The sequence below is a fragment of the Microbacterium sp. genome (genome assembly GCF_047972865.1).
Taxonomy (GTDB): Bacteria; Actinomycetota; Actinomycetes; order Actinomycetales; family Microbacteriaceae; genus Microbacterium.
In genome coordinates this window covers 1-50,621 of record NZ_JBKEAY010000211.1, presented here as the reverse complement: position 1 = coordinate 50,621, position 50,621 = coordinate 1, and the positions used below count along the sequence as shown (strand labels likewise).

Genomic DNA, 50,621 nt, shown 5'->3' with positions numbered 1-50,621 from the left:
CTCGTGCTCGTAGGCGGGGAGCTCCGCCAGGTTGTTGTCGGGGAGGAAGCCGACCATCGTGCGCACGTAGTCGATCGCGTCGTCCTCGTCCTCGGCGAGGTAGTGGGCGACGCCCGAGCGGCTGTTGTGGGTGTGGGCGCCGCCGAGCTCCTCCATCCCGACGTCCTCGCCGGTGACGGTCTTGATGACGTCGGGGCCGGTGACGAACATCTGGCTGGTCTTGTCGACCATGACGACGAAGTCGGTGAGGGCGGGGGAGTACACCGCGCCTCCGGCGGCCGGACCCATGATGATCGAGATCTGCGGGATGACCCCGGACGCGGCGGTGTTCAGGCGGAAGATCTCGCCGTACTTGCCGAGGGCGACCACACCCTCCTGGATACGGGCACCTCCCGAATCCAGGATGCCGACGATCGGCATGCCGCTGCGCAGGGCCAACTCCATGACCTTGATGATCTTGTCGCCGGCGACCTCACCCAGCGACCCGCCGAAGGTCGTGAAGTCCTGCGCGTACACCGCCACGGTGCGCCCGTGGATCGTGCCGACCCCGGTGACGACCGAGTCGCCGTACGGGCGGGATCGGTCCATTCCGAACGCCGTCGTGCGGTGCCGGACGTACTCGTCCAACTCGACGAACGATCCGGCGTCGACGAGCAGTTCCAGCCGCTCGCGGGCGGTGAGCTTGCCCTTGGCGTGCTGCTTGTGCTGGGAGACCGCTTCGGCGTCGGTGACCGCCTCCTGGTACCGGGTGCGGAGGTCGGCGATCTTGCCGGCGGTGGTGGTCACATCGGGCTGGTCGGTCACGGAATCCACCCTAGCGAGCGGGGGCGGCGATCGATGGTCGTGCGGATACAACGGACGGCGTCCACCGGTGTGGGAATCCCTGAACTCTGTGCCGGGCATCCACGGCGGCGTAGGGTGGCGGCATGTCACTCCCCGCCTCTGGTTACCCGCGCACGGCCGCCATCACTCCGCGGCTGCACTTGGTGGACTCGGTCGACTCCACCAACGCGAAGCTGCTTCGGGATGCCGTCGAAGATCCCGAGGCGCACCCGCACCTGTCGGTCGTGCTCACCCGCGATCAGCGTGCCGGGCGCGGTCGGCTCGACCGCAGTTGGACCTCGCCCCCTGGCACCGCGGTGGCGCTGTCGGTGCTGCTGCGCGTCGGGGCGATACCGGTGTCGTTGCGCGGCTGGATCCCGTTGGTCGCCGGTGCGGCGATGGCCCACACCGTGGCGGCGCAGGCCCGGGGCATCGATGTCGGCCTGAAGTGGCCCAACGACGTACTCGCCGGGGGGCGGAAGATCAGCGGCATCCTCGCTGAAGTGGTCCCCGGTGATCCGTTCGCCGTCGTCGTCGGGGCCGGCGTCAACACCGCGATGGCCCGGGACCAGCTGCCCGTCCCGACCGCCACGTCGTTCGCGGTCCTGGACCGCCCCGTGGACGAGGACCGGTTGATCGCCGACTACCTGACCCGGTTGCGCGACGGTATCGCCGGACTAGCGGTCGGTGACAGCATCGGACGCGCCGTTCGCGACGACGTGCGCGAGGTCTGCCTCACGCCCGGTCACGAGGTCTCCGTCGAACTTCCCGGCGGCAGCAGCCTCACCGGAACAGCGGTACGCATCGATGACGACGGCAGACTGGTCGTCGCATCCGGATCGCGCGAGACGATCGTTGCGGCCGGAGATGTGGTCCACGTGCGCTGAATCGGGCGCGCCGCCTCCCGGCACCCACCGCGACCGGACACAATGGGGCTGTGAGCCAGCCGTCCGCATACTCCGACCGCCCGGTCACTCCAGCGCCCGGGGCGACCGCCGAGGAACTGCGGGTGGCGCGTTTCCGTCCGAGCGCGCGGCATCTGGTGTGGTCTGCGATCGTGCTGGTCGCCGTCGCGGGCGCGATCGGCTACTACGCCGGCAACCCGCCCGCTCCCATCCCGTCGTGGGTTCTCTGGCTTGCGGCGGCCCTGATCGTCGTGCTGCTGGTGCTCGTGCCGTGGGCGCGCTGGTTCGCCCACACCTACACCATCACGACCCGGCGCATCATCGCGCAGTCGGGGCTGTTCGTCCGGGGCCGCCGCGACCTCACCCACGTGCGCGGGTACACGATCTCCGAACGCCGCGGTCCTCTGCAGCGCGCGGTCGGCGCCGGCACCCTGACGCTCGACAATGGCGTGGACGCGCCGCTGCGCCTGGTCGACGTCCCGAACGTCCGGCTCGTTCACGAAGCGCTCGCCGACCAGGTCGAAGTCAGCCAGATCCTCGCGCATCGCGACTCGCACAGCATCCCCGTCGTCGACGGCGGCTGATCCGCCGCCCCTGTCTCTCCCGCCGACGAGCCGTGCCGTGGCCTCGTACGCCGCTCGCGTCGGCGATGATAGGAGACGATCAAGGAGGCCGGATGGGGCAGCGAGTCGGAATCATCGGCGGCGGGCAGTTGGCACGGATGATGATCGCGCCCGCCGTCGAGCTCGGAATCGACGTGCGGGTCCTCGCCGAGGTGCCCGACATGGCGGCATCCCTCGCGGCCACCGCGATCGGCGACTACCGCGACGTCGACACCGTGCTGGCGTTCGCGCGCGACGTCGACGTCGTCACCTTCGACCACGAGCACGTCCCCCAGGAGGTGCTGCGCGCTCTCGTCGGGGCCGGTGCGGCCGTCCATCCCGGGCCCGACGCGCTGCGCTTCGCTCAGGACAAGCTGCAGATGCGGGCGCAGTTGGACGCGCTGGGGCTGCCCCAGCCGGAGTGGGCGCCGATCTCCTCGGCGGCGGACCTGCAGGCCTTCCTCGACGCCCACGGTGGTCGCGCCGTCGTCAAGACGCCGCGCGGCGGCTACGACGGCAAGGGCGTGCGGGTGGTGACCGCGGCCGGGGACGTCGACGACTGGCTCGGCGAGCGCGCCGCCGCCGACCCGCTGCTGGCTGAGGAGCTCGTCGATTTCACCCGGGAGCTGGCGCAGCAGGTGGCGCGGCGCCCCTCGGGGGAGATGGCCGTATACCCGGTGGTGGAGACGGTGCAGCGTGACGGCGTCTGCGCCGAGGTGATCGCCCCGGCCCCGCACGCGACGGGGCGCCTGGCTCCCGTGGCTGCCGGAATCGGCCGAGCCATCGCGGAGGGACTGGCGGTGACCGGGATGCTCGCGGTCGAACTGTTCGAGACCGCCGATGAGCGACTGCTCGTCAACGAGCTCGCCATGCGTCCGCACAACAGCGGCCACTGGGGACAGGACGGCGCGATGACGGGCCAGTTCGAACAGCATCTGCGAGCCGTGCTCGATCTGCCGCTGGGCGACCCGGCGCCGCGCGCACCGTGGGCGGCGATGATCAACATCCTGGGCGGACCGGTGTCCGCGTCGCTGGGCGACCGCCTCTCCGACGCGCTCGCGGCCCATCCGACGGTGAAGGTGCACACCTACGGCAAGGCCCCACGTCCGGGACGCAAGGTCGGCCACGTCAACGCGTGGGGCGACGACCTGGACGCGGTCGTGTATGAGGCCCGGGCCGCGGCCGCGTTCTTCGGCGGGTGAGTCCGCCGGCGGTGCCGGACACTCGCCGGCGTTGCCGGGTTCTGCTGCGACAGCGGCGTACCCTGAACGGGTGAGCCGTCCCCTGCACATGTCCGAGCGACCCCTCGTGGGCGTCGTGATGGGCTCCGACTCGGACTGGCGCGTGATGAGCGACGCGTCGCAGATCCTGTCGGAGTTCACCATCGAGCACGACGTCGACGTCGTCTCCGCCCACCGCACCCCCGACAAGCTCATCCGCTACGGCCGCGAGGCGCGGGCACGGGGCCTGCGCGTCATCATCGCCGGCGCCGGTGGCGCGGCGCACCTGCCGGGCATGCTCGCCTCGGTCACCGCGCTTCCCGTGATCGGCGTTCCGGTGCCACTGGCGACCCTGGATGGACTGGACTCGCTGCTGAGCATCGTGCAGATGCCCGCAGGCATCCCCGTCGCGACGGTGTCGATCGGTGGCGCGCGCAACGCGGGCCTTCTCGCCGCCCGCATCCTCGGCGCGTCCGACGAACGGATCGCCGACCGCGTCGAACAGTACGCGACCACCCTCGAACAGCAGGTCGAGGAGAAGAACCGCCGGCTCAAGGACGCACTGTGAGCGGGGGACGCGCGGTGAGCGGCGCTCCGGGCATCCGATGAACGTTGCTGCCGCGCCGCACCGGCACGCCCCCGGTGCGGCACTGGCCGACCCGCGACCGCTACGCAACCCCGACACGTCGTCGCGAGAGGTCATGACGCGCCGCGGATGGTGGCTCGTCGTGATGAACTTCGTACTGCCCGGTTCGGCCCAGCTGCTCGCCGGCAACCGCCGACTCGGCCGCATCGGCATCGTCGCCACCATCGCGGCCTGGGCGGCGGTGGCGCTGCTGGTGGCGTTGGCGCTGTGGTGGCGACCGGTGTTCGTGGGCCTGGTCGCGAACTGGTGGATGCTGCTGCTCGTGCAGGCCGTCCTGCTGGCCTACGCGGTGCTGTGGGTCGCGCTGACCGTGGACACCCTGCGACTGGTGCGGCTGGTCAGAGCGCGCCCACGGGCACGCGTCGCGATCGCGGCGCTGGCGGTCGTGCTGGTCGCCGTCCCGGCCTCGGCGGCCGTGTACGCCGCGCAGTCGGTCGTCGCCCCCGCCCGGGCGGGGCTGTCGGTGTTCGGTTCAGGCCCGGCGGTGGCGCCCTCCGACGGGTACTACAATTTCCTGCTGATCGGCGCCGACAGCGCCCAGGGGCGCGACCACATGCTGTTCGACAGCATCTCGGTGGTCTCGGTGAACGCGGACACCGGTGCCGTGACGATCTTCGGCATCCCGCGCGATCTGCGCGACGTGCCCTTCTCAGACGGCCCGATGCAGCAGTTGTACCCGGACGGGCACACCGGGCACGCCGACCCGGAGTGCGGCTGGGACGACAAGATCAATCAGCTCAACACCGAGGTCGGCCTGTGCCGCGCCGACGAGCAGCTCTACCCCGACGCGGTGGCACGTGGCTCGACGCCCGGGATCGAGGCGACCCGCGACGCGGCCGAAGGTGTGCTGGGGCTGGAGATCCCGTACTTCGTGTTCATCGACATGGACGGGTTCGCCGCCCTCATCGACGCGCTCGGCGGCGTCGACATCACCGTCACCGAGCGGCTCCCCACCGGCGCGCTGCACGAGAACCCGGACGGGTCGCTGTCGGGCATCACGGGGTGGATCGAGGTCGGCGATCAGCACATGGACGGTGAGACGGCGCTGTGGTACGCCCGGTCCCGTTACACCACCAGTGACTGGGATCGGATGACACGCCAGCGCGAACTGCAGACGGCGATCCTCGCGCAGTTCACGCCGACGAACGTGCTCACCCGGTTCCAGGACATCATGAGCGCCGGGACCGACGTCGTGCAGACCGACATCCCATCGGAGATGCTGCCGGACCTCACCGAACTGGCAGTGAAGGCCCGGGAGCAGGATGTGACGACGATCGAGTTGACCGCGGACAGCGGCATCGACCCCGACCAGCCGGATTATCCGGCGATCCACGACCTCGTGGAGCGCACGCTGCATCCCGAACCGGCGCCCGAGTGAGTCGGCGGCGTAGGCTCGAACCATGACAGCGATCCTGCGAATCGTGCTCGATCAGGTCACCGAGCTGGTCGATACCGACCTTGCCGTCGCCTCTCAGGACCTCGCCCGAGCGCTCACAGCGACATCCCCGCACGGGTGCGACGTGGAAGCGCTCGTTCCCGCCGGGAGCGCGACCCGCCACGCCGCCTCGCAAGCGGTGCCGGGGCTGCGCGGGGTGACGGCGCTGACGCTCCGCCGCCGTGAGCTGGCCGCGGCCTGGCAGCTGGGCGTCCCGGTCGGGGTCCCCGGGGGGATGATCCACTCCCCGACGCTCATGGCCCCGCTGGTGCGCCACGATCGCACCCACGATCACGACCAGACCGTCGTCACGGTGTGGGACCTGCGGGCATGGGAACACCCGGTGGAGCTGCCCAAACCGGTCGTGCTGTGGCACCGCGCGATGCTCAAGCGCGCGGCCCGGTATGCGGATGCCGTGGTCGTGCCCACCCACGCGGCGGCGGCGCGCGTGGCGGAACTGGCGCCGCTGGGGGACCGCATCCGGGTCATCGCGGGGGCGGCGCCGGAGCGGTTCGCGGTCCCCACCGACGACGTCGGGCGGCGTCGCGATCTGCAGCTGCCCGACGGGTATCTCCTGGTGACGGGTGGGCTCGAACCCTCCGGCGGGGTGGTGGACGCCTTCAGCGCCCTCGCCGTCGCCGGTATCGAGACTCCCGTGGTGGTCATCGACGTGCCCGATGAGGCGGTCGCCGAGGTGGCGCAGGCGGCGGTGTCCGCCGGGCTGTCCGACTCGGCCGTGCAGGTGCGCGGTGCGCTGGACGCCCACGACCGGGCGGCCGTGTACGGCGCGGCCGTGGCCCTGATCGCCCCGGCGGTGCGCACCGACTTCCCGTGGCGGGTGGTCGAGGCGCTCACACTGGGCGTTCCCGTGGTCGCCGCCGACACCGCGCAGCACGCCGAGGTGATCCTCGACGGCGGTCTCCTGGCCGATCCCACCGACCCGGAGGCCTTCGGCGCACGCCTGCGTGAAGCACTGGCATCGACCGAGGCGATCGACCGTCTCGCGGTCCTTGCCGGGGACCGCGGCCGGGTCTTCTCGTGGGCCGGGGCCGCCGAACTCGTCTGGCAGTTGCACGCGGATCTGTGAGGCGCGGCGCGGTCGGCTCCTGCCCTCCGGTTGAGCGGATGAGGGTGCTCGATTCTCGTTGTATGAGATTACATTCATGTGCGGGGGACCCGGAGAACGCGATGAAGAAGAATCAGGCGGTGGCCGTCGTGGCTGGTACGGCATTGTTGGCGCTCGGAGTGACCGGTCCGGTCATGGCCGCGGTCGCCGATGCTCCCGGAGACGACGGGGTCGTGGTGGAGCCAGCGGCGATGGAGCAGGCTGCCGATGGCGGCGCCTCTCTCGACGTCGCGTACGAGGAGGCGAGTCGCCTCGACGGGTTCGCCGACGGCGGATGGTCCGAGCTCGACGGTGGCGCGGTCGAGATCGTCTGGCGCGGGGACATCACGAGTGACCTCGAGCGCGTGATCGACGGGGCAGCGACGCGGGGCGTCGAGGTCGTCGTCACGCAGGTCGGTCACTCCGCCGCCGAGATCGCGGCGGTGGTCGACCACGTGGCGACCGCACTCGACGAGAGCGGTTTGGCGTACGACGGCATTGGGATGACCGACGACTACTCCGGCGTCTTCGTCGAGGTCCCGCAGGATCGCGTGACCGACGGATACCTGGATCGCGTCGCCGAAGGAGCGGCCGGACAGATCCCGGTGTCGGTGTCGAGCATCGAGACGGGGTGGACCCCCGACGGTCCGCGGAGCGCGACGTTCGAAGCTCGAGCGGACTGAGCCCCGCCGGCCCGATCCCACCGACCGGCGATCAGAGTTCAGTCTCGGCGTCGGGGTGGTCGGTCTTCCCCGCCGCACGCCCGTTGCGCGCGGCGCGATGGGCGTGCGCGCGGACGGAATGATGAACGGGTCAGCGGCCGTGGCGGCGCGAGCCCGCCGCCGCGGGAGCTCGGGGTGGGTCAGCGGTTCCCGCGTGCCCGGAGGGCTGCGGCGGCATCGGCGGGCGTGAACCCGGTCGCGATGATCTTCGACAGGTCCAGCACGCTGTAGGCGGGGCGCGGGGCGATCGGGCCCGCCGCGTCGGCGAAGTACTCGGCGGTGGACACCGGGCGCACGCGGTCCGGGTCGTGCCCGGCGCCGGCGAACACCGCGGTGGCGACATCCGCCCACGACATCGGCTCCCCGTCGCCGGTGAGGTTGTACACCCCGTAGGCGGCGCCGCTGTCCAGCAGGTGACGGATGCCGCGCGCGATATCCTCCGTGAACGTCAGCCGCCCGATCTGGTCGGAGACCACCGCCGGGTTGACGCCGTTGTCGGCCAAGCGGGCCATCGTGTCGACGAAGTTCTTCCCCTCGCCGATCACCCAGGACGTCCGCACGATGTAATGGCGAGGCACCGTGGCGACGATGGCATCGGCGGCCGCCTTGGTCTGGCCGTACACGCCCACCGGGCACAGCGGGTCGTCCTCGCGGTAGGGCGCGTCGGCCGCGCCGTCGAAGACATAGTCGCTGGAGACGTGTACGAGCGTGATGCCGTGCGCGGCGGCGATACGGGCGAGCGCGCTGACCCCGGCGACGTTGGCAGCCCACGCGCCCCGGCGCCCCACCGCCGTCTCGGCCTCGTCCACTCGCGTGTAGGCGGCGGCGTTGATGATGGTTCCGTAGTCCCGCCAGCGGCGGGCATCACTCAGCCCCGGCGAGGTCAGATCCAGGTCTGCCCGGGTCGCGAAATCCACACCCGGCGCCGTGCCGTACGACTGCCGCAGCGCACGACCGAGCTGGCCATCGGCGCCGACGACGAGGACCCGGCGCGGTGGGACGGGGGTGACGTCGGACAACCGGGGGTGCGCGCGGTCCTTCGCCGAGATCTCCACCTCCGACAGCGGGATCGGCCACGCGATCGCCGCGGTCTCGTCGGCGAGGTTCAGGAACGAGTAGTCGGCGTCCGGTGACCAGTGGTCATTGACCAGATACGTATAGGCGGTATCCGGCTCCAGCGTCTGGTAGGCGTTTCCGACCCCGCGGGGGACGAAGATCGCGCGGGACGGATCGATCTCGGCGGTGAACACGGTGCCGAAGCCGGGTCCTTCGCGCAGGTCCACCCAGGCACCGAAGATGCGACCCGTCGCCACCGAGACCCATTTGTCCCACGGTTCGGCATGGATGCCGCGCGTCGTGCCGGCTGCGTCGTTGAACGAGATGTTGTTCTGCACCGGGCCGAAGTCGGCCAGGCCCAGCGCCGTCATCTTCTCGCGCTGCCAGTTCTCCTTGAACCAGCCGCGCGCGTCGCCGTGCACCGGCAGATCGAACACGACGAGGCCGTCGATCGGCGTCGGTGTGGCACTGAGCGTCTTGCCGAAGTCGGTCATCCCGGTCTCACTGCCCCTGGGCCGCGTAGAAGGCTTCGACGCCGTCCTTGGCCGGCGCCCACCAGGGCTCATTGCGGCGGTACCAGTCGATCGTCGCGGCCAGACCGGCCTCGAAGTCGCCGTAGGCGGGCCGCCATCCCAGTTCGGTGCGGAGCTTGGTGGAGTCGATCGCGTACCGCAGATCGTGGCCGGCACGGTCGGTCACGTGGTCGTACGCGTCGGCATCCTGACCCATCTGCGTGAGGATGAGCTCGACGACGGATTTGTTGTCCTTCTCGCCGTCGGCGCCGATGAGATAGGTCTCGCCGATGCGTCCGCGGTCGAGGATGGTCAGCACCGCCGAGGAGTGGTCGTCGGCGTGGATCCAGTCCCGTACGTTCTGCCCCGCCCCGTACAGCTTCGGGCGGATGCCGCGGATCACGTTCGTGATCTGGCGCGGGATGAACTTCTCGACGTGCTGGTACGGACCGTAGTTGTTGGAGCAGTTCGAGATCGTCGCGCGGACGCCGAACGAGCGTACCCAGGCGCGCACGAGCAGGTCGGAGCCGGCCTTGGTCGACGAGTACGGGGACGACGGGTTGTACGGGGTCGTCTCGGTGAATCGCGCGGGGTCGTCGAGCTCGAGATCCCCGTAGACCTCGTCGGTGGAGATGTGGTGCAGCCGGGTGTCGTGCCGGCGGGCGGACTCCAGCAGCGTGTACGTGCCGACGATGTTCGTGTCGAGGAAAGGGCGCGGGTCGTGCAGCGAGTTGTCGTTGTGCGACTCGGCGGCGTAGTGCACGACCGCATCCGCGTCGGCGAACAGCGTGTCCACCAGCTCGGCGTCGGCGATGTCGCCCTCCACGAGCGAGAACCGATCGGCGGGCAGTCCCGCCAGCGACGCACGGTTGCCCGCGTAGGTCAGCTTGTCGAGCACGGTGACGCGATGGTCGGTCGTGTCCAGCACGTAGTGGACGAAGTTCGATCCGATGAAGCCGGCACCGCCGGTGACGAGTAGGTGGGCCATCAGCGTCCCCTCTCCAGGGCGTCGAGCAGATAGGTGCCGTACCCCGATTTCACGAGCGTCTCGGCGCGCACCCGCAGTTCGTCGTCGCTCAGGAAGCCCTGGCGCCAGGCGACTTCCTCGGGCACGCCGATGGACATGCCGGTGCGCCGCTGCATCGTGCGCACGTACTCGGCGGCATCGGTCATCTGGTCGAACGTGCCGGTGTCCAGCCACGCCGTCCCTCGCGGCAGCACCTCCACCTGGAGCGTGCCGCGCTCGAGGTACGCGCGGTTCACGTCGGTGATCTCGTACTCGCCGCGCGCCGAGGGCGTGAGGTTCCGGGCGATCTCCACCACGTCGTTGTCGTAGAAGTAGAGGCCGGGGACGGCGTAGTTGCTGCGGGGGGCGGCCGGTTTCTCCTCCAGCGAGACGGCGAGTCCGTCATCGTCGAACTCGACGACGCCGTACGCGGTGGGCTCGCCCACCCAGTAGGCGAAGATGGCGCCGCCGTCCACCTCGGTGTAGCGGCTCAGGCGGCGCCCGAGCCCCGGCCCGTAGAGCAGATTGTCGCCGAGGACGAGCGACACCTTGTCGGCACCGATGAAGTCGGCACCGAGGGTGAACGCCTGGGCGAGGCCGTCCGGCGACGGCTGCTGGAGGTAGGAGAGGCGGATGCCGAATTGCGAGCCGTCGCCGAGCAGGCGCTCGAACGCGGGGCCGTCGTGCGGCGTCGTGATGATGAGCACGTCGTCGATTCCCGCGAGCATCAACGTCGACAGCGGGTAGTAGACCATCGGCTTGTCGTAGACGGGGATGAGCTGCTTGGACACGCCGCGCGTGATGGGATGCAGGCGGGTACCGGAGCCCCCAGCCAGGACGATGCCTTTCATATCCGCCATCCTCCCATGCGGCGACCGGTGGATCTGGCTGCGCCCATCCGTTCCCCGAAAGCGGCGTGTCACGCCACAGAAAAAGTCTCGGGGGTGGTAATCATCTGCCACTTCAGTAACACTGGACTCATGCACCCCTCTGTCAACCCGAGAAGGATGCTGCCCGCCGGAGTCACCCTCGTCGTGGGTGCGCTGCTGGCCGGGCTGCTGTCCTTCGCGACACCGGCGCCCGCCCGTGCCGCCGAGCTTCCCGGCTCGATCCTCGAGGGCGGCTACATCATCAGCGATGCCGCGTTCTTCGATTCCGACGCGCTCTCGGCCGGCCAGATCCAGAGCTTCCTCAACGCGCGCGTCCCCACCTGTCGTGCCACGTCCGGTCCCCCCTGCCTCAAGGACTTCGTGACCGACCTGCCGGCCAAGGCCGCCGATCGGTATTGCTCGTCGGTGGCGCGGCGGGACGACGCGACCGCCGCCGAGGTCATCTCGGCGGTCGCGGCCGCGTGCGGCATCAGCCCCAAGGTCATCCTCGTCATGCTCCAGAAGGAGCAGGGCCTGGTCACCTCGACGGCGCCGAGCAACTGGTCGTACCGCGCCGCGATGGGGCAGGCCTGTCCCGACACCGCGCCGTGTGACGCCGCGGCGGCGGGCTTCGTCAACCAGGTGTACCTCGGCGCGCGGCAGCTGCAGGTGTACACGAAGAACCCGACCTGGTTCAGCTACCGGGCCGGTCAGGTCAACACCATCAAGTGGCACCCGAACAATGCCTGCGGCAGTTCCCGGGTGTACATCCAGAATCAGGCCACGGCGAACCTGTACATCTACACGCCCTATCGCGCGAACGTCGCCGCGCTGGCCGCCGGATGGGCTTCGGGCGACTCGTGCTCGGCCTACGGCAACCGCAACTTCTACAACTACTACGTGGCGTGGTTCGCTCCGGGCGCCTCCTCGTCCTCGGGAGCGCCCGCGCAGATCCCGGCGTGCACGGTGCCGGCATCCGGCGACATCGCCGCCGCCTCGGGCACCCGGACGGTGACGCGGTCGACGACGCGCCGCACCGCTCCCACCTTCGTGTGCGACACTGGTTCCTCCTCGTTGTCGGCGGGGGCGACGGTGACCGCGACCGGTACCTACGGAGCCTGGACGCGGGCGACATCGGGCGGCAAGACAGTGTGGGTGCTCTCGAACGCGCTGTCGGGTGCGACCACGGGCACCGGCGCCGGCGACTCGTGCGCGGTGCCGTCCTCCTCGTCGATCAGCGCCGCCTCGGGCACCGCGGTGGTCGCCACCGATCGCCTGAACGCGCGCAAGGCTCCGACGACGGCCTGCACGACGGGTGTCGTGCAGATCGCGCGGGGGGAGAAGTACACCCGCACCGGTACCTACGGCTCGTGGTGGCGTCTGGAGATCGGGGGCGCCAGCTACTGGTCGCACAGCGACTACCTGAGCCTGGAGAGCACGCCCACGCCGGCGCCGGCGCCGACGGTGAAGGGCACGCCGATCACCCCGGTCACCCGGGAGATGAACGAGACGGCGACACTGCGCGTCGCACCGTCCCCGGATGCCGACGCTGTCATGGAACTGACCACCGGCACCAAGGTGCGCGCGACGGCGACGTCGGGATCGTGGCGCTTCGTGCACCGTGGTTCGCGTTCGGGCTGGCTGCCAGCCAGCACGATCCGGCGGGTGCAGCCGACGGTGTCGGTGCTCATGCGGGTGACCGACGACCTCAACCTGCGCAGCGCCGCCTCGACGACCGGCACGGTCCTGGCCCTGCTCGCGCCGCGGCGGCTGGTGATCGTCGAAGCCGGCAGCGGCGGCTGGCGGATGATCCGCTCCGGCTCCCTGCAGGGCTGGGTGGCCCGGTCCTACCTCGAACCGGTCACGGCCGTCACCACCACCAACCTGAACCTCCGCACGAGTCCCACCACGTCCAGCCGGGTGCAGACGGTCGTGCCGAAGGGAACGACGGTGACCGTGCGCGAACGCTCCGGGGTCTGGCGCAAGGTGATCGTGGGGTCGCGCACCGGATGGATGGCGGCGACATACCTGCGGTGACGCTTCTCTCAGCATCGGCTCGATTACTATGATCGGTGGCCTGCCGCGTTCGCGGTCGCACCCGAGAAAGAGACCGAGTGAGTGCACTTCCCGCCGATCTGAGCGAGTATGACGTCCCCGGCCGGGGACGGGGCATCCTCGATGTCTTCCGGCGACGCTACCTGCTCAAGCTCCTGGTGCAGAAGGGCACCGCGTTGCGCTACCGCAACTCGGTGCTCGGCTGGATCTGGTCGTACGTGCGCCCGACGATCCAGTTCTTCGTCTACTTCTTCGTCGTCGGTCACGTGCTGGGCCAGAACGGTCGCGTCGAGGACTACCCGCTGTACCTGTTCAGCGGCATCGTCGTCGTCAACCTCTTCAACGAGGCCTTCGGCCACGCGACGCGGTCGATCGTGTCGAACAAGTCCCTGGTGCGCAAGATCTACCTGCCGCGCGAGCTGTTCCCCATCTCGGCGGTCATCGGCTCGTTCATCCACTTCCTGCCGCAACTGGCGATCCTGCTGATCGTCGCAGTCGTCTTCGGCTGGGTGCCCACCTGGCTCTCGGTGCTGAGCCTGCTCGCCGGACTCGCGCTGATCCTCGCCTTCAGCACCGGCATCGGTGTGATGGCTTCGGCCTTCAACGTGCGCTTCCGAGACGCGCAGAACTTCGTCGAGATCGTGCGCACCATCGCCACCTGGTCGGCGCCCGTGCTGTACACCTGGGTGCTGCTGGAGGACAAGGTGCCGTTCTGGTTCTACGGAGCGTGGGCTTCGAGCCCGCTCACCGTGTCGGTCGAACTGTTCCATCAGGCGGTGTGGGGCCCGACGGTGACCGAGAACATCGGGCTTCCGCCGGAGTTCCCCGTGTTCGCGGGGGCCGCCGTCGCGTTCACGCTGGTCTGTCTCGTGCTGGGGCAGGTCGTGTTCCGTTCCTTCGAGCGCTCCTTCGCGCAGGACCTGTGATGCCGATGCCCCCTCAGACCGCGCCGTCGCCGCGCCCCAGCATCATCGTCCACCACGTCGTCAAGGAGTTCCGCAAGCGCAAGACGCGGTCGCTCAAGGATCTGCTGATCGCCGTCCTCCGCCGCAAGCGGGTCATCGGTGACCGCTTCCGCGCGCTCGACGACGTCTCCTTCTCCATCGAAGAGGGCGAGTCGGTCGCGATCCTCGGGTACAACGGCTCCGGGAAATCGACGACCCTCAAGCTCATTTCGGGCGTTCTCGAGCCCGACGCGGGGAAGGTGCTCACGCGCGGCCGCGTGGCCGGTCTCATCGAGGTCGGCGCGGGGTTCCACCCCGACCTCACCGGACGGGAGAACGTCTTCCTCAACGCCGCGATCCTCGGGATGAGCGAGGAGGAGACGAAGTCCCGGTTCGACGACATCGTCGCGTTCAGCGAGATCGGCGACTTCATCGATCAGGAGGTCTCGCACTACTCCTCCGGCATGTTCATGCGCCTCGCGTTCTCGGTCGCGATCCACGTCGAGCTCGACGTGCTCCTGGTCGACGAGGTGCTGGCGGTGGGGGATGCCCCGTTCCGCCGCAAGTGCGTGACCAAGATCAAGGAGCTCACCGCACGGGGGGTCACGATGGTCGTCGTCAGCCACAGCAGGGGCATGGTCAAATCGCTCTGCCCGCGCGGGATCGTGATCGAGAAGGGGCATGTCGTGTTCGACGGCGACATCGACGAGGCGCTGACGTACGTCGAGACGAAGTGAGCAGTGAGCGGACAGATATGACTCCCGAGACGCCGCACCGTCCCCGCATCCTCTGCGTCGGGGCCTACGAACGCGACAACTTCGGCGATCTGCTCTTCCAGATGGTCTCGGACCGTTATTTCACCGGGATGGATGTCGTCTACGCTGCCCCGTTCGCCTCGGACATGTCGGAGCTCACCGGTCACCACGTCCCCGCCTTCGGTCCGCTGCTGACCACCGAGACCTTCGACGCGGTCTGGACCGTCGGCGGCGAGGTCGGCGGAACCACCAACGAATACGCGTACATGACCGCCTTCGGCTGGCCCGCCGTCCGGGCACTCGAAGCCTCCCCGGCCGACCAGCGCCGCGCTCAGCTGGCCGAGCTGCAGGGCCCGATCCCGGTGGAGTCGCCCTATCTGCCGCGGGCCAGCGCCTACCCCGGCAGCCTCGGTGCGGCCACCGTGCTCAATTCGGTCGGGCTCTCACGCATCGCCGAGCTCGCGCCGATCCGCAAGGCGGGCCTGCTCGGCATCCTCCGCGAGGCCACCCGGATCTCGGTGCGGGACCGCCTCTCCAGCGCGTTCCTCGAGTCCGAGGACATCGCGCACACCCTCGACCCCGACCTCGTGCACGCCCTCGCCGTCTCGCGACCCCGCCCGGACCTCGTCCGCGGCGACTACGTCCTCGTCCAGGTGTCCGAGCCGCACTTGAAGAAGGTATCCGTCGAGGCGTTCGCCCAGGCACTCATCGACGGGCCGGTGTTCCGCGACAACCCGGTGCGACTGTTCCTGGCCGGCACCGCCCCCGGACACGATTCCGTGGAGGCCTACCAGCGCATCGTGGAGCTCGTCCTGGCGGCCGATCCCGAGCGCCGGATCACGATCAGTCAGATGCGCGACCCGTGGGACCGTGTCGACGAGATCGCCGCGGCCAAACTGTGGGTGGGGGGATCGCTGCACGGCCGCATCGTGGCGTGCGCGTACGGGGTGCCCCGCGTGAGCATCGCCAAGCGAAAACTCGACGAGTACGCCCAGACCTGGGACGACGCCATGCCCTGGGGCGTCGAGCCGCCGACGATGGCCGAGGCCGCCGAGACGGCCCTCGCGGTCACCGGCGACGATCGGGGCGAGACGCTCGGGCGGCAGGCGCACGACAACATGACCGCCGCGGTCGCTCACGTGCGGGCCTGGGCCGACTTCGGCGCACCCGCCGGACGCGCCGAGGAACTGTTCCAGCTGCGCAACCGGCAGTGGGATCGCCTGATGATCGAGGAGGGGCGCGCCGACGACCTCCGCCAGGAGCAGCAGCGGCGACGCGAGCGGGAAGAGGCGGAGCGCGCCGAACGAGCGCAGGCCGAACGGGAGCGGGCCGCGCAGGTGCGGGCCGAACGGGACCGGCTCGCCGCGCGGGAGGCGCGCCGGCCGAGCCGCCGGGCCCGCCGCTGGGTGCGCCGCACGGTGTCTCGGATGCGCAGACCGGGCCGTCCGTCGTGACGGCACAGCAGGAAGAGGGTACAGGGGTGCTGAAAGTCTCGGTCGTCATACCGACGTACGCGTCGGGGGAGGGGCTGGATCGAGTCGTGGCGTCGCTGGACGCGCAGACGCTGCCCCCCGCCGACTTCGAGGTGATCTTCGTCGACGACGGGTCACCGGACGACACGTTCGAGCGGCTGCAGGCGATCGCGGCGGAACGCCCGCACGTGCGGGTGCAGCAGATCGAGAACTCCGGCTGGCCGTGCCGGCCGCGCAACGTCGGCACCGACATGGCGCGCGGGGAATACGTCGCCTACATGGACCACGACGATCCGCTCTACCCGGACGCGTTGCGCGCCGCGTACGAATACGCCCACGCGCACGGTGCCGACGTGCTCAACGGCAAGGAGGCCCGCACCCACGACGCGGAGTGGGGGATCGGGACGTACGAGCAGGACGTCCCGAACTCCATCGGGCGCACCGACCAGCATCCGCTCATCCCGATGAACCCGCACAAGCTGTACCGACGCGCGTTCCTCAACGAGCACGGCATCCGCTTCCGGGAGGGCGGGCGCGTGGTGTGGGAGGACATCCTCTTCAACGTCAAGGTGGACCGTTACGCGAAGGTGATCTCCACCCTCGCCAGCACGCCGTACTACCACTGGCACGCCACCCCGGGGAGTGGCTCGAAGGGGTTCGTGAAGTCCGATCCGGCGTTCTGGGACTGGCTCGGCGAAGTGCTCAGCGACGTCGAGGAGGACCTCTCCGCTCCGGACCACGCGCTGCACCGGCGGCAGTTGCTGGCGCACCAGTACCGCGGCCGGGTGCTGTCGTCGTTCGACGGCAAGTACGCCGACCGCGAGCAGGCGGCGCAGGACCTCATCTACGAGCGATGCCGGCGGTTGCAGCAGGAGCACTTCCCGCCCGAGATCGACGACGACCTCAACCGGTTCCACCGGCTACGGGCCGAACTGCTCCGCGCCGGCGAACGGGATCTGCTCACCCGCCTGCCCGGTCACGACCCCGGCATCCCGGGCCGAGGGACGGCGACGCAGCTGCGGTGGGAGCAGGGCGTGCTCCACCTCGACGTCGCGGCGCGCTGGCAGACCGGTGCCGGGCGCAGGCACGCCCTGATCCGGCGCGACGAGCGCATCCTGCTCGCGCTGCCCACCGAGTACGACGGGCACGTCCCGGACTCCCGGCGCGACATGACCGACGAGATCGCCGCAGCGACCGTCCGCATCGGGCTGCGCTCGCGGGCGTCCCGGGTGACCTGGATGGCGCCGTCGACCTCGCAGGTGCACGTGACGGGCACCGCGGATGCCGTCGAGTTCGACCTCGTTGGCCACGCACGCATCGACCCGGAGACCGTCGTGTTCGGCCGCCCGCTGGAAGACGGCGTGTGGGACCTCAACGCCCGGTGCACCCTGGGCGGCACCGCGCAGCAGCAGCGGTTGCAGTCGGCGCTGGCTCCCCAGGTGTCCCTCGCCGGCGCCCGCCCGTACATCGCGTACTCCAACGCCGACGGCATCCTCACCGTCGACGTCGGGCAGACGCTGAAGACGATAGCGCGGGCCGCGCGCCCCGATGCCGCCGCGGCATCGGTGACCTATCCGGACGGTATCGCCCACGTGCGGGTGCCGCTCCTGGGTATCGAGACCGGTCCGGACGGCACGTGGCCGACGCGGGTCGCGGTGGAGCGCACCACGGCGGTGCGGCTGCTGCGGCGATGGTGGCGCACGGCGCGCACGCCGAAACCGGAACGCCGGAGCGTGGATGCCGGCGTCGAGGTCGCCGGGGGTACGGTCACCCTGGCTTTCGCCTTGCCGGCGGGTTGGCAGGCGGCCACAGCCGAGGTCGGAATCGACCATCCGGACACCGCGGGACCGCTCCGGGTGGGGAAGCGACGGACACTCCGATGACGACGACCGACACCGACAACGACACCGACGGCGACGACGACGCCGGCCCCCGCCGCGGCAACGCGGTGCTGCGCTGGATCCGCCGGTTCGTGCGCCGGGCCGCGAGCATCGAGACGTTCTTCGCGCTGTTCGCGTTGCTCGCGATCGCGGGCCTGTGGTCCTTCCCGTGGGCGATCGTGGTCGCGGCGCTCGCCGTCACCGGCGGCGCCCTCGTGCTGCTGCGCATCGACGAGCCGGACGGCCCCTGGACCGGCCGGTTCCTCGCCGCCCGGCTCGTGTTGGCCTCTGGCGCGCTGGTGCATTTCGCGTCCATGGCCGACGTCGTCCCGACGCTCGGGGCCCTGTTGACCGGCGTGGCTGTCATCGCCGGCTCGTTGTTGCGTCGCAGCGTCGTCCGGCTGGAATCGCCGGTCGCGGCCCACCTGGACGGGGTGAGCGGTTTCCGCAGCCTGGCGAGGGCAGGGAAAGCCGTGCACGTGACGATCTCGGTCGCGATCGTCGGCCTGGTGGCCGCGAGCGCGTTCGCCCTGCCCTGGCTCGGCGCCGTCGCGGGAATCGTCTCGGTGGGCGTGGTGGGCCTCCTCGGCTTCTCCTCGGTCGGGCAGAACCGGCGCCGGCGGCACGCGAGGGACAGCGCGCTGTCCACGCTGGCGAGCCTGGAGCCGGTGTTCTACCTGCACTGGGACGCCCCCTCCGAGGGCCATTACCAGGTGACGATGTGGGTGCCCTACCTCGCGCGCCTGGGCGTCCCCTTTGCGGTGATCGTGCGCACCCCGCGGCAACTGAAGACCCTGACGCCGCTGCTGGACGTGCCGATCGTGCTGTGCACGACGGCGAACGACATCGACCGTACCGTGGTCCCCAGTCTGCGAACTGTCTTCTACGTCAACACCGCGCTCCGAAACGCCCACTACCTCCGTTTCAACGAGCTGCACGCGGTGCAGCTCAATCACGGTGACTCGGACAAACCGGCCAGCGCCACGCGGCAGTTCCGTGCCTTCGACGTCAACTTCGTCGCCGGCCAGGCCGCCGTCGACCGGTTCGCGCACTACGGCATCGCGATGCCGCGTGAGCTGCTGCGGGTGGTCGGCCGTCCGCAGGTGGAGCCCATCCGGTCCGCGGGCCCGATCGGCGACGTGCCCACTGTCCTGTACGCCCCGACTTGGGGCGGGTACTTCGCCGACTCCGACCTGAGCAGTCTCCCGATCGGGATGCTCGTGATCGACGCGCTCCTGGCGCGCGGCTGTCGCGTCGTGTTCCGCCCGCACGCCTTCACCGACCGTCACGAGCACCACGCCGAGATGGCCGACCGCATCCGCGAGCGGCTCCGCGAGGACGCGTCCGCCACGGGACGGGAGCACGTGTTCGGCGCGGCCGCCGAGACCGAGATGACGATCTTCGACTGCTTCAACGGCAGCGACGCGATGATCTCGGACGTGTCGAGCATCGTCACCGACTATCTGTTCTCGGAGAAGCCGCTCGCGATGGTCGCGGTCAACACTCCCGCGGCGCGGTTCCGTGAGTCGTACCCCGTGGCCGCGGCGGCGTACGTTATCGACGCCGAATCCCCCGACGTCACCACCGTGCTCGACCAGATGCTCGGCGACGATCCGCTGCGGCCCGTGCGCGCGTCGTCACGGGCGTACTACCTGGGCGACTTCCCCCGCGAAGGCTACGTCGACAACTTCCTCCGCGCGGCCCGCGCGCAGCTGCAGGGCTGAGCCGCCGTCACCCGTCCGCGGAGGCCCGCTGCGCGGCCATCTGCGCGACCTGGACCGTCACGATCTGGCCGGTCAGGTCGGAGCCGATCACGTTGAGGGTGACACGCGCCACGTCGCCCGGGTCGAGCAACGTCCCCTCCGGCTCTTCCCCGAAGGCCTGGGTGCGCATCGGCGTGTGGGTGCGCTGCGGATTGATGCAGTTGATGCGCACCCCCGAGTCCGCCCACTCCTCGGCGAGGGCCTGCGTGAGGTTCACGACCCCCGCCTTGGTGGCGGAGTAGGTGCTGTAACCGGCGCGTCCCCGGGTGTACGAGCTGGACGTGAACAGCACGACCTGCCCGCCGGTGCCGGCGAGGTACCGGTGGGCCTCCCGGGCGACGATGGCGGGGGCGGTCAGATTGACCTGGATCGTCTCCTTCAGGTCGGACTTGCGGGTGTCGACCAGCGGTGCGATCCGCAGTACCCCGGCCGTCACGATCACCGCGTCGATGCGGCCGAAGCGTTCCTGCGCGGCGGCCAGGGCGGTGCGGACCGCCTTGCCCGAACGGACGTCGGTGCCGGTGGAGGACCGGCTGTACTCGGCGACATCCGCCCCCGCGGCGCGGGCCAGCTCCACGATCGACTCGCCGATGCCGTAGCTTCCCCCGAACACCACGACGGCCTGCCCGGACAGATCGGGCAGCGCCGTCATGTTCTCCAGTGAGAGGCTGGCGGACTGCAGCTGGAAGATCTTGTCGGCGATGTGCACGTCGATCGGCTCGGTGACCTTCATGTTCTCGGGGGTGCCTTCGACCACGAAGATCGGGGTGTCCGGGAGGTAGCGGAACACGACGCCGCAGTCGTCGGTCGCCGTGAAGCCGGGGTCGCCGGCGGCCGCGTCGTAAGCGGCGCGGATGGTGCCGAGGCGGAACGCCTGCGGGGTCTGGCCGCGGCGGAGCGTCGACCGGTCCGGCATGTCGCTGATGTGGCTGTGCGCGTCCACCTGGATGATGGTGTCCGCCGACGCGATCGCGGTGTCGACCGCGTCGTAGCGGTCCAGCGCGTCGACGCAGTCGCGAATGATGCGATCGTCGATGAACGGCCGCACCGCGTCGTGGAAGAGGACCTTCGTCCCGTCGCCCTCGGTGGCCGCGATCGCCGCGATGGCGCGCTGAGTCGTCTCATTGCGGCTGTCGCCGCCGGGCAGGATACGCGTCAGCTTCGGAAAGCGGGTCTCGTCCAGCAGGTGGTCGAGCTCTCCGATCGAGGCGGCGTTCATCATGATGAGCACTTCGTCGACGACGGGACTGGCGCACAGCGCCTCGAGAGTGTGCTCGACGATCGCCTTGCCGGCGATCTTGATCAGCTGCTTCGGGATGCCGAGCCCGACGCGCACGCCGATGCCTCCGGCCAGGAGGACCGCGACGGTGCGGTCGTCGGTGGGGTTGTTCACGGGGGTCCTTCGTCGCGGTGATCAGGGGGCTTCGGGAAGCCGTCTCCCCGATTGTAGGCGGGCGGGCGCGTCACGCCCCGTCCGGCGTCGGTGCGTCGCCGCGCGGGCCTCCAGCCCGGCCAGCACGCGGGCCGCGATGGCGTCCGCGCAGGGGGTGTGCCCGGCTGCGGGCGGCGCATCGGGCACCTCGACCCAGGTGCGGCCGAAGGCCTCGGCATCCTCGGCGGTCGCTTCTGCCGCCGCGAGCGACGCCGCCAGCTGCCTGAGGTCAGACACGACGGGGCCGGGCAGATCGTGCCGGTAGTCCAGGTAGAAGTCCCGCGCCTCGAGGTAGTCGTCGAGGTCGGGTGCGAGGAAGTACTGCGGGACGGCGTAGAGGGCCGCCTCGAACACGACCGAGGAGTAGTCGGTGATGAACACGTCGGCGATGGCGAGCAGGTCCTGTGTCGAGAAGCCGGGCGCGGTGTCGACCGCGGAGTCGAGGGTGCGGCCCATCAGCGGATGCAGCTTCGTGACGGTGTGGTAGCCGACCTCCCGGAGCGTCGCGGTGAGCTCGCCCGGATCGACGGAGATCGAGCCGTCGAGCCGGAAGGTCGGTGCGAACACCGCGATCGGCCCGTCGGCCAGGTGCGGGTGAGCGGCCAAGATGAGGTCGCGCATCGCGGCGCGCCGGCGCGGATCGCGCAGGCGGTCCACGCGCGGCAACGGGGACACGGCGACCCGGTCGATCGGGGTGTTGAGCGCTTCGGCGAACGCCGCCCGGCTGCGCTCGCTGCTGGTGAGCACGACGTCGTACCCCTCGTGCATCCGCATCGCGCGGGAGAGTCGCACGTCGCGCCCCTCCGGGCGTCCGAGGATGCTGCTGCCGAACTTCTTGAACGCTCCGAGCGCGTGCCAGATCTGCATCACGGTCAGCTCCGGCCGGTGACGCAGCATGCTCGCTGCGACGGCGTAGGTGTCGACGATGAGAACCCGCGCGGTCGCAACGTGGTAGAGCTGGCGCAGGACGTGCCCGATGTACCGGACCCGAGCGACCCCGCCCGGCGGCACCATCTTGACCAGCATGACCACCGTGACCTGAGGGTCGGCGCGCGCGATGGCCTCGGCGAGGTCGACGAAGTCATCCGGCACGCTCGAGTGCTCCCGGCTGAGCATGACGACCTTGCGCCGCAGCGGCAAGAGCTTCAGCGGGGCGTACACGGCGCGCATCAGGGCGCGTATCGCGTGGGCTGCCGCGACGTTGACGCCGATGGCCCCTTCGACGCGCGTCGGGGTCAGCTCTCCCGCGCCGGGGGCGATCGTGGCGCGGTTCGCCCCCGGCGGCGGGGCCAGCAGGAGGGAGCGGACGATGCGTTCGCTGCTGCGCCCGTCCAGGCCGGCGGTGAACTCCTCGGCGAAGGCCGCCCGGCGCTGCGGATCCACTTCGGCGGCGCGGATGGCCTCGGCCAGACCGGCCGGATCGGTCACGACGGGCCCGAGGGCGTAGTGCTCGAAGGGGCGATAGAACGAGCGGGCACCGACGTACTCGTCCAGATCCGGGGCGAACAGCACGATGGGCCGATCCAGCAAGGCGAACTCGAAGATCGACGAGGAGTAGTCGGTCACCAGGACGTCGGTGGCCATGAGCAGGTCGTTCATGTCGCCGCCGGAGGCGTCGATCACGCCGTCCGGGAGGGGTGGCGACGCGACGAACGGGTGCGGTCGTACGGCGAGCCGGTACCCCGGGCCGAGGGCTGCGGCGAGCCGCGCGGGATCGACCGTGCCGTCGGCGACCGCGCTCAGCTGCCCGTTGCCGCGGAATGTCGGGGCGAACAGCACCAGGCGGTCGTCTGCTCCGACGTCCAGCCGCTCACGGACCCGCCGGGCCGTCGCGTCCACGCGCGCGGCATCGAAGAACGCGTCGGTGCGCGGCACCCCCAGCGCGTGCACGCGGGAGACATCGATGCCGTAGGCCTCGGCGTAATCCGCGCGGATGCCCTCGGAACTGACCGTCGCATCGGTGTAGTTGCGGTGAATGTTGCTCCCCGGCACCGGACCCCCGGGAAGTCCGGCACGGCTGTGGCCGACTTGCTTGAAGGCGCCGGCGGCGTGCCACACCTGGACCAGCCGCGTGTCCGGGCGGATGCGCAGCGGGTAGATCAGGGGGTAGAAGTCGTCGAGGACGATCGCGCGGCTGGTCGCCATCAGGTACGGCAGCCGCACGATGTCACGCAGTCGTCTCGGTGTGCGCAAACCGTTCTTGAACACGCCGACCACCTCGGCGTCGGGGCGTTGCCGGATCAGCTCGTCCCGGAGGAAGGCGAGGTTGCCGGCGAAGTCGCCGGACGAGTCGGACAGGAACAGGTACCGGTCGTCACGGACGCGCAGTCCCCGCGACAGCAGGTGGTAGGGCACCGCGTAGGGCAGGAACCGCACGGCGCGCAGCAGGCGGCTTCGTCGAAGGAATCGGCGCATGTGTCCGCTCGGAGTCGGGGACTAGGGGCATCCTCGATTCTACCGGCGCGGGAACTCAGGCCTGGGGCGGCGCCGAACGAAAGCGCTCGTCGATGCGGCTGCGCCAGCCCTTGACCAGCGATGTCCGGCTGGCGCAGACGACCAGGAGGAACCACCCGTATCCGCCGAGCAGGGAACTGGTGACGACCGAATCCGAGAGCAGGCACACCAGGATCAGCGGTGACCACGTGTACATCGTGGAGCGGCGCTCCGACGCGGTCACCCACGACCGGGCCAGCGCCAGCCCGGCGAATGCGGCGAACAGGGCCACCCCCACCGACCCCGCCTGCAGCAGCATGTCCACCCAGGCGTTTAGGGCCGACGCATGACCGGAGTCGGTGAGGAAGCGGAGGTAGCTGAACGGCAGGCCCGCGTCTGGCCACGTCCCGATCCACCCCCACCCCTGGACGGGGCGGAGGGCGCTGAGGTCCAGCACCGCGTTCCACAGCTGCGACCGCGCCAGGAAGTCCGGCTCCGCGTTGAGCCAGTGCACCAGGGGGCGCCGGAACACCGAGACCAGGAGGAGGGTGACCACGACCGCCGAGGCGAGCAGGATCTGCACCGTGGGCCGGGTCCGCGGCGGGGTGCGACGCACCAGGACCAGGATCCCGGTCGCGCCGCCCACGACGACCGCCATGACCAGGACGATGGGGGAGGCGGTGAAGACCGCGCAGACGGCGGCCATGACGACCGAGAACAGCGAGGTCCCGGGCGAGACCGACCGGGTCCGCCACTCCACGAGGAACGTCACGAGGGCGATCATGGCGACCAGGCCGAGCTGCGTGCGGGTGCCGAACACGCCTTGGATCGGACCGCCCGTGGCGAGGTTGCCGGCGACGCCGAGGAACGGGATGGGCAGATCCAGCAGGATGCCGCTGAGCAGCTCCACCCCGAGCGAGGTCGTCAGCAGCACCCGGAGCACGTCGCCGGTGGCTCGCACGGTCTGCAGGGTGTCGCGGAACTGGGCGACGACGATCGCGAGGAAGGTCGGGCCGCCCAGCTGCAGCCACCCCGCGACGCTCGCCGGCGGCGACGCCGACCACAGCGACGTCGCCAGCAGCCACAGCATCAGCAGCGCGAGCGTGGTCGGCATGAGCTCCAGCCAGCGCCACTCCTCCCGGCGCGCGATCAGGATCGCCCCGCCCAGCACGCACAGCGTCACCACGATCGATCCGAAACCCGCGTCGCCCATCAGCTGGCGCAGCAGGTGGGTCGTGAACAGCGCCCCGATCGCCGCGGTCGCGAACGCCGCGGCGAACTCGCTGGAGCGGAGGAACTCCGGCACCGACCGGGGCACCCCCCTCATGAGTCGATCAGCCGCTCGCCCTGCTCGCCCACCAGGCGCTGTTCGGAGGGCCCACGCCCCAGGAGCGGCGCCTGCTTGATCTTGAACGCCAGCATCACCAGGAACATCCATCCCCAGCCCAGCAGCGGGGTGGACTCCGCCATCCCCTGCACGATGAGGATCGCGCCCACGAGCGTGGGCAGCAGGGTGATCGGCGAGTACGGCCGGTCGGCGACGAGGTCCCAGCGGGGCCGGTCCACGGCGAAGAACCACGACCGCCACACGAAGGCGAGGTACGCCAGACCCGCCAGCACGACGCCGATGATCCCGAGCTGGAACAGCACATCAATCCACATGTTGTGGGCCTGCATGACGGTCACGCCGTGGTCCACGATCCAGCCGTCGAAGCCGGCCTCATCGGGGACCCACGGTGTGGAGTACCCCCAGCCGAGCACCGGGCGCTGGGCGATGCGGTCGCCCACGGCCGCCCAGATCGCCTCGCGTCCGGTGAGATCGGCCGACCGGCCGAGCACGGCGAGGACGGTCCCGCGCAACGTCCACATCGCGGTCAGTGCGGCGGCGCCGACGATGGCGAAGATCACGTAGTTCCGGGTGCGGTCGGCGGGGCGCCGCGCCCGGCGCATCGACAGGGCCGCTGCCAGGACCAGCACCGCCAGTGCGGCGGCCACCGTCGCGGTCGCCGAGGCCGCGCGGACGAACAGGAACGCCGCGAGTGCCATCCAGCCGATGAGGAGTGTCCGGCGGGGGGCTGCGGAGGCGTACCGCAGGGCGAAGACGATGACGGCGAGCAGGGCGACGTACGCGAGGGCGTTGGCGTTCCCGAAGATCCCCTGCAGCCGGCCGCCGTCGAAGAGGTTGTCGCGGGACCACAGCACGATCGGATCGTCGACGGGACCGGTGGGGCGCACGAACCCCGGCAGGATCGGCCCGCCCCAGATGCAGGACACCCACAGTTCGAACAGGATCGACAGTGACAGCACCCACTTGAGCGCCGAGGCGATGCTGCGCACCAGCTCCCGCCACGTCAGCATCGTGGCCACGAAGACGCCCTGACCGGTGGTGACCAGCAGGAGGAACAGGGTGACCGTCGTGGCCGCCGGCCACGCGCTCCACATCAGCGAGGCGACCGCCCACAGCACGTAGAGCACCCCGAACCAAGGCAGCCGGGGCCCGTGCACCCCCGGGCGGAGTACGAGCCACAAGGCGATGGAGACGACGGCGGTGACGGCGCACACGATGCCCGTGACGGTCGCGCCGAACGCCATCAGCCAGCCGGTGCCGGCCACGGCGGTGGCGAGCAGGAAGATGCACCACCCGCGCAGCAGGATGTGGCCGGTCGTCTCACGCACCGGCGCGGTCGGCGGCGCCGAGACCGGGTGGCTGGTGTGGGCGGTCATGGTCCGATCAGGCTACCGCGCTCCTCTGCGCCGCAGATGTGCTCGTCTACGCTGAACGGTGTGCTCGTGACGATATCGAACCGGCCGCGTGACTATGCCTGGGGGTCGACGACACTCCTGGCCGACCTGGAGGGTCGCCGCCCCAGCGGGACCCCCGAGGCGGAGGTGTGGTTCGGGGATCATCCGGGCTCGCCCTCCCGCGTCGACGGCGGTGATGACACGCTGGACCGGGTGCGCGCCCAGGCGGGGCGGCCACCGCTGCCCTTTTTGGTGAAGCTGCTCGCCGCCGGGGCGCCGCTGTCGATCCAAGCGCACCCTTCCCGCGCGCAGGCCGAGCGCGGATGCGCGCGGGAAGACGCGGCGGGCATCCCGCGCGATGCCCCCGAGCGCACCTACCGGGACGCCAACCACAAGCCGGAACTCATCGTGGCCGTGAGCGAGAGTTTCCAGGCCCTCGCGGGGCTGCGTCCGCTCGCGCGCACGCGGCGGCTTCTCGACGGGCTCGGCGATGCACCCGGCGTCCGTGCGCTCGCGGCGCGGCTGCAGGGCCCGGACGAGGCCACGGCGCTCCGCGACACGGTGCGGTGGCTGCTCTCCGGCCGCGCGCAGGGGGAGGTGGCCGAGATCATCGCCGCCGTGGGCAGGGCAGCAGGCGGCGAGTTCTCCGCCGAGCTCACCGCGCTCGGTGCGATCGCGCGCGCCTACCCGCGTGACCCCGGTGTCGTGGTGGCGCTGCTGATGAACCTCGTGCGGTTGCGGCGCGGCGAAGCGCTCTTCGTCGCCGCCGGCGTCCTGCACGCGTACGTGGCGGGCCTGGGCGTCGAGGTGATGGCTGCCAGCGACAACGTGCTGCGCGGGGGGCTGACGCCCAAGCACATCGACGTCGCAGAACTGCTGTCGATCGTCGACACCGCCCCGGCGGATCCGCCCGTCCTGGTGCCGCGCACGGCGGGTGCCGACTCGGTGTACGACCCCGGCGTCCCCGACTTCCTCGTCACGCGTCTCGCGATCGACGGCGACGCGCGGGACGTGGCCCTGCGCGGGGCGGCGATCGCGGTGGTCACCGCCGGGGAGGTCACCGTCGCGGCCGGGGGCGTCGAGCGCGTGCTGCGGCCGGGGTGTGCCGTGTACGCGGACGCGGAGGATAGGATCCGGGTCGGCGGACGCGGCGAGGTCTTCCTGGTCGGCGAAGGCTCGGCCGCAGTTGCCGAAACGTGAGCGTGTCGTAAAGGTTCAATGTCGGATTGAGCCTTTACGCTATGCGACTTGACCCGAGCGAATCACACCGGTGTAATTAGGGGGATGCCGAACGGCGTCGTATAGGGGGAACACGTCGCCGACGTGGTGTAAGGATGAGAGGTGAACGGCATGACGGGTTACCGTTCGGGCGTTCCCGACAACTGGTTCGTCGATCCGATCAATCTCGGTGTGCCCGGGGTGCGCCGGCCGGTGCAGGGCGACGAGGACACCGCGCTGGCGTGGCAGTCGGACGCACTCTGTGCTCAGACCGACCCCGAGGCCTTCTTCCCGGAGAAGGGCGGATCCACGCGCGACGCGAAGCGGATCTGCTCGACGTGTGACGTTCGCGGAGAGTGCCTGGAGTACGCCCTCCAGAACGACGAGCGGTTTGGCATCTGGGGCGGCCTCAGCGAACGCGAGCGGCGCAAGCTGCGCCGACGCGCCGGCTGAAGCGATTCCCCGGATACGTGCGCGCCCTGCCGCGCCGCCCCACGCGCACCCGTAGGCTGACCCCGTCATGCCCGCCCGTGTCCAAGCCGTCCTCGTCGTCCGCGTCGACGAGCACGTCCCCGTCGACCTGCATCTGAGCCGCACGCTCGCCGCCCTGGCGGCGCAGCGCCGGCCCGTCGACGCGATCAGCGTCGTCGTGTGCGGCTCCGACGACGAAGTGACACGGGTGCTCGCCGACAGTGACGTGGACCACGTCGTCACCGCCCCCCGGGCGACGACGTACGGGCGTGCCCTCGGGCTCGTCGCCGACCGGATCGATGCCGACGCGGTATGGTTGCTCGCCCAGGACACGGCCGCCGAGCCGGCGACGCTGGCGCGACTGGCGGCGGCATTGGAGGCGTCGGCGACCGTGGCGATCGCAGCGCCCAAGCTGGTGCGGTGGGACGATCGCAGCAGGATCGTCTCGTTCGGTGTCACGATGACCCGGGGCGGACGCGCCGCCGTTCTCGCCGCCGGGGAACTGGATCAGGGTCAGCACGACGGCAACGAGGACGTCCTGGGCGCGGACGTGCGCGGACTGCTGGTTCGTGCCGACGTCTGGCGAGCCCTGGCCGGCCTCGACCCGGCGCTGGTCGCCGACGCGGGCCTCGACCTGGGCGTGCGTGCGCGGCTCGCGGGCCATCGAGTGGTACTCGCCCCCCACGCGCGCGTCGCTGTCGCCGACGACGCCGTCGCCGCTCCGCCCGCCGGGCGCACCGCCCTCGACCGGGTGCGCGCCGCCTTCGCCGAGCGCGCGGCCCAGCTGCACCGCCGGCTCAGCTACGCACCGCTGGCCGTCGTCGGACTGCAGTGGCTCGCCATCCTGCCAGTGGGGTTGTGGCGCGTGGTCGCCGACCTCGTCGCCAAGCGGCCGCTGCGCATCGCCCCCGACCTGGCCGCCGCCGTCGTCGTGTTCGCGCGTCCCGACGCCACGGTGCGGTCGCGGTCGCGCATCCGCCGGAATCGGGCGACCGGCTGGTCGCAGCTGGCTCCGCTGCGGATCACGCGGGAACAGCTGAAACAGCGGCTCGGTGCCGATCGCGGCGGCGCCGCGGACGGGCGCGAGGAAGCACACTTCTTCGCGCGCGGCGGCGCGTGGGTCGTGCTCGCGTTCCTGGTGGCCTCGGTCGCCGCCTTTCCCGCGCTGCTGGCGTGGCCGGTCCTCGGCGGCGGCGCCCTGGCGCCGCTGCGATCCACGGTGCTCGGGCTGTGGAATGACGCGGCATACGGCAATCGACCGCTGGGATGGTCCACGATCGGCCCCGCGGACCCGTTCTCCGGGGTCATCGCGGTGCTCGGTTCGCTGTCCCCGTGGGAACCCTCCCGGGCACTGGTCATCCTCTGGATCCTGGCGCTGCCGCTCGCGGCGCTCGGCGGATGGTTCGCGGCCAGTCGGCTCACCGCCAGCGGGGGGCTGCGGGCCGTGGCGGGCATCGCGTGGGCGCTGGCGCCGACCTTCCTGTGGAGCCTCACCGACGGTCGCCCCGCCGGCGTGATCGCCCACCTCGTGCTGCCCTGGCTCTTCTCGGCGGCGGCGGTCGCGCACCGATCCTGGGCGGGCGCGGGACTGGGTTCGCTGTGCGCCCTCGTCGTCCTCGCCTGCGCTCCCTCCCTCGCCCCGGCACTGGTCCTGCTGTGGGTCGTCGCGATGATCCTGTCGGTGCTGTACCGACACGGGCAGGGGCTCGCGAGGACGGCCTGGCTGCTCGTTCCGAGCATTGCCGTGTGGGCACCGCTCATCCTGCACCGGCTCCGCGAGGGCGACCTGTGGTCGTTGCTGGCCGACCCGGGTGTCCCGGCCCCCGTCGATCAGCCCACCGGCCTGTTCGAGCGGACCGCGCGGGCCGCCGGTTTTCCGACCGTCGACCCCGGCGGCTGGGCGAGCCTGGTCGGCCCGGACGCGCCCACGTGGTGGGTCGTGCTGCTGGTGGTGCCGCTGGCGGTCCTCGCGGGAGCGGCCGTGTACACCGATCGGCCCGTCGTGGCGGGGGTGCTGCTGTTGACGGCGCTGCTCGGAGTGACGACGTCGCTGTGGGGCGCGGGGCAGGTGCTGTCGGCGACCGCGGCGACACCGGTCTCGCTCTCGCCGGGACCGTCGCTCAGCCTGACCTGGGCGGGGATGACGGCGGCGGCGATCCTCGCGCTGCAGGCAGTGCCGGTGCCGCGACGCGCCCGCATCCTGGCAGCCGTCGTCACCGTCACCGCGATCGCGGTCGTCGCGCTTCCGTCGATGACGGCGATGACGCGGGGCACCGCCGCGCTGCAGAACGGGCCCGCCAGTACCCTTCCGGCATACGTCGAAGCCGAGGGCAGCGGCGGCCGGGGAGAGGGGACCTTCCTCCTCCGGCCCCAGCAGGACGGATCGCTCGCGTCGACGATCGTATGGGGAGGAACGCAGACTCTCGGCGGGCAGACGACACTGATCTCGGCGGCGACGGCCCCGACGACCGTCGATCGCCAGGTCGCGCGCCTGACCGCCGACCTGTCGGTCGGTTCCGCCTCCGATGTCATCGCGGCGCTGGCCGAGCACGGCATCGGGGTCGTCGTGCTGACCTCGCCGCAGACGGAGACGGATGCCGCACGGGCGACCCGGGCGGCGACGCAGGCCGCGCTCGATCAGCGCGACGGGCTCGATCATGTCGGCGAGACCGGCGACCGTGTGCTGTGGCGCGTCACGGATGACGTGGTGCCTCGGAGGACCTCCGCGGACGTCACCGACACGGCCCGGACTGTCGGGATCTTCCAGGCGGCTGCGGTGCTGATCGCGATCCTCCTGGCCCTGCCGACCGCCCACAGCCGTTCGGCGGACCGTCGTGCCCCCCGCATCGTCGGGTTGAGCGGCGGGCGGGGGCGATGACCGTGAACTGGTGGCACATCGGCGCCCGGGCGGCGGCGCGGACCGTCGCGGTCGGCGTTGTCGTGGCCGCTGCGGCGATCGCTGTGGTGACACCGTGGCCCGCCGTGGAACGCACGCCGATCTCGGTGACGGCGCTCCCCGAGCCATCGACCTCGTTGCTGGCCTGCTCCGGATCGTTGCTGGCACTGGGCCGCGAGGCGACCGAGGCGGCCGGCCTCACCGCGGCGGCCGCGCAGGACGTCGTGGTCGGCACCGCGTCCGGCGACATCGACACCGAGCCGGTGCTGCTCGATCCCGTCGACGTCGTCGACGCGACCGGACCGGCGACCTTCGTCGCCGAGCCGGTCGAGCGCGTGCGGACGGACATCGCGGCGGCGGGCTCGTCGCGGGTGGCCGCCGAGGACCTCAGCGGTTTCGCCGCCTCGGCGTGCACGGCACCGCGGCTGGAGTCCTGGCTCGTCGGCGGGAGTGGCGACACCGGCGCGGCCGACCTGCTCCTGCTCGCGAACCCCGGCGACGTCGCCGCAGAGGTCGAGGTCTCGGTGTTCGGCGGCGCCGGGCGCACGGAGCCGGAAGCCGGGGCGGGGATCGTCGTGCCGGCGGGGACGCAGCGCGCGATCCCGCTCGCCGCGCTCGGCATCGACGAGTCGTCACCGAGCATCCGGGTCACCGCCACCGGTGCGCCCGTCAGCGCCACGTTGCAGACGAGCATCGTGCGGACGCTGGTTCCCGGAGGCGTCGACGTCGTGGGGGCCACTGCGCCTCCCGCGCTCACACAGGTGATTCCAGGGGTGACGGTCACGCGGGCATCCGGACAGGCGGGCGCGAGCAACGCGACCACGGTCGTACGGGTGCTGGCTCCCTCGGAGGCGGCGGAGGCGACCATCGTCGTCCGGCAGGCACGCGGGGCCGGTCGGGTCGTCGACTCACGCACGGTGTCGCTGGCGGCCGCCGTTCCGCTACAGCTCGAGGTCGACGGTCTCCCGCTGGGGTCGTACACGGTCCGCGTCGAAGCGACCGCTCCTGTGGTCGCGGCGGTATGGGAGGCGACCGGGTTCGGGGAGGGGTCCGACTTCGCCTGGTACACGGCCGCCGAGCCGCTGACGGTACCGAGCCTCGCGGTGATCGCACCGGGACCTTCCCCGACGCTGGCCATCACCAACGACGGTGCCGATGACGCCGTCGTGAAGGTGATCGCCGAGGCCGGTACGGGCCGGGTCACGGAGGTGACGGTGCGGGCCGGTGCGGCCACCGGCATCCGGATGCGCGGCGGTGCGGCGTACGCGCTGTCGACCGACGCGAGCGAGGTGCGTGCCGTCGTCGGCTATTCGGCATCCGGGGCGCTCGCCGGCTACCCGGTGAGTCCGGCGGATGCGGCGGCACCGGCGGTGCGGGTTTTGGTCCAGTAGCTCGCGGGTGCTCAGAAACGGAATCGCTCCGGCCCGAGATCCCAGGGGTCTCGGCCGAGGTATTCCGCGGCGGCGCGGAAGACGCAGCTCTCGACGTGCATGCGGCGATGGATGTCGTCGTGACGGTGCAGCCGCGCGAGCCGTTCGATGGGGAGGCGGTACAGGACGATGCGTCCCCGCGTGGTGTCGGCGAGCCACCGGGGGATACTGCCGTCGGTGGCGGCGGGCATGCCCGCCACGTCGAACTGCACGTCGCGCAGTTCCGGCCAAGCCGAACGCAGGAACTCGACCGCCGTGCGAACGGCGAGCTCGAACCGGTCGGCGCGGGTCTCCAGGGGCGGCAACGGCGGCCGCACGACGGCGCTGCGTCCCTCGCGTCCGTGCCGCCCGTGCCGGCCGGGGCGATGGGAGCGCACCATCGGACGAGGGCGGCGCCTCATCAGGAGGACATCTCAGGCATGAGGCCATCTTAGGCGGCGCGGCCGGCTTAGGCGGCGCGGCCGGTCGGGCGGGGAGGGATGCGGGGGTGGGAGTGGCGTGTCGGGAGGTGGGCACCGAATGGTGAACACCCGGGGGGTGGCCCGACCGGCGGCGCGGCGTACCGGCGGTGGCCCGCGGCGCCGGTACCGTGATCGTGATGCGCGAGAGACTGTGTTCCAAGGTGGGCTGTTCCCGGGAAGCGGTGACCACCCTCACCTTCGACTACGGCGACCAGATGGCCGCCATCGGGCCGCTGGGGGGCGGCGACGATCCGCACGCCCACGACCTGTGCGCGTCGCACACCGACCGGTTGTCGGTGCCCAAGGGTTGGATCGTGGTGCGCCACGAGACCCTGCGGACCTGACGTGGCCTCAGCGCTCCGGGAACCCCCGGGGCGCATCGGCGGTACCGGTCACCAGCGCGTCCACGCGCTGCTGCTGCAGCGTCAAAGCGGCGTACTCGCGCTCGCGCCGCAGCGCGACCACACCGCGCAGGAACGTCTCCGGGTCGGCCGGCGGCACCGGCGAGACGAATGGGCGCGCCTCGGCTGCGATGCGCTCAGCGGCCCGTGCCCGGGCTGGCGGATCCAGCGTCGCGGCCCCCCGCACGAACTGGCCCGCCCGTCGGGCGAGTCGGTCGGGCAACGGTCCGATGTCGGCCACCTGCGCCCAGCCGGCCAACGCCGCAGGGATTCCTCCGGCGGGCGGGGGAAGGCGCGGCGCCCGCGTGCGTTCGGCGTAGGTTCCGGCGATGAGGTCGCCCAGGCGCTGCGATCGCGGCGTGAACGCCCCCACGACGCCGGCGATTCCGCCGAAGGTCATCCAGACCTCCAGCACCCCGACCAGCGCGCGGATGAACGCCTGGCGAAAACCGGATGCCCCGCCGTCGGTGCGGACGATCCTGGCGCCGACGGCGAGTTTGCCGACGCTGCGGCCTCGGGTGACGGTCTCGACCGTGGTCGGGAGGATGACCGTGATGAACACCATCAGTGAGATCACGATGATGGTGGTCACTTCCGCGACGGCGAAGATGCTCTCGTCGACCCAGAGGATGACGGCGATGAACAGCAGGGCGAAACCGATCGAGACCGCGATGTCGATGGCCGTGCCGACCACGCGCATGAAGTAGCCGACCGGCTGCACATCGAGGGCGACGGCTTCGCCGGTGAGGATCTCATCCTGGGCGATCTGGGCCAGCGGTGGAGCGCCGGCGGATGCGGGTACGGAAGAGACCATGGGTACAGTGAAACACATGGACCTTGACGCGCTCTCCGCCGCGCGCAGCGCCGAGTGGGAACGACTCGACACGCTCGGTCGCGTCCGCCGCCTCTCCGGCGCGGAGGCCGACGAACTGGTCGAGCGTTACCGTGCCGCCTCCGCGGACCTGGCCGACATCAAGACATCCGCGGGCCGCAGCATCGAGGGCGACCGGTTGTCGACGCTGCTGGCCCGGGCCCGGCTTCGGCTGACCGGAACGTCCGACTCGGTCCTGCGCCAGATACCGCGCTTCTTCGTGCTGCAGCTGCCGGCGGCGCTGTACCGTCTGCGGTGGACCACGCTGGTGATCGCGGTCGCCTTCGTCGCCATCGCGACCCTCGCCGCCGTGTGGATCTCCCGCGACGCTCAGGCGCTCGCCGCGCTGGCGCCCCAGGCGCAGCTGGAGCATTACGCCGACACCGAGTTCGCGGAGTACTACAGCGAGAACCCTGCGGCGGTGTTCGCGGGCACGGTGTGGACCAACAACGCCTGGATCGCCGCGCAGTGCGTCATGTTCGGCATCACCGGCGTGTGGCCGCTCATGGTCATCATGCAGAACGCCGTGGGGATCGGCACCGCCGGCGGCGTGCTGTTCGCGTTCGACCGGGGTGACGTCTTCCTGCTGTACATCGCCCCCCACGGGCAACTCGAACTCACCTGCATCTTCGTGGCCGCCGCCGCCGGCCTGCACGTGTTCTGGGCCTGGGTGGCGCCCGGCCCCCGCAGCCGCGCCCACGCGCTCGCCGAGGCCGGCCGATCGCTGGCGACGGTGGCCATCGGCCTCGTGTTCGCCCTGGCCGTGGCTGGGATCGTCGAGGGCTTCGTCACGGCGCAGCCGTGGCCCTGGCCGGTCAAGATCGGGCTCGGCACCCTCGCGTTGGCCGCCTTCCTGGTCTACATGCTCGTCGTCGGGCGCGCCGCGGCCCGGCAGGGGGAGACCGGCGACCTGACCGAGTACGAGGCGGGAACCCCGCGGTTGGTCGTCGGCTGACGCACCCGCGAGGTCACGCCGCTCACAACAGCCCGTTCGCCTTCAGCGCCAGAGAGCGGTCGGCGACGCGCGGCGGCAACTCGTCCGCGGGCGCCGTGATCGCCTCACCGCTGGCGCGCCGGACGGCCGCGGCGACCCGCTCGGCGTCGCGCGCCGCCCGTTCCTGAGCCGCGTCCAGGTACACGTCGTCGGCGACCGCGCCCGCGGGAGGTCGTTCGCGCAGGTCGGTGGCCGTCCCCACCAGCACGTGCGTGTCGCCACGCATCGCCGCGAAGGACCCGAGGAAACCGCGCGCCGCATCCGGGGAGTCCTGCGCGGTCAGCAACACCACGAGGGACGGGCGGGACGTCAGCGTCGCGATCTGGGCGATCGCGGCGGTCCAGTCGGTGTCGATCAGCTGCGGTTCCACCGGGGCCATCGCCTCCACCATCGCCGGCAGCAGTCGCGCGCCGTCGGTGCGGGTCACCCTGCCACGCAAGAGGCGGTCGAACAGGATGAGGTGGATGTGGTCGCCGGCGCGCGCGGCGAGCGCGGCCAGGAGCAGCGAGGCCTCCATGGCCGCATCGAGGCGCACGCCATCGCCCACGCGGGCCGCCGAGGTCCGTCCGGTGTCGATGACGATGACGACGTGGCGGTCGCGCTCGGGGCGCCACGTGCGCAGCATGGTGGTGCCGGCGCGGGCGGTGGCGCGCCAGTCGATGGAACGTACGTCATCCCCGCGGACGTACTCGCGCAGGCTGTCGAACTCGGTCCCGGCCCCACGCACCTGCACGCTGGTGTTGCCGTCGAGCTCGCGCAGCCGGGCGAGCCGCGAGAGCAGGTGCCGCCGGGAACGGAACGGCGGGAGCACCCGCAGCGCACCCGGCGCCTCGAGGGCCGCCTGCCGGCCCGCGAGACCGAACGGCCCGAACGTGCGAATGGCCACGAACCCGGTGCGCAGCTCCCCCCGGCGCCGCGGATGCAGCGGGATGACGACCGCGCGGCGCTCGCCGGGCGGGATCGTCACCTGCGGCCGGGCGGAGGGGGCTCCCGCGGTGGGTTGCCAGCCGTCGCGCACCCGGCCGCGGAGGATCCGTGCGCCGGTGTTGTGGAGTAGCAGCCGCGTGGTCACGCGCTCGTCGCGCAGGGCGCGGGCCGGGATGTCGCGTTCGACCCGCACCGCTTTCGGGTCGGCGGACTGCGCGATGTCCACACCCGCCACCAGAACGCACAGGGCGAGCCATCCGCCGGTCACCGCCCACGCGGGAACGCCCGCCGCCGACAGCAGGACGACGGGCACGACGCCCAGGCCGATGACGAGGGCGAGACGGCCGGTCAGGTGCATGATCAGATCGGGACGCGGGTCTGCTGGACCACGGAGGTCAGGACCGCGTCGACCGAGACGCCCTCCAGTTCCGCTTCGGGCCGCAGCCGCAGCCGGTGCCGCCACGTCGGGACGAGCATCGTCTGCACGTGGTCCGGGGTGATGGCCGGGTATCCGCCGAGCCACGCCCACGCCTTCGCGGCCGCCAGCAGCGCCGTCGAGGCGCGCGGGCTCGCGCCGAGCTGGACCGAAGGGGCCTGCCGGGTGGCGCGGGCGAGGTCCACGACGTACCCCAGCACGTCCTGGGATGCCGTGACTTCGGCAACGGCTCGCTGGGCGTCACGGATCTCTTCGGCGCCGACGGTGGGCTGGACCCCGGCCGTGTCGAGGTCGCGCGGGATGAAGCCGTCGGCGTGGCGCCGGAGGACATCCAGTTCACCCTCGCGCGAGGGTAGGTCGATCACCAGCTTCAGCAGGAACCGGTCGAGCTGTGCTTCGGGGAGCGTATAGGTGCCCTCGTGCTCGACCGGGTTCTGGGTCGCGGCGACCAGGAACGGTTCCGGGAGGGGACGGGTGACGCCGTCGGCGGACACCTGCCGCTCTTCCATGGCTTCCAGGAGCGCGGCCTGCGTCTTGGGGGGCGTGCGGTTGATCTCGTCGGCGAGCAGGACGTGGGTGAACACCGGACCGGCGCGGAACTCGAACTCGCCGGTGCGCGCGTCGTAGACGAGCGAGCCGGTGACGTCTCCGGGCATCAGGTCGGGCGTGAACTGGACGCGCGTGGTCTCCAGACCGATCGCTCTGCTGAATGCGCGCACCATCAGCGTCTTGGCGACGCCCGGGACGCCCTCCAGCAGCACGTGGCCACGGGCCAGGAGCGCGATCAGCAATCCGGTGACCGCGCCGTCTTGCCCGACGACGGCTTTGCCGACTTCGAGGCGGACGCGGTTCATCGCCGATCGCAGATCGGTGTCGGCCGGGTGGGTCATGACGGGTTCCTTGCGGGTCGGGAGCCGGCCGTCCGGGCAGGCTCGTGTCGGTCGTCGACGGCGGGCGCGCTACGCGCCATTCGTGTTCGTGGGCGGTCTGTCGGGGCGTACGACGTGGGTGACGGTGTTCTCCAGGGATCGCAGCCGATCGGCCAGATCGACCAGGTCGCGATCGGTGGGCACCGGGTCGGTGAGGAGGATGCCGCGGATCATGCCGGCGTCGGCACCGAGTCGTGCGGCTGCCGCGTCGGAGATCTCGGTCGCGGAGGCCGCCGGGCCCAGTCCGAGCAGGCGGGAGAGGCGGCGGAGCGTGCCGATCCGCACCTGGTCGGCGGCGTGTGTCGGGTCGGCGGCGCGGGCGTACAGGCGCGCGCGGCCCTCCGTCGTCTCGGCGGTGCGCACCGTGACGGGCAGGTTCTCGGCCACCAACGGGCCGAACCGGCGCCCGCGCCACACCGCCGCGGCGATGCCCGACAGCAGCAGCAGGATGATCGCCGGCGTGACCCACGCGGGGGTGAGTTCGGCGAGCGTGGGTGGAGCGACGACGTCGGCACTGTCGCCGATGCTCGGCAGGTACCAGACGACACGGGCGTGCCGGCCGAGCAGATTCACCCCGAGGGAGGCGTTGCCGTCGGTGGCGAGGAACGCGTTCGTGATGACGGCGGAGCCGTCGAACGCGACGACGCGGCCGCGGCCCCGGTCGGCCGTGAGGAGCCCGAAGCCGTCGCCGGACGGGTAGCACCGGGTGGCGGAGGCGGGGGCGGAGTAGACGGTGCCGACGGTGGCCGGCCCGGCGCGCTCGGCATCCGGCAGGGCGCACCCGGGCGCGACGGGACTCCCCTCCGCCAGGCCCGACGGCGCGGCGTCGAAGGCGAGGCGCACGTCCCGCGTCTGCGGGCGGAGGAGGACCACGTCGGCGGCGGAGTCGAGCAACTCGGTCACGTCCCGGTCGCTCAGCGGCGCGGTGTCACCGACAACGAGCGTGACGTCGGCGCCGTCGCCGACCGCGGCCTCGCGCCCGGCACGGTCGACGGCGACGGTGACGGCGACGCCGTGGTCCTCGAGGATCTGAGTGATGGCCCGGCTGCCGTCGTCGCCGGGATTGTCGGGGTCGAGCATCCCCTGCGTGGGCATCTGCGCCAGGCTTGAGAAGACGGCCACGGCGGCGCCGATGATGACGATGCCCAGCCCGATCCCGATCCAGGCCAGCGCGGAACGCTCCCGCGTGCGCGTCGCGGTCGTCGCGGTCATGCCGTGACCAGGGGGCTCAGTGCGGGCGTGGCGCGGGCGAGCCGGTCATCGAGGTCGGCGACGCTCCGGTAGCCGTCCGGGGTACCCGGGCGGCGAAGGTAGCGCACATCGTCGAACGTGTCGGCGCCGCGTTCCAGCGCGGCGCGCTCGGCGGGGAAGGCGGTGGCGGCGCTGCGGGCGAACCGGTGCACGGTCGTTCCCGGTTCCGGGTCGATCACGGTGCGTTCCGCGAGAGCGCGCGCGAGTGCACGGAAGCGCAGCACGATGGCGTTGTCCCAGTCGCCGCGTTCCGCGGCGGCGCGGGCATCGGCGCGGATCTCCTCGGACGGGCGCTCGTCGGTCTCGCCGAACAGCTCCAGGGGCGCGCGGGAGCGGGCGACACCGCGCGGCTTGCCCCAGATGACGATCGCCAAAACGATGACGGCGATCACGACGGCGATCGCGATGACCGCCAGCCACGGACCCCACGAGGGCGGGGCATCGCCGGAGAAGAGGGAGCCGAGAAAGTCGCCCACCGCCTGGGCGGCGCGGTCGAACGGCGTGGGCTGGGCGTCTTGGTACACCGCCCGTGACAGCTCCTTCTCCGCCCATTCGCGCGCCTCGTCGCCGTCGGGAGTCAATGCGGGGATCGCGGCGAGGGTCCTCACGACGGCCCCGTGGGCGGGGTCCACCGCGTGTCCGGCGAGGGCTCCTCGGCCGGCGGGGGCGTGGTGGCTGGCAGCGGCGGCGTGGTGGCGACCGCCGCAGGGTACGGGGGCGGCGGCGGGTACCCCGCCGGTGCCTGTCCGGGCGAGGGGGGAGCGGCGGCAGTGTACGGCGGGGGGTAGGCCGCGCCGTACGGCGGAGGGGCGGCGGCGCCAGCGGGCGGGGGCGCGTACCCGGGGCGTGGAGCGGTCGTGCGCGGTGCGATCACGCGGCCGATGTGCTGCCGGTACGGGTCGGGGAGATCGGTGACGCCGTCGTCGCGCGCGTCGACGTAGGCCAGGAGGTCCAGGTCCAGGCCCTCGTGGCGCATCCGGCAGTCGATGTAGATGAGCGCGGTGGCGGTCGAGGAGACCACGATGGCGACCGATTGGATGAGCACGACGATGACCTGCACGATCAGCAGCGAGATGAGCATCCCGATGACGGCCGCCGTCTGGTTCTCCCCGGTGGGTGAGAGCAGACCCCCGAACAGCCCGACCCCCAGGGACACCGGTGTCGAGATCGCCTGGGCCAGGATCGCGAAGGAGACCTGGACGATGAGCCACACGCCCAGCGTCACCCAGAAGCGCCCGCGCGTGAGCGTCCACGAACGGGCGACGGCGCGCCGGATGGTCGTCTGTTCCAAGACCATCACGGCGGGGACGAGCAGGAGCTTGACGGTCAGCCACAGCGTGAGCGGGACCGCCCCCAAGATCACCATGACGATCACCGGCGTCACCCAGACACCGATCGCCATGCCGGCCAGGACGAGCAGAGCGAACACGGCGAGCCCCGCGATGGTGATCGCGGTGAGCAGCATCAGCGCGTATCCGATGATCCGCCAAGCCACCGGGCGCACCCGGACCCACAGTCGGCGCAGCGACATCCGTTCGGAGACGGCGGCGTGGGCGACTTCGTTGACGACCACCGCCTGGACGACGACCCCCACCGCGGTGCCCGCGATCGAGAGGATGACCGAACCCACGACCACGAGGGCGACCGAGCCGGCCGCAACTGCGTCGTAGTCCGGCGACCCCGGCGACATCGTCGCCACGCGCGAGATCGCGAAGATGGCCAGCCCCGTGATCGCGGCGAACGTCAGGATCGCCGTCGCGGCGGTGACCGGGAGGGCGAACCCGAGCAGCACCTTGGGGTTCTGGCGCAGCGCGGTGAACGACCGCCCGAGGATCGTGCCGAAACCGAGTGGACGTAACGGAATGATCCCGGGTCGTGTCGCCGGTTTCCAGGCCGGGTAAGTCGTCACGGAGCGCTCCCTCTTGCTCTCATGGGGGTGGTTCTATCGTGACACATGGGCCGGAGGGGCGATCGGGGAACGTGTGCGCGGGCTCCCGCCGCCGCCGCTGGGTGTCGGTTACGCTGGGGTCGGGCGCGCTGTGGGCGCCCGCATCGGTACCCGAAGAACGAGTGGGTCATATGGCTTCCCGCATCCTCGTCGTCGACGACGACACGGCACTGGCCGAGATGGTCGGCATCGTGTTGCGCACGGAGGGGTTCGAGCCCGTGTTCTGCGCCGACGGGGCGGCGGCCGTGGACATGTGGCGGGCCGAGCACCCCGATCTGGTGCTGCTGGACCTCATGCTCCCGGGGATGGACGGGATCGAGATCTGCAGCCGCATCCGAGCCGAGTCCGGTGTGCCCATCATCATGCTCACCGCGCGGACCGATACGGCCGATGTCGTGCGCGGACTGGAATCGGGCGCCGACGACTACATCGTCAAGCCGTTCAACCCCAAAGAGCTCGTGGCGCGCATCCGCACCCGCTTGCGGCCGGTCGCCACCGCCGACAGCGAGGTCCTCCGCATCGGCGACCTCATCATCGACGTATCGGCGCACGAGGTGCGACGCGGCGACGAGGTCATCATGCTGACGCCGCTGGAGTTCGAGCTGCTGGTGGCGCTGGCATCCAAGCCGCAGCAGGTGTTCTCGCGTGAGATGCTCCTGGAGCAGGTGTGGGGCTACCACTACAAGGCCGACACCAGACTGGTGAACGTGCACGTGCAGCGGCTGCGCGCGAAGGTCGAGCTCGACGCCGAGAACCCCCGCATCGTGACGACCGTCCGCGGTGTCGGGTACCGCGCCGGCGCGGTGGCGTGAGCCCGACCGGAGGCGCACGGTGACCGACGCGACCTCCGCCGCCCACCCCGTCGTCGCGAGTGGGCCGTGGCGGCGCTGGCGGGATCGCATCGTGTATTCCTGGCGGCGCTCGCTGCGGTTTCGCACGATGGTGGTCACGCTCGGTCTGACCGTGGTGACGATCGTCGTGGCGGTCGTGTGGATGGCGCTGGCGATTCAGAACGACCTCTTCGATTCCCGGGTCACCCAGGTCAAGGAGGCTGCGGGGCGTGCCACGGTGTCCGCGCAGGCGCTGCTGGATGCCGCGGTTCCCGAGGGCGACCCGGCGGAGCTGGACCGGCTGATGACCGCGGTCAAGGATTCGATCTCGCGGCAGGCCGCCAGCGACACGATCGCGATGTTCCGCATCTCGGGGGAGCCGTCGGCGATCGCCCCGCAGGACTTCGAGCAGGGCCGTTGGCGGATGGGGCAGCTCACCGACGGTCTGCGCGACACGGTGCGCCGTGACGACGAACAGCAGTGGTGGCAGTCGATCGCCATCACGACCGAGGACGGTTCGACCATCCCCGGGGTCGTGGTGGGGCAGCAGCTGAGTTTCCCGGAGGTCGGCGCGTACGAGCTGTATGTGGCGTACGACCTCGAGTCGGAGTCGCAGACGCTGCAGTTCGTGCAGGTCACGTTGTGGACGGTGGGGGTCGCGCTCGCGGTGCTCATCGGGGCCATCCTCTGGTTCGTGCTGCGGTCGGTGACCGCGCCGATCGCGCAGACCGCCGAGACGAGCGCCCAGTTGGCCGGCGGCGACCTCGCGGTGCGGATCCCGGTGGTCGGTGAGGACGAGTTCGCGACACTCAGCCGGTCCTTCAACGCGATGGCCGACAGCATCGAGTCGCAGATCAAAGAGCTCGCGGAGCTCTCGCTCGTGCAGCAGCGTTTCGTGTCGGATGTGTCGCACGAACTGCGCACCCCGCTGACCACGATCCGCCTCGCCAGTGACATGCTCCACGACAAGCGCGAGACGTTCGATCCGGCGACGGCGCGAGCGGCCGAACTGCTTCACGAGCAGGTGCAGCGGTTCGAGACGTTGCTGACCGACCTCCTGGAGATCAGCCGCTACGACGCCGGATCGGTGCAGCTGGACCTCGAAGCGACCAGCCTCGCCCATCTCGCGGAGGACGTGATCGCCTCGATGGGGCAGCTGGCCGAGCAGCACGGGACCGACGTGCGGCTGGTCGCGCCGGGAGGGTATTCCACCGTGGACATGGATCCGCGCCGGGTGCGGCGCATCGTGCGCAATCTGCTCGGCAACGCCATCGAGCACAGTGAGGGCCGTCCGATCGTGGTGACCGTCGACAGCGATTCCCGCGCCGTCGGGCTGGGGGTGCGTGACTTCGGCCTGGGGATGGATGCGGAGCAGGTCGACCGGGTGTTCGATCGGTTCTGGCGCGCCGACCCGTCGCGGAAACGGACGATCGGCGGCACCGGGCTGGGGCTGTCGATCGCGCTCGGTGACGCGCGCCTGCACGGCGGGGCGATCGAGGTGTGGTCCGAGCCGGGCCGCGGCACCAACTTCGTGCTGACGCTGCCGCGGGGACCGGCCGGCACCGGCGGGTCCTTCCCGGTGCCCACCGGCCCCGGGGACAGCGGGCCGCTGGAGGATCTCGGTCTCGCGGCCAGCGTCATCCTTCCGGCCCCCGTGAACGGACGGGAATCGTGAGTGCCCGTCGCGCCGCCGTCACGGCGATGGTCGGGGCCCTGCTGGTGGTGCTGCTCACGGCGTGCGCGGGGCTGCCGGTGAGCGGCCCGGTCACGGCGGGCGGACCGATCGCCGACGATGACCGCGCTCAGCCGGACTTCTCGTTCGTGCCGGACGGCCCCTCCCCGGAGGCCACGCCGGAGCAGATCGTCGAGGGGTTCATTCTGGCCGCATCCGGTTCGCGGGACAACTGGCGCATCGCGCGGGAGTTCCTCGCCACGGACTATCAGGACCAGTGGCAGCCCGGGACGGGGGTGATCGTGTACACCCCCGGCACGCGGTCCGCGGTGCGTCGGGCAGGCGAGGCCGAGTTCGAGCTCACGGTCACGACGGAAGCGACCGTGGACGCGTCCGGCGTGTACACGGTCGCGTCCGATCGCGACGTCTCGCTGTCGTACCGGTTGGCGGAGGACGACGACGGACAGTGGCGGATCACCGCGGCGCCGGACGGCATCGTGCTCGACGCGAACCGGTTCGCGTCGGTGTTCGCCGCCTACTCGTTGATGTTCTTCGACCCGAGCGGCGAGTACCTCGTCCCCGACGTACGGTGGTTCCCGGTGACGAACTCGGCCACCAGCATCGCCGTCGCTCTCGTGGACGGCGGGCCCAGCCCGGCGCTGGCCGACGCCGTGCGCACTGCGTTCACGGATGCGGCTCGGCTGGAGCGCTCCGCAGTGCCGGAGCGTTCCGGTGTCGCCGAGGTGGCACTGCAATCGGGCGCGCTGGACCTCGACCAGCGCGTGCTGGACCGCATGCAGACGCAGTTGACGGCGAGCCTGGCCACCGCGGGCGTCCAGGGTGTCGAGATGGTCGTGGACGGTGCCCTGCTCCCGGCCACGGGCGTCCAGACGCGCAGCACGCGGGTCGATTCCCGCGCGTTGGTGAGCGCCGGCGGCGAGTTCGGCTTCCTCTCCGTCGACGAGGTGGAACCGATCGGCGAGCTGTCCGCCGCGGTCAGCGCCCACGAACCGACCGCTGTTGAGATCGATGCCGAGGGGCGGGATGCCGCCGTGCGCACCGCCGACGGAACGGTCGTGCGGGTCTCCGCCGACGGCGGGCAGACGTGGCAGCTCGACGATCGACCCGGACTGATCCCACCGACTCTGGACACGTGGGGGTGGGTGTGGTCCGTTCCCACGGACGATCCCGCGGCGGTCGTGGCGTATGACGCGGCGGGTGCGCCCCGTCGCGTGGAGGGGGCGTGGCCCGGCGCGACTAGGATCGCCGCGATGCGCGTGTCGCGCGATGGGGCGCGGGTGGCGGCACTCGTGCGTGATGGCGAACGGTACGCGGTCTGGGTGTCGGCGATCGCGCGTGACGACGAGGGTGCGCCGGTCGAACTGGGTGACCGCACGGTGATGGCGACGCTCGACGGCGACGGCGTCGCGCTGTCGTGGCTCGGATCGTCGCGTGTGGTCGCGGTGACCATGACCGATTCGGAAGCGGTCGTGACCGAGCAGGGATTCGGGGGCACGGGGGACCGGTGGCGCGTCCCCGCTGAGGTGGTCGCGGTCGCGGGCGGAAATCAAACCGGGTCGGTGCGGCTGCTCACCGCGACCGGCGACCTCTACCAGCAGGTGAGCGGCTCCTGGAGCCTGGAGAAGGCCGAGGTGTCGGTGCTGGGGATGCCGCGCGGCCTGCCCCGCTGACTCCTCCACACCCTCGATCGTCACCCGCGTTTCCCACGGGCGTGCTTCGGTGTGCCCGCGGCCGACCGCGGGCCGGAATCCTGGCGGCATGACCGTTCGACTGCCCCCGGCGTTGTCGCAGGCGCTGGCGCTCGTCTTCCCGGTGTCGTGCGCGGGCTGCGACGAGCCCGACGTGGAACTGTGCGCCGGGTGCCGTGACCGCTTGGTGGGTGCGCGGCAGGTCCGCCGGCTTCCCTCCGGGCTGGAGGTGCACAGCGCCGCCGTGTTCACGGGGGTCGTGGCGCGCGTTCTGCGCGCGTTCAAGGAGGAGGGACGTACCGCGCTGGCGCGTCCCCTCGGCGAGGCGCTGGCGACGGTCGTGTGCGACGACGCGGTCGTGGTCGCGGTGCCGTCGTCCCGGGCGGCACTGCGCCGGCGCGGGCACGCGGTCGCCGAACTGCTGGCGCGACGCGGCGGGCTGCGGCCCGCCCGTGTGCTCCGGTCGGTGCGGTCGACCGCCGACCAGCGGGGTCTGCGGCGCCGTGAGCGCGCCGAGAACGTCGCAGGAAGCCTCGAGGCGGTGCGCATCCGCGGCGCCCGCGTCGTGATCGTCGACGATGTCGTGACGACGGGGGCGACCCTCGACGAGGCGGCGCGCGCGCTTCGCGCCGCCGGTGCCGAGGTCGTCGGGGCGGCCACGGTGGCGGCGACCGTGCGCACTGATCGCATCGGCGACTCATCGGTGATTCATCGGTGACAGGACCGGTCTGCGGGGCTAGCGTGGGGGGAACATGAGGCGACTCGAAGGTCCGCCCTTGACCGGGTGGACCGGAATAAGGAGGTCAGGGATGGAAACCAGCATCGTCGGCGTGGGCGTGAGCATTTCGGATCGTTTTCGCGCCGTCACCGAGGAGAAGTCCGCCCGCGTCGAGCATCTCGCCCCCCGGGCGCAGCGGCTCGATGTCAAGGTCACCCACCGCGCGTACCACAACGGCAGGCGCGAGGAGGAGACGGTGGAGTTGACTCTCACCGGCAAGGGCCCGATCGTCCGGGCCGAGGCGGTGGACGGCGACAAGTTCGCCGCTCTCGATCTGGCCGTCGACAAACTCGCCGAGCAGTTGCGTCGCGCCAAGGACAAGCGCGTCGATCTGCGTAACCACCCCCGGGGTGCGAAGCTCGAGAAGGGCAGCGGCACCATCACCGGGATCGACGTCAAGCCGGCGACCGCGGACATGATCCGCGCCGTGTCCACCGGCGAGATCCCGCTCATCACCGGCAACGAGGACGAGGAGGGCTACACCCCCGTCGTCATCCGCACGAAAGAGTTCGACGCCGAGTGGATGTCGGTCGAAGAGGCCGTGGACCGCATGGAGCTGGTCGGGCACGACTTCTTCCTGTTCATCGACGTCCGTACCGACCGCCCCAGCGTGGTCTACCGACGCAAGGGCTGGGACTACGGGGTGATCTCGCTGACCACGACGGCGGCCCCCGAGGAGGAGCTGGCGTCCTCACGCCCTGACCGCACCTGCCCCGCGAGACGACAGCCGCGTCGTCGAGACGACCCGCATGACGCGCTGTCTCGAACCGGCGACTGTCGTCTCGCGGTTCGGGGGTGCGTCAGTCGAAGATGCCGTCCAGGATGCTGCCGATCACGAGGCCGCCGAGGATGCCGCCGGCCAGTCCGTTCCCGCCGCCGCCGTAGCCGCCTCGGCCGCCGCCCCACCCCTGGTCGGGCCGCGAGGAGTCGATGTCGCGCTGAGCCAGCTGCAGCGCCTCGGCGGCGAGCTGGCCGCAGCGGCGCGCGTCGGCCAGAACCCGCTCCCGGTCGTCTTCGCCGACGGGGCCGGCGGGCAGATCGAGCCGGATGCGCTCGGCCTCCGCGAGCCGGGTGCGTGCGTCGGCCCCGATCCAGCCGCGGTGACCGGCGATGACGCTGCGGGCGACACCGAGCTGACGGTCGGCGTCGTCGACGGCGTGCCGCACGTGCGCCTCGGGGATCACGGGGCGCGACGCGCGCTCGCGGGCCGCCTGGACCGCCGTGTCCAGTGCCGCGTTGGCTGCGCGGAGCCCGGTCAGCTCCGTGAACGGATCGGGCCGGTCACCGGCGGGCGTCAGCGTCCCCAGCGCCGTGTCGAGTTCGGCGGCGGCGCGTGCGACAGCCGGGCTCGACAGGAACGGGCGCGCGGCGACGAGGTCCTCCCGGGAGTCGTCGACGATCGCGGCGAGTGTCGTCTCGGCGCGCAGCGCCTCGATCTCGTAGGTGTCCACGGCCTCGACCAGGGTGTTCGCGCGTCGCGTCGCCTCGATCGCGGTCTCCAGGGCCAGATTGGCCTGCTCGCGTTGACCGTCGCCGCGCCGGCGGGTGGAGACGTCTGCGCCGTGTTCGGCGAAGTCGAGCAGTTGAGCGGCCTCGGCCGGGTTCCCGTCGATCTTGTGGAGCGCGGTGGCGGAGTAGCGTGCGCTCAGCCGGGTGAGGGTGGCCTCGAGCTCGGGAATCCGTTCGCGCATCCGCGCCACGTCGCGCTGGATGCCGTCGATGATCTCGGGAGCGCGACGCGCGCGGGCGATGGGTGCGGCGAGCGCTTCGGTGCGGTCGTCCAGCAGGTCTTCGGCCCACTCGCACAGTTGCACGATGCGCGCATTGCGGGTGCGGAGCTCTTCGGGTGTGTCGGGGATGTCGTCGTGGTTGAGCTGGTGCAGGTGGAACGCCTCGGCCAGGTGAGTGCGCACGGCCGCGAGGGCCTCGCGGAGGGGCTCGGTGGCCTCGTGTCCCAGCTCGATCTCCGCGTAGGCGAGTTCGTCGGAGGTCGTGCGGATGCGCTCATCGGCCTCGATGAGCACGGTACGGGCCTGCGTGCTCAGTTCGGTGTCTTCCGCTACGCGCTGTTCGCGTTCTCGTTTGCGCTTGCCCCAGAAACCGGCCATGTCACGATTCTAGGCTCCGCCTCGCCGCCGCCGCGTTCCGGTGTTACACAGGTCACGGACGGATAACATGGCTACGTGTGCCTGCGCGCGCGGGCGTGCCTGTCCGACCGACGACGGCACCTGACATGAGGAGAACTTCGTGGCCAATCCCCTCGAGAAACTGCTTCGCGCCGGCGAAGGGCGCGTCCTGCGGCGCCTGAAACAGGTCGCCAAGGCGGTCAACGCGCTCGAAGAGGAGTACGGGCACCTCACCGACGAGGAGTTGCGCGGCGAGACGACGGAGCTGCGCGCCCGCTACGAGGCGGGGGAGACCCTCGACAAGCTCATGCCGGAGGCCTTCGCCGCCGTCCGCGAGGCGGCCAAACGAACGCTGGGTCAGCGTCCCTACGACGTTCAGGTCATGGGGGGAGCCGCCCTGCACCTCGGCAACATCGCCGAGATGAAAACCGGCGAGGGCAAGACCCTCACGGCGACGTTCGCGGTCTACCTCAACGCGATCCCCGCCCGCGGGGTGCACGTGATCACCGTCAACGACTTCCTCGCCGGCTACCAGTCCGAACTGATGGGCCGCGTCTACCGGGCGCTGGGAATGACCACCGGGACGATCGTGTCGGGCCAGACCCCGCAGGTGCGCCGCGAGCAGTACAACGCCGACATCACCTACGGCACCAACAATGAGTTCGGCTTCGACTATCTCCGCGACAACATGGCGTGGAACAAGACCGATCTGGTCCAGCGCGGCCACGAGTTCGCGATCGTCGACGAGGTCGACTCGATCCTCATCGACGAAGCACGCACCCCCCACATCATCTCGGGTCCGTCCTCGGGCGAGGCAAACCGCTGGTTCGTCGAGTTCGCGAAGATCGCACGCACACTGGAACCCAGCGTCGACTACGAGGTCGACGAGAAGAAGCGCACCGTCGGTGTGCTCGAACCGGGCATCGAGAAGGTCGAGGACTACCTCGGCATCGACAATCTGTACGAATCGGCCAACACGCCGCTGATCTCGTTCCTCAACAACTCGATCAAGGCCCTGGCGCTGTTCAAGCGCGACACCGATTACGTCGTCATGAACGACGAGGTCATGATCGTCGACGAGCACACCGGCCGCATCCTGGTCGGACGCCGCTACAACGAGGGCATCCACCAGGCCATCGAGGCCAAGGAAGCCGTTCCGGTGAAGGCCGAGAACCAGACGCTGGCGACCGTCACGCTGCAGAACTACTTCCGGCTCTACGACAAGCTCGCCGGCATGACCGGTACCGCCGAGACCGAGGCCGCCGAGTTCATGTCGACCTACAAGCTCGGCGTCGTCCCGATCCCGACCAACAAGCCCATGATCCGCAAGGACATGTCCGACCTCGTCTACAAGAACGAGACCGCGAAATTCACCCAGGTCGTCGAAGACATCGCCGGTCGCCACGAGGCCGGTCAGCCGGTGCTGGTGGGAACGGTCAGCGTCGAAAAGAGCGAGCACCTGTCGCGCCTGCTGGCCAAGAAGGGCATCAAGCACGAGGTTCTCAACGCCAAGAACCACGCGCGGGAAGCCGAGATCGTCGCCCGCGCGGGGCGCCTGGGCGCCGTGACCGTCGCTACCAACATGGCCGGCCGCGGCACCGATATCATGCTCGGCGGTAACGCGGAGTTCATGGCGGTGCAGGAGATGAAGGCCAAAGGGCTCGACCCGGTCGAAACTCCGGACGAGTACGAGGCGGCGTGGGACGAGGTGTACACGCAGGTACGCGAACGTGTGGCCGAGGAGGCGGCCAAGGTCGTCGACGTCGGTGGCCTATACGTGCTGGGCACCGAACGTCACGAGTCGCGTCGCATCGACAATCAGCTCCGCGGGCGTTCGGGTCGTCAGGGCGACCCGGGCGAGAGCCGGTTCTATCTCTCGCTGACCGACGACCTGATGCGGTTGTTCCAGTCGGGTGCCGCGGAGGCCATCATCGCGCGCACCAATCTCCCCGACGACGTCGCGATCGAGTCGTCGATGGTCTCGCGGGCGATCAAGAGCGCGCAGGGCCAGGTCGAGTCGCGCAACGCCGAGATCCGCAAAAACGTCCTCAAGTACGACGACGTGCTCAACCGGCAGCGCGAGGCGATCTACGCCGACCGCCGTCACATGCTCGAGGGCGACGACCTTTCCGAGCGCGTGCATCACTTCATCGAGGATGCGGTCGGTCAGGTGATCGACGACCACACCGGCACCGGCCACAACGAGAGCTGGGACTTCGACGCGCTGTGGACCGAGCTGAAGACGCTCTACCCGGTGGGGGTCACGATCGACGAGGTCGTCGCCGAGAGCGGCAGCAAGGGGCGGGTCACCACGGAGGGGCTCAAGCGCGAGATCACGTCGGATGCCGAGATCGCCTACGCCACGCGGGAGGACAAGCTCGGGGCGCCCGCGATGCGCGAACTGGAACGTCGCGTCGTGCTGCAGGTGCTCGACCGTCGCTGGCGGGACCACCTCTACGAGATGGACTACCTCAAGGACGGCATCGGCCTGCGCGCGATGGCGCAGCGCGACCCGTTGATCGAGTACCAGCGCGAGGGCTATCAGATGTTCCAGGCGATGATGGACCAGATCAAGGAGGAGTCGGTCGGCTTCCTCTACAACCTCGAGGTCGAGGTACGCCAGTCCGACGAGGGTCAGGTGGAGGCCAAGGGTCTCACCGCACCGACCGTCGATGCGCAGCGGTTGCAGTACACGGCTGCCAACGATGCCGGTGAGGTCGAGGTGCGCAACGAGCGCGGCCAGGTGCAGCAGGCGGCCACGAGCAAGGTACGTCAGTCGGCGGCGCGTGCCGCCGCTCCCACCGAGCCGGCCGCGCCAGCCGCGCCGGCGGCGCGCGGGGCCTTCGGGCAGCGCACCGACGGTGCGGCGCCGGTGAACCGGGCCGAGCGCCGCGCCG

40 protein-coding genes and 1 pseudogene are annotated in these 50,621 nt (G+C 71.1%); 25 read left to right on the top strand and 16 right to left on the bottom strand.

The annotated features are described in order from the left end of the window. Positions 1-804: acyl-CoA carboxylase subunit beta (locus tag ACK5KK_RS12910; RefSeq protein ID WP_416890488.1), on the bottom strand; the 804-nt coding region annotated here is incomplete at its 3' end. Positions 805-926: 122 nt separating this feature from the next. Here ACK5KK_RS12910 and ACK5KK_RS12905 point away from each other — a divergent pair. The 7 genes from ACK5KK_RS12905 (at position 927) to ACK5KK_RS12875 (ending at position 7,418) form a co-directional block, all read left to right on the top strand. After that, positions 927-1,709 (top strand): biotin--[acetyl-CoA-carboxylase] ligase, encoded by a 783-nt coding sequence (locus ACK5KK_RS12905; RefSeq protein ID WP_416890487.1) that lies wholly within the window; start codon positions 927-929, stop codon positions 1,707-1,709. Between the two features lie 50 nt (positions 1,710-1,759). Continuing rightward, on the top strand, positions 1,760-2,311 hold the full coding sequence (locus ACK5KK_RS12900) for a PH domain-containing protein (RefSeq protein WP_416890486.1): 552 nt from the start codon (positions 1,760-1,762) through the stop codon (positions 2,309-2,311). A gap of 92 nt (positions 2,312-2,403) precedes the next feature. After that, the gene (locus ACK5KK_RS12895) at positions 2,404-3,531 is read left to right on the top strand and encodes a 5-(carboxyamino)imidazole ribonucleotide synthase (RefSeq protein WP_416890485.1); all 1,128 of its coding nucleotides are present in this window, start codon (positions 2,404-2,406) and stop codon (positions 3,529-3,531) included. Positions 3,532-3,649: 118 nt separating this feature from the next. Continuing rightward, entirely contained in the window at positions 3,650-4,117 is a 468-nt protein-coding gene (gene purE / locus ACK5KK_RS12890; RefSeq protein WP_416890490.1) for a 5-(carboxyamino)imidazole ribonucleotide mutase, read from the top strand. A 37-nt stretch (positions 4,118-4,154) separates the two neighbouring features. Then, positions 4,155-5,573 (top strand): LCP family protein, encoded by a 1,419-nt coding sequence (locus ACK5KK_RS12885; protein WP_416890484.1) that lies wholly within the window; start codon positions 4,155-4,157, stop codon positions 5,571-5,573. Between the two features lie 22 nt (positions 5,574-5,595). Beyond that, positions 5,596-6,717, top strand: coding sequence for a glycosyltransferase (locus tag ACK5KK_RS12880; RefSeq protein WP_416890483.1), 1,122 nt, complete (start codon positions 5,596-5,598; stop codon positions 6,715-6,717). Positions 6,718-6,818: 101 nt separating this feature from the next. Then, the gene (locus ACK5KK_RS12875; RefSeq protein WP_416890482.1) at positions 6,819-7,418 is read left to right on the top strand and encodes a hypothetical protein; all 600 of its coding nucleotides are present in this window, start codon (positions 6,819-6,821) and stop codon (positions 7,416-7,418) included. A 179-nt stretch (positions 7,419-7,597) separates the two neighbouring features. Here ACK5KK_RS12875 and ACK5KK_RS12870 read toward each other — a convergent pair whose 3' ends face one another. Genes ACK5KK_RS12870 through rfbA form a run of 3 tightly spaced genes read right to left on the bottom strand, consistent with a single transcriptional unit; the run spans position 7,598 to position 10,882 of the window. Continuing rightward, entirely contained in the window at positions 7,598-9,007 is a 1,410-nt protein-coding gene (locus ACK5KK_RS12870) for a sugar nucleotide-binding protein (protein WP_416890481.1), read from the bottom strand. 7 nt (positions 9,008-9,014) lie between these two features. Next, positions 9,015-10,013, bottom strand: coding sequence for a dTDP-glucose 4,6-dehydratase (rfbB, locus tag ACK5KK_RS12865; protein WP_416890480.1), 999 nt, complete (start codon positions 10,011-10,013; stop codon positions 9,015-9,017). Then, entirely contained in the window at positions 10,013-10,882 is an 870-nt protein-coding gene (gene rfbA, locus ACK5KK_RS12860) for a glucose-1-phosphate thymidylyltransferase RfbA (RefSeq protein ID WP_416890479.1), read from the bottom strand. Before rfbA ends, rfbB begins: the two co-directional genes overlap by 1 nt. A gap of 129 nt (positions 10,883-11,011) precedes the next feature. On the opposite strand from rfbA, the gene ACK5KK_RS12855 reads away from it, so the two are divergent. From ACK5KK_RS12855 to ACK5KK_RS12830, 6 genes are all read left to right on the top strand, one after another. Further along, on the top strand, positions 11,012-12,937 hold the full coding sequence (locus tag ACK5KK_RS12855) for an SH3 domain-containing protein (RefSeq protein ID WP_416890478.1): 1,926 nt from the start codon (positions 11,012-11,014) through the stop codon (positions 12,935-12,937). A 77-nt stretch (positions 12,938-13,014) separates the two neighbouring features. Further along, a complete protein-coding gene (locus ACK5KK_RS12850) occupies positions 13,015-13,881 on the top strand; it encodes an ABC transporter permease (protein ID WP_416890477.1) in 867 nt (288 codons plus the stop codon). 5 nt (positions 13,882-13,886) lie between these two features. Then, entirely contained in the window at positions 13,887-14,636 is a 750-nt protein-coding gene (locus ACK5KK_RS12845) for an ABC transporter ATP-binding protein (protein WP_416890489.1), read from the top strand. Positions 14,637-14,653: 17 nt separating this feature from the next. Continuing rightward, on the top strand, positions 14,654-16,108 hold the full coding sequence (locus tag ACK5KK_RS12840) for a polysaccharide pyruvyl transferase family protein (protein WP_416890476.1): 1,455 nt from the start codon (positions 14,654-14,656) through the stop codon (positions 16,106-16,108). A 26-nt stretch (positions 16,109-16,134) separates the two neighbouring features. Then, positions 16,135-18,009 carry a glycosyltransferase family 2 protein gene (locus ACK5KK_RS12835; protein WP_416890475.1) on the top strand — a complete coding sequence of 625 codons (1,875 nt, stop codon included), beginning with the start codon at positions 16,135-16,137 and terminating at the stop codon, positions 18,007-18,009. Beyond that, entirely contained in the window at positions 18,006-19,730 is a 1,725-nt protein-coding gene (locus ACK5KK_RS12830; RefSeq protein ID WP_416890474.1) for a CDP-glycerol glycerophosphotransferase family protein, read from the top strand. Before ACK5KK_RS12835 ends, ACK5KK_RS12830 begins: the two co-directional genes overlap by 4 nt. A gap of 7 nt (positions 19,731-19,737) precedes the next feature. Here the strand turns inward: ACK5KK_RS12830 and ACK5KK_RS12825 are convergent, their stop codons facing one another. Genes ACK5KK_RS12825 through ACK5KK_RS12810 form a run of 4 tightly spaced genes read right to left on the bottom strand, consistent with a single transcriptional unit; the run spans position 19,738 to position 26,358 of the window. After that, positions 19,738-21,162: an SDR family NAD(P)-dependent oxidoreductase gene (locus ACK5KK_RS12825; RefSeq protein ID WP_416890473.1), complete on the bottom strand. Its 1,425-nt coding sequence runs from the start codon at positions 21,160-21,162 to the stop codon at positions 19,738-19,740. A gap of 21 nt (positions 21,163-21,183) precedes the next feature. Beyond that, positions 21,184-23,616 carry a CDP-glycerol glycerophosphotransferase family protein gene (locus tag ACK5KK_RS12820; protein ID WP_416890472.1) on the bottom strand — a complete coding sequence of 811 codons (2,433 nt, stop codon included), beginning with the start codon at positions 23,614-23,616 and terminating at the stop codon, positions 21,184-21,186. Between the two features lie 55 nt (positions 23,617-23,671). Continuing rightward, positions 23,672-24,961 (bottom strand): O-antigen ligase family protein, encoded by a 1,290-nt coding sequence (locus ACK5KK_RS12815; protein ID WP_416890471.1) that lies wholly within the window; start codon positions 24,959-24,961, stop codon positions 23,672-23,674. Further along, positions 24,958-26,358 carry an O-antigen ligase family protein gene (locus ACK5KK_RS12810; RefSeq protein WP_416890470.1) on the bottom strand — a complete coding sequence of 467 codons (1,401 nt, stop codon included), beginning with the start codon at positions 26,356-26,358 and terminating at the stop codon, positions 24,958-24,960. The genes ACK5KK_RS12815 and ACK5KK_RS12810 overlap by 4 nt, the downstream gene beginning before the upstream one ends. 66 nt (positions 26,359-26,424) lie before the next feature. Here ACK5KK_RS12810 and manA point away from each other — a divergent pair, with 66 nt between their 5' ends. The 4 genes from manA to ACK5KK_RS12790 all read left to right on the top strand — a co-directional run bounded on the left by manA (position 26,425) and on the right by ACK5KK_RS12790 (position 32,352). Further along, positions 26,425-27,576, top strand: a complete 1,152-nt coding sequence (manA, locus tag ACK5KK_RS12805; RefSeq protein ID WP_416890469.1) for a mannose-6-phosphate isomerase, class I — start codon at positions 26,425-26,427, stop codon at positions 27,574-27,576. A 150-nt stretch (positions 27,577-27,726) separates the two neighbouring features. After that, a complete protein-coding gene (locus ACK5KK_RS12800) occupies positions 27,727-28,047 on the top strand; it encodes a WhiB family transcriptional regulator (protein WP_416890468.1) in 321 nt (106 codons plus the stop codon). A 67-nt stretch (positions 28,048-28,114) separates the two neighbouring features. Then, positions 28,115-30,943, top strand: a complete 2,829-nt coding sequence (locus ACK5KK_RS12795) for a glycosyltransferase (protein ID WP_416890467.1) — start codon at positions 28,115-28,117, stop codon at positions 30,941-30,943. Continuing rightward, entirely contained in the window at positions 30,940-32,352 is a 1,413-nt protein-coding gene (locus tag ACK5KK_RS12790) for a DUF5719 family protein (RefSeq protein WP_416890466.1), read from the top strand. The genes ACK5KK_RS12795 and ACK5KK_RS12790 overlap by 4 nt, the downstream gene beginning before the upstream one ends. 11 nt (positions 32,353-32,363) lie before the next feature. On the opposite strand, the gene ACK5KK_RS12785 is transcribed toward ACK5KK_RS12790, so the two are convergent. Further along, positions 32,364-32,792 (bottom strand): metallopeptidase family protein, encoded by a 429-nt coding sequence (locus ACK5KK_RS12785; protein WP_416890465.1) that lies wholly within the window; start codon positions 32,790-32,792, stop codon positions 32,364-32,366. A gap of 197 nt (positions 32,793-32,989) precedes the next feature. Here ACK5KK_RS12785 and ACK5KK_RS12780 point away from each other — a divergent pair, with 197 nt between their 5' ends. Next, positions 32,990-33,196 carry a DUF3499 family protein gene (locus ACK5KK_RS12780; RefSeq protein WP_416890464.1) on the top strand — a complete coding sequence of 69 codons (207 nt, stop codon included), beginning with the start codon at positions 32,990-32,992 and terminating at the stop codon, positions 33,194-33,196. Positions 33,197-33,203: 7 nt separating this feature from the next. Here the strand turns inward: ACK5KK_RS12780 and ACK5KK_RS12775 are convergent, their stop codons facing one another. Then, positions 33,204-34,067, bottom strand: coding sequence for an RDD family protein (locus tag ACK5KK_RS12775; protein ID WP_416890463.1), 864 nt, complete (start codon positions 34,065-34,067; stop codon positions 33,204-33,206). A gap of 16 nt (positions 34,068-34,083) precedes the next feature. Between ACK5KK_RS12775 and ACK5KK_RS12770 the strand changes: the two genes are divergently transcribed. Continuing rightward, on the top strand, positions 34,084-35,079 hold the full coding sequence (locus ACK5KK_RS12770; RefSeq protein WP_416890462.1) for a stage II sporulation protein M: 996 nt from the start codon (positions 34,084-34,086) through the stop codon (positions 35,077-35,079). Positions 35,080-35,101: 22 nt separating this feature from the next. Here ACK5KK_RS12770 and ACK5KK_RS12765 read toward each other — a convergent pair whose 3' ends face one another. From ACK5KK_RS12765 to ACK5KK_RS12745, 5 genes are all read right to left on the bottom strand, one after another. Then, the gene (locus ACK5KK_RS12765) at positions 35,102-36,403 is read right to left on the bottom strand and encodes a DUF58 domain-containing protein (RefSeq protein WP_416890461.1); all 1,302 of its coding nucleotides are present in this window, start codon (positions 36,401-36,403) and stop codon (positions 35,102-35,104) included. 2 nt (positions 36,404-36,405) lie between these two features. After that, a complete protein-coding gene (locus ACK5KK_RS12760; RefSeq protein WP_416890460.1) occupies positions 36,406-37,371 on the bottom strand; it encodes an AAA family ATPase in 966 nt (321 codons plus the stop codon). A gap of 69 nt (positions 37,372-37,440) precedes the next feature. Continuing rightward, a complete protein-coding gene (locus tag ACK5KK_RS12755; RefSeq protein WP_416890459.1) occupies positions 37,441-38,622 on the bottom strand; it encodes a DUF4350 domain-containing protein in 1,182 nt (393 codons plus the stop codon). Next, on the bottom strand, positions 38,619-39,269 hold the full coding sequence (locus ACK5KK_RS12750; protein WP_416890458.1) for a DUF4129 domain-containing protein: 651 nt from the start codon (positions 39,267-39,269) through the stop codon (positions 38,619-38,621). Before ACK5KK_RS12750 ends, ACK5KK_RS12755 begins: the two co-directional genes overlap by 4 nt. Next, complete coding sequence (locus ACK5KK_RS12745; RefSeq protein WP_416890457.1) at positions 39,266-40,570, bottom strand: glycerophosphoryl diester phosphodiesterase membrane domain-containing protein; 1,305 nt, start codon at positions 40,568-40,570, stop codon at positions 39,266-39,268. Before ACK5KK_RS12745 ends, ACK5KK_RS12750 begins: the two co-directional genes overlap by 4 nt. Before the next feature lie 170 nt (positions 40,571-40,740). Here ACK5KK_RS12745 and mtrA point away from each other — a divergent pair, with 170 nt between their 5' ends. From mtrA to hpf, 5 genes and pseudogenes are all read left to right on the top strand, one after another. Further along, a complete protein-coding gene (gene mtrA / locus ACK5KK_RS12740; protein WP_416890456.1) occupies positions 40,741-41,421 on the top strand; it encodes an MtrAB system response regulator MtrA in 681 nt (226 codons plus the stop codon). Positions 41,422-41,440: 19 nt separating this feature from the next. Next, the gene (gene mtrB / locus ACK5KK_RS12735) at positions 41,441-43,114 is read left to right on the top strand and encodes an MtrAB system histidine kinase MtrB (RefSeq protein ID WP_416890455.1); all 1,674 of its coding nucleotides are present in this window, start codon (positions 41,441-41,443) and stop codon (positions 43,112-43,114) included. Next, the gene (locus ACK5KK_RS12730; protein WP_416890454.1) at positions 43,111-44,802 is read left to right on the top strand and encodes an LpqB family beta-propeller domain-containing protein; all 1,692 of its coding nucleotides are present in this window, start codon (positions 43,111-43,113) and stop codon (positions 44,800-44,802) included. Before mtrB ends, ACK5KK_RS12730 begins: the two co-directional genes overlap by 4 nt. 88 nt (positions 44,803-44,890) lie before the next feature. After that, positions 44,891-45,538 carry a ComF family protein gene (locus tag ACK5KK_RS12725; protein ID WP_416890453.1) on the top strand — a complete coding sequence of 216 codons (648 nt, stop codon included), beginning with the start codon at positions 44,891-44,893 and terminating at the stop codon, positions 45,536-45,538. 91 nt (positions 45,539-45,629) lie between these two features. Continuing rightward, a pseudogene (gene hpf / locus ACK5KK_RS12720) lies at positions 45,630-46,289 on the top strand (ribosome hibernation-promoting factor, HPF/YfiA family); the annotation flags it as partial. Between the two features lie 109 nt (positions 46,290-46,398). Here hpf and ACK5KK_RS12715 read toward each other — a convergent pair. Continuing rightward, positions 46,399-47,706: a hypothetical protein gene (locus ACK5KK_RS12715; protein ID WP_416890452.1), complete on the bottom strand. Its 1,308-nt coding sequence runs from the start codon at positions 47,704-47,706 to the stop codon at positions 46,399-46,401. A gap of 139 nt (positions 47,707-47,845) precedes the next feature. On the opposite strand from ACK5KK_RS12715, the gene secA reads away from it, so the two are divergent. Next, a partial coding sequence (secA, locus tag ACK5KK_RS12710; protein ID WP_416890451.1) for a preprotein translocase subunit SecA occupies positions 47,846-50,621 on the top strand: 2,776 nt, incomplete at its 3' end.

Excerpts from the sequence above, each read along its gene's own strand:
- ACK5KK_RS12800 (WP_416890468.1), top strand. The coding sequence starts at position 27,727 with ATGACGGGTTACCGTTCGGGCGTTCCCGACAACTGGTTCGTCGATCCG.
- ACK5KK_RS12810 (WP_416890470.1), bottom strand. The coding sequence starts at position 26,358 with ATGACCGCCCACACCAGCCACCCGGTCTCGGCGCCGCCGACCGCGCCG.
- ACK5KK_RS12830 (WP_416890474.1), top strand. The coding sequence starts at position 18,006 with ATGACGACGACCGACACCGACAACGACACCGACGGCGACGACGACGCC.
- ACK5KK_RS12785 (WP_416890465.1), bottom strand. The coding sequence starts at position 32,792 with ATGAGGCGCCGCCCTCGTCCGATGGTGCGCTCCCATCGCCCCGGCCGG.
- ACK5KK_RS12765 (WP_416890461.1), bottom strand. The coding sequence starts at position 36,403 with ATGCACCTGACCGGCCGTCTCGCCCTCGTCATCGGCCTGGGCGTCGTG.
- ACK5KK_RS12760 (WP_416890460.1), bottom strand. The coding sequence starts at position 37,371 with ATGACCCACCCGGCCGACACCGATCTGCGATCGGCGATGAACCGCGTC.
- ACK5KK_RS12755 (WP_416890459.1), bottom strand. The coding sequence starts at position 38,622 with ATGACCGCGACGACCGCGACGCGCACGCGGGAGCGTTCCGCGCTGGCC.
- ACK5KK_RS12725 (WP_416890453.1), top strand. The coding sequence starts at position 44,891 with ATGACCGTTCGACTGCCCCCGGCGTTGTCGCAGGCGCTGGCGCTCGTC.
- ACK5KK_RS12880 (WP_416890483.1), top strand. The coding sequence starts at position 5,596 with ATGACAGCGATCCTGCGAATCGTGCTCGATCAGGTCACCGAGCTGGTC.
- purE (WP_416890490.1), top strand. The coding sequence starts at position 3,650 with ATGGGCTCCGACTCGGACTGGCGCGTGATGAGCGACGCGTCGCAGATC.
- ACK5KK_RS12775 (WP_416890463.1), bottom strand. The coding sequence starts at position 34,067 with ATGGTCTCTTCCGTACCCGCATCCGCCGGCGCTCCACCGCTGGCCCAG.
- ACK5KK_RS12905 (WP_416890487.1), top strand. The coding sequence starts at position 927 with ATGTCACTCCCCGCCTCTGGTTACCCGCGCACGGCCGCCATCACTCCG.
- ACK5KK_RS12895 (WP_416890485.1), top strand. The coding sequence starts at position 2,404 with ATGGGGCAGCGAGTCGGAATCATCGGCGGCGGGCAGTTGGCACGGATG.
- ACK5KK_RS12870 (WP_416890481.1), bottom strand. The coding sequence starts at position 9,007 with ATGACCGACTTCGGCAAGACGCTCAGTGCCACACCGACGCCGATCGAC.
- mtrA (WP_416890456.1), top strand. The coding sequence starts at position 40,741 with ATGGCTTCCCGCATCCTCGTCGTCGACGACGACACGGCACTGGCCGAG.
- ACK5KK_RS12790 (WP_416890466.1), top strand. The coding sequence starts at position 30,940 with ATGACCGTGAACTGGTGGCACATCGGCGCCCGGGCGGCGGCGCGGACC.
- ACK5KK_RS12855 (WP_416890478.1), top strand. The coding sequence starts at position 11,012 with ATGCACCCCTCTGTCAACCCGAGAAGGATGCTGCCCGCCGGAGTCACC.
- ACK5KK_RS12885 (WP_416890484.1), top strand. The coding sequence starts at position 4,155 with ATGAACGTTGCTGCCGCGCCGCACCGGCACGCCCCCGGTGCGGCACTG.
- ACK5KK_RS12875 (WP_416890482.1), top strand. The coding sequence starts at position 6,819 with ATGAAGAAGAATCAGGCGGTGGCCGTCGTGGCTGGTACGGCATTGTTG.
- ACK5KK_RS12770 (WP_416890462.1), top strand. The coding sequence starts at position 34,084 with ATGGACCTTGACGCGCTCTCCGCCGCGCGCAGCGCCGAGTGGGAACGA.
- rfbA (WP_416890479.1), bottom strand. The coding sequence starts at position 10,882 with ATGAAAGGCATCGTCCTGGCTGGGGGCTCCGGTACCCGCCTGCATCCC.
- ACK5KK_RS12820 (WP_416890472.1), bottom strand. The coding sequence starts at position 23,616 with ATGCGCCGATTCCTTCGACGAAGCCGCCTGCTGCGCGCCGTGCGGTTC.
- ACK5KK_RS12840 (WP_416890476.1), top strand. The coding sequence starts at position 14,654 with ATGACTCCCGAGACGCCGCACCGTCCCCGCATCCTCTGCGTCGGGGCC.
- ACK5KK_RS12845 (WP_416890489.1), top strand. The coding sequence starts at position 13,887 with ATGCCCCCTCAGACCGCGCCGTCGCCGCGCCCCAGCATCATCGTCCAC.
- ACK5KK_RS12795 (WP_416890467.1), top strand. The coding sequence starts at position 28,115 with ATGCCCGCCCGTGTCCAAGCCGTCCTCGTCGTCCGCGTCGACGAGCAC.
- rfbB (WP_416890480.1), bottom strand. The coding sequence starts at position 10,013 with ATGGCCCACCTACTCGTCACCGGCGGTGCCGGCTTCATCGGATCGAAC.
- ACK5KK_RS12815 (WP_416890471.1), bottom strand. The coding sequence starts at position 24,961 with ATGAGGGGGGTGCCCCGGTCGGTGCCGGAGTTCCTCCGCTCCAGCGAG.
- ACK5KK_RS12780 (WP_416890464.1), top strand. The coding sequence starts at position 32,990 with ATGCGCGAGAGACTGTGTTCCAAGGTGGGCTGTTCCCGGGAAGCGGTG.
- ACK5KK_RS12715 (WP_416890452.1), bottom strand. The coding sequence starts at position 47,706 with ATGGCCGGTTTCTGGGGCAAGCGCAAACGAGAACGCGAACAGCGCGTA.